We start from the raw sequence: 56,125 nt of genomic DNA, 5'->3' as shown, positions 1-56,125 counted from the left end.
ACCTCGGCGCGGTTAGGCACACCGATCAGATTCATAAACTCGTCGAGCGCGTTCCAGTGCTCGCCAGCCACCAGACCATTCCAGACATTACGTAAACAGTTCCAGGGGATGGTGTGATGCCAGGTCAGCGTGACAAGCGGTTTGGTTGGCGTATGTTGCCAATGGCTCGGTTCACTGCCTCGATCGCCTCTGATGATCCCATCGACTTCTAATGGCATGGCTGCCCCTCTTCTGGCTGAAATAAAGAATATGCGCAAGGCCGCTGGCCCGGTCGGCATAAAAAACGTCAGCTAAAATCGTAGCAGCTCAGGCTGAGATGGCAATAAAGCAGCCTGCGTTCTGCGGCCGACCGGCGACCGCAGACGCGCATGAAAACGGCGGACTTAAAGGAGGATTATCGAACCACCATCACCGATATATTGGCATGGCGAACGATGGCGGCGGCGTTGGAGCCCAACAGATAAGTTTTCACGCTCGGGCGACGCGAACCGATGATGATCAGATCGGCGTCGATCTCTTCCGCCAGTTCCAGCGCCTGATCGCGCGCAGAGCCAAAGCTGACAGTGTAATTGAGGCGATCTAACGGCAGATCGATTTCCGACATGATTTTCTTCAGCTTCTCCACCGCCTTCACTTCCGCCTGATTCTCAAACTCCTTGAGACCGAACGAATAGGCAGTAACAAAAGCCGAGGCATCCGGCAGCGCATGGAAAAAATGCACTTTAGCGCCGGACATCTTCGCCAAATATTCCACATGCTTCAGCGCATGCTCGGTCAACAGATCCTCTTCAATATCTATCGGCACTAAAATAGTCTTGTACATATCACATCCTTTCTATGTAAACCGGGTGCCTACAGAGTACTGCCGCGCACGGGCGCGGTGAACCGCTTTATCACGCTTTTGTGATCGGAGGTAAATACTGATAAGGACAATGCTTAATTTAACAAAATATAAACATCGCGCCGCTAACTGATAGGCGATTAATTATTTATTTCTCGCAATTAAATCAGCTGTAAATAAACGGCTTTGGCGGTGGCTGCGGTCTTATTAGCGACCGAAAGTTTTTTAATCGAGTTACCGATATGGAAATTGATCGTACGTTCACTCACACCCATCAGCAGCGCGATCTCTTCCGCGGTTTTGCCTTCGCTGCACCAGCGCAAGATATCTTTCTCGCGCAGCGTCAGCACATCTTTTATCGCTTCGTCGTTCACCGATATCAACGCTTCACGCAGCGTTTTGTGGGCGGTTTGCGCCAGCCAAAGGAAAAAGAGTTCATTCACCGCGCCGGCCTGCGGCGTTTGCTGCGGCAGCGCCTTGCCGGCAAAAGTCAGGATCCCCAGGCGGCCATAGCAATCCTTGACCGATTGCGACCACCCGGTGTGCAGACCAAACTGCGACATGCGCTGCCAAAGCGCCGGCCGCTCGTGATAAAAACTTTCGTCCCACTGGAATTGCAGCGTGGAATGGTGGGCTCGCTCGATGACAGGATCCTGCAAATATGCCCGCTGCCGCCGATAATCCTCGAGATAGCGCGCTGGAAACGTTCCTTCAACCCGCATTTTTGGCCGGCTCGCCGGGTAACAGGAAAAAACGATGTAGGAGAAATAATCAAAACCCAGCGCCTCGACGCAGCGCCCCAGTTGGGTCAGAAAACGTTCGCGATCGGTCAAACTGCCAATCACCTCCGCCATGAGCCGTTGAGTGCGGGTATCCATAACGCAGGTTCTCCAAATAGCGATGTCGATTTATCGATAGGTCAGACTCACTATAGGATATCGCCGCCCGGCGCCAATAGTCGTTTCATATAATAAAAAATACGAACGCTATAACGAAAAAAGCTATTCCCCGGTTTATTTCCCTCAGAATAAGCCTTTTTATTGGGCTGAGCCGCAAAACTACGCGAATAGCATAACCCCGTCTGCAGGTAAACCTGTCATTTCTACCGTTAGACAGCCAAGACACCGCCAATTACTTTCCTCACAGGCACCCGGTGCCGCCGTAAATCCAAAGAGATAATAAGCATTTGCGAATTTCGCATGGCATACAGTGACGGGGATTTTCTATGGCAGAAAGTAATGCGGCAATTCAATCGGCTGCGATTATCGGCGCGGGAACGATGGGCAGAGGCATCGCTTATCTTTTTGCGCAAAAAAGCATTCGTACGGTGCTTTATAATCGCAACGGCAATACCCTCAATCAAGCTCGCGACGCTATCGTGCAAGACCTGAACAAAAAGGTGGAACAGGGCAAGCTCGCGCTGCAGGACAAAGACGCGGTGCTGGCTAATCTGACGTTCTCCGCAGAATTTGGGGTCATCGCCGACAGCGATCTGGTGATCGAAACCATCGCAGAACATGAGCAAGCCAAACTCGAGGTGCTGGCGGCCATCGCCGCGACGGTCAAGCCCGACACGCTGATCGCCACCAATACCTCCTCACTGTCGCTTAATAAGCTGGCGACGGCGGTGACGCACAGCGAACGCTTTATCGGTTTGCACTTTTTCAACCCCGCGCCGCTGATGAAGCTGATTGAAATCATTCCGGCCTATTTTACCGCACAGGTCACCACCGAACGTTGCCGTCAACTGGTGGCGGCGTTAGGGAAACGCGATGTCGTCTGTCAGGCCACGCCGGGATTTATCGTCAACCGTATGGCCCGCCCCTACTATCTGGAAGGGTTCCGCCTGTTGGAAGAACACGTGGCGCGTGCGCCGCAGATCGACCGCGCCCTCAAAGCCGGCGGACACTTTCGCATGGGGCCGCTCGAGCTGACCGATTTTATCGGTCAGGACATCAACTATCAGGTCAGCCGGCAAATTTGGCAGGACATGCAGTACGATCCGCGCTATACCCCGGGCCATCTGCAGCGCTCGCTGGTCGATGCCGGTCTGTTGGGCAAAAAGAACGGCCGCTCCTATTTTTCCGCCGAAGAATCTCCCCCGCCGCTTGCGGCCGCCGTCGATGCGGAAGTCGAGACGCTACGCATTTACGGTGAACATCCTCTCTTTACCCTGCTACAGCAGCGGGCCGCCCTGCAATGGCCGCGGCTGCGCGTGGAACAACGGCCGACATTACCGGGCCTGGGCGCCGCCATTCAGGTCAATGACGCTTTCACCGTCAGCGTTACCGATGGCCGCACGGCAAACCAGCTTGCCGAACAGACCGCGGCGGACGCCTTTGTCGTCGATGTCGCCCTGAACTACGGCGATACGGCGTACCTGGTGGCGGCACATAGCCGCCATGCCTCTGCGGCCAATAAGGCGCTGTTTTTACGCCTGCTGCACACCGCGATCCCGCAGGTGGAATTTATCAAGGATTCCCCGGCCTTGATCGTCGCCCGCGTGCTCAGCAGCCTGATCAACGAGTCGGTGATCATGGTGGAAAGCGGCGTCTGCAGCCGGGAAGACATTGATGTCGCCGCCGTCGCCGGCGTGAACTACGCCGACGGTATTTTCGGCTGGCTCACTCGCCTCGGGGAGGAAAATGTCAGGACGACGCTGAGCAACCTGGCGCAATTGCTGCACGCGGCGCGCTATGCGCCGCATTACACCCTTCTGCACGCCGCCCAACCGGCGCTGACCACCACGCCTTAAGGATCCATGATGAGCATTAAAGATGACGGTGTTTATCTGATCGACGGCACGCGCACGGCGATCGGCGCCTATGGCGGCAGCCTGGCGCATACCCGCCCCGATGATATGGCGGCGACGATTATTCGCAGCCTGCTTCAGCGCCATCCGGCGGCGCAGCAGGCTCTGGATGAAGTGGTGCTGGGCTGCGCCAACCAGTCCGGCGAAGACAACCGCAACGTCGCCCGCATGGCGACGCTGCTTTCCGGGTTGGATCAGTCGGTGCCGGCCATCACCCTCAACCGCCTTTGCGCCTCCGGGTTGGATGCGGTGATCTACGCCGCGGCGAAAATCCGCAGCGGCCTCAGCGAACTGATTCTGGCCGGCGGCGTGGAAAGCATGAGCCGCGCGCCCTATGTGCTGAGCAAGGGCGAAACGCCGTTCGACAAGGGGGTAAAGCTGTACGACACCACGCTGGGATGGCGCTTTGTCAACCCGCGCCTGGCGGAACGCTACGGCAGCGATCCGCTGGGCATCACGGCGGAAAACGTGGCCCAACAGCAGAGTATCTCGCGAGAGGAACAGGATCTGTTCGCGTTGGGCTCGCAGCAAAAAGCCCGCCGGGCGATCGACAGCGGTCGATTGGCGCGGGAAATCACGCCCGTGGATGTGCCGGCGGATCGTAAAACCACCCGCATATTCGCACAGGACGAATTCCCCCGGCTCAGCACGCTGCAGCAGTTGCAGGCGCTGAAACCGGCCTTCGCCGCCGGTGGTTCGGTCACCGCCGGCAACGCTTCCGGCATCAATGACGGCGCCGCCGCGCTGCTGCTGGCCTCCGGACGCTACGTGAAACGCCAGGGCTGGCAACCGCTGGCGGAGATCGGCGACAGCGCGGCCGCCGGCGTCGCGCCGGCGCTGATGGGGCTGGGGCCGATCGCTTCCACCGAGCGCTTACTGCAGCGCGGCGGGTTCACGCTGAATGATTTTGACATCATCGAGATTAACGAAGCCTTCGCCGCGCAGGTTCTGGCGGCGCTGAAACACTGGCGCATCGACGCCGGCGACGCGCGCGTCAACCCAAACGGCGGCGCCATCGCGCTCGGCCATCCGCTGGGAATGTCCGGCGCGCGCCTGGTGCTGTCGGCGGCGCTGGAATTACGCGATCGGCAGGCCGGCAACGCATTGGTCACAATGTGCGTCGGCGTCGGTCAGGGCCTGTCATTAAACCTTAAAGCCGTTTAACACAAGGAACATGCTATGAGCGTACTGAACATTCTTGAAGAAAAGTTGGCGGAAACCAAAAAACAGGGGCGTTTTCGCGAGTTCCTCAACCTTGAACGCGGCGTGCAGGACAAACCCTGGGCCACCAGCCACGGGCAGCAAGGCGAGCGCCGTCTCAACGTCTGGTGCTCAAACGACTATCTGGCCATGAGCCACCACCCCAAAGTGCTGCTGGCCACCACCGACGCGGTTAACCGAGTCGGGTTAGGCACCTGCGGCGCCCGCAGCATTTCCGGCACCTCGGTCTATCACACTGAACTGGAAACGCTGCTGGCCAGCGCCTACGGCAAAGAGTCGGCGCTGCTGTTCACCACCGGCTTCGGCGCCAACGACGCCACCTTGTCCACCCTGTGCGACGCCATTCCCGATCTGATCGTGTTCTCTGACGAACTGAATCACGCCTCGATGATTTACGGGATTCGCTACAGCAAGGCGGAGAAAAAAATCTTCCGCCATAACGACGTGGCGCACCTCGCCGAGCTGCTGCAGGCCGCCGATCCGGCGCGGCCAAAGCTGATCGCCTTTGAGTCGCTGTATTCCATGGACGGTGACTTTGCTCCTCTGGCGCAGATTGTGGCGCTGGCGGAACAGTATCAGGCGCTGACCTATCTCGACGAAATTCATTCGGCCGGCGTGTATGGCGAACGGGGGCTGGGCTATGCCGAACAGCTGGGCCTGTTGGATAAAATCACCATTATCCAGGGCGGGTTCGGCAAGTCTTACGGTGCGGCGGGCGGCTATATCGCCGCGCCCCGTTCGGTGGTGGAAGCCGTGCGCAGCTGGGCGCCGGCATTCGTCTTCAGCACCTCGTCGCCGGCGCCGGTGGTGGCCGCCGCGTTGGCCAGCTTTAAATACAACCTCGAGCACGACACCCAACGCAAGCACCTGCTGGCGATCGTCGATCACCTGAAGACCGGTCTGCGCGCCGCCGGCATCCCGCTGGTGTCGGCCGACAGCCATATCCTGCCGCTGCTGGTCGGCGATCCCCATCGCAACAAACACATCAGTAAAGTGCTGCTCGATGAGCACGACATTTACGTGCAACCGGTCAATGCCCCGACGGTGCCTGCGGGCAGCGAACGGCTGCGGGTAACGCCGACCTCGGCGCATTCCCATGCCGACGTGGAGACCTTCCTGGCGGCGTTGAGCCGGGTCTGGGCGGTAAACGATCTGCGGAGGGCGGGATGAAGTTAGCGGATTATAACGGCCATCTGGTCACGCTGTGTCTGATGGCGACCGGGACCTTCGCCATCGGCACCGACGCCTTTATCGTCGCCGGCGTGCTCAGCGACATTTCCGCGACATTTGCCGTCAGCCCCGCGCAAGCGGGGCAGTTGATATCGGTATTCGCGCTGGCCTACATGCTGTTTGCGCCTCTGACCGCCTGGCTGCTGGGCAACGTCAACCGCAAGCACATCCTGCAGTTGGCGCTGGTGCTGTTCATCGCCGGCAACCTGGCCTGCGCCTGGGCCACCAGCTACCTGCAGATATCGTTCGGCCGAGTGTTGGCGGCATTGGGCGCGGCCTGTTACACCCCGCAGGCCGCCGCCGCCGCGGTGGGGCTGGTGGCGGAAAAACGCCGCGGCCTGGCTATTTCCATCGTCTATGGCGGCATGACGCTGGCCATCGCGCTCGGCATTCCGTTCGGCACCTTTCTGGCCAAACTGATCGGCTGGCGCGACATCTTTCTGTTCATCGCCCTGCTGGGGGCGGTGGCGCTGCTCGGCCTGTCGCTGGCGCTGCGCGCCATTGCGGCGCCGGGCAAACATTCGTTGAAAGAACGGCTCGCCCCGCTGCGGCAAAAGGCGGTGCTGACCACGCTGCTGATCACCTTTTTCGCCGTGTGCTCGGAGCACATTGTTTACAGCTACGTCAGCGTGCTGTTGAAAGACACCCAGTTCGGCCCGGAAGCCATTCTGCCTTTGGCGCTGCTGGTGTTCGGCATTGGCGCGGTGATCGGCAATTTTGCCTCCGGCGCGCTGACCGACGCCCTAGGCAGCAAATTCGTGCTGCTGTTTTCGGTGGCGATCCAGACGCTGTCCCTGTTCCTGCTGGCCTTTTACGTCACCTCGCCGTGGTGGGTATTGGCCATCTTTCTTATCTGGGGCATTACCGGCTGGATGTATCTGGTGCCAATCCAACATCACCTGTTGTCGCTGTCGAAGCGTTTTGGGGCGCTGACCGTGTCGCTCAACAGCTCGGTGCTGTACGCCGGCATCGCGGCGGGCGGCATGCTGGGCGGCCTGACGCTCTACGCGTTGCCGGCCCACTATTTGCCGCTGTTCTCGCTACCGCTCGGCGCCATCGCCCTGCTGTTGACGCTGATCTTTTTCCGCGGGGAGGCCAGCGATGAGTGAATCACCGCCGGTGCTTTACGAACGTTATGGCGCGCAGGTTGCGGTCATCACCCTCAATCGGCCGGAGAAAAAGAACGCCATCAACCTGCAGATGGCCGAATTGATCCGCAGTTACCTGCGGCAGGCGGATAATGACGATACGATACGCGCGATCGTCCTGGCCGGTCAGCCGGCGGTATTTTCCGCCGGCATGGATGTCACCGCGTTCCGACAGGGCGAACTGCCCATCGTCACGCCGGAGGGATTCGGGGGACTGATCCATGCGCAGATCGCCAAGGTGATCATCGCCGCCGTTGACGGCATCGCTTACGGGGGCGGCTTTGAGCTCGCCCTGGCTTGCGATCTGATCGTCGCCGGCCAGAACGCGCGCTTCAGCTTTCCCGAAACCGGGCTCGGCTTGGTCGCCGCGCAAGGCGGATGCGCGCGCTTGCCGGCGCGAGTTTCTCCCTATGTCGCCCTCGACTGGCTGCTGACCGGCAGAACCGTCGGTGCGCGGGAGGCCCTGTCACACGGCGCCATTTCCCGCATCAGCGAGGGCTCGGCCCGGGAAGAAGCGCTGCGCATCGCCGAGCAGATCGCCGGGAAGGATCTCGCCGCCAGCCTGGCCGTGAAGGCCATCGTGCGCCAGGGGCTGACGCAGCGCGAGGCGCCATCGTTCGATTTTCAGCAGGCGCCGGTCGAACGCCTGCGTCAGGCGGCCGCTCGTCGTTAACCCCTTTATTGCTTGCCGGCTTGCCTGAGCCGGCATTTCCCGCTACGCCTCCCCGCCACAGCTCATTTTACGCAGCCCGCCTCTCGGCGCTGGGCTACACTGCCGGTAGCCCTCATGCGCTGATAAGGAAAAATAATGCGCCACTTGCCTCTGCTGACCCCCAGACTGATCTTGCGCCCGTTCACCGCCGACGATCTGCCCCACTTTACCGCCTACCGCAACCATCCTGACGTGGCGCGCTACCAGAGCTGGAGCGACTACAGCGCCGCCGAGGCACAGGCCTTTTTCGCACAGCAACGGCGGCTCGCGTTCAACCGTGATGACAGCTGGTTTCAACTGGCGGTCGAGCGCCGCGAGGACGGCGCGTTGCTGGGCGATGTCGCGGTGCATTTTTTCGATGAAGGGCGTCAGGCTGAACTGGGCGTGACCTTCGATCCGGTTCATCAGCGGCAAGGACAGGCGCGCGAGGCGCTAAGCGCCGTCATCGCCCTGCTGTTCGGGCCGCTGGCGAAACACCGCATTACCGCCGTGGTAGACGCGCGTAATCTTCGCGCCGCCGCGTTGTTCAGCAAGCTGGGCTTTCGCCGTGAGGCCTGTTGGCGGCAAAACGTGTTTTTCAAAGGCGCATGGGGTGATGAATTCGGTTTCGCCCTGCTGCAAAGTGAATGGCGGGAGCATGAACAACATGACGCTGTTGAATAAATATCTTGGGCAATACCAGTTCTCTGAGCGGCATACGATCGTCATCACCGCGCCGCAATCGCGGGTGCTGGACGCCGTGGCCGCTTACGATCCCAAGCGCGATCGTTTTTTCCGCAGCATGATAGCGCTGCGCGAATTGCCCGCGCGGCTGATGCCACGCGATAAGCCTCGTCCTCCGCCGTTTGGCCTGCATAACTTTTGCCTGCTTGAGCAGGATGAAACCGCGTTGGTCTATGGCCTGATCGGCCGGTTTTGGCAGGCCGAATACGGTTTGGTGAAGGTCGCTGACGGGGCGGACTTTCAGGCCTTCGCTCAGCCCGGCGTCGCCAAACTGGCGCTGGGGTATGCCGCGAGCCCGCTGGAGGGCGGGCGCTGCCGCCTGGTAACGGAAACGCGCATCTTCTGCCCCGACAGCGCCAGCCGGCGGCGGTTTACTCCCTACTGGTATGCGATTCGCCTGGTGAGTGGGTTGATAAGACGCCGCATGCTGCGCGCCATTAAAACCGCCAGCGAAAAGCAGACGGCGAATCATTCACCAGATTGATTAATTTAAGAGCATTCCTAGAGAATGAAAATCATTATCAGCCTATTTTTTAATCACAACAAGATAGTGTTGAGAAGCCATTGACCCCGCCCCCTGCGGGGATTTTTTCGCCTATTTATCGCCTGTTTCAGGGAACGCCTGCATAAACAGGAAGGTGCAAGGCTTGCGCTGATACTGATTGATCTGCGGCACCAGCCGGGTGAAATGCTCGGTCTGGCAATGCACTTCGAGAGCCGCGCGATCCGGCCAGCTTTCGATAAAAATAAAGTGCCCGGGATCCTGCTGGTCAATGCACAGTTCATAACTGATGCACAGCGGCTCCTGCCGGGTTTTCTCCACCAGCTCGCGATACCACGGCATAACGGTGTCAATGTGTTCCGGGTGAATGAAATCTTCAGCAATGACCTTCAGCATGTTGCGCTCCTGCGTTCTGTTGTGCCGTGCTTCACCTTATCGCCCTCCCTCGCGAGATGAAAGCGCCACTCTCCAGTGTCTGTCATCGGGTTCCCAATTCGGTGATAGCGCACACAGATCTCGATCAAAGCGCTTGAACGCCTCCTGGCCCTGTGTGAACTTTCAATTAACAAAAAGGCAACACACCATTCACCATGGTGATATGTGTACCGATATGCCGACGCAATACGCGGCGTTTTTTTCGCCCCTAAAGGCCTGACCATTAGTCCTTTAGACCTTTAAGGCTCACGCAGAAAAGCCATGTCATCGCCGCATGATGGGCCACGGCGCCAGGACGGTCTTTATGACCGACGTTTATCATTCTCAGAAGAGAGGTTACCGCCAGTGAATCACGCCACCTATGCCGCTCCAGCGCTCAACGCCGCCATCCGCAAAACCTGGCGCAGACTGGTGCCATTGATGTTCGCCATGTACTTCATTGCGTTTATCGACAGGGTCAACGTCGGCTTTGCCAAAGACGCGATGGCCATCGATATCGCGCTGTCGCAATCCGCCTTTGCGCTGGGCGCGGGGATATTCTTTGCCGCCTATGCGCTGTTCGGCATTCCGGCCAACCTGTTGATGAATCGCTGGGGCGCCAAACGCTGGCTCAGCGCCACCACCGCGCTGTGGGGGGCATTGTCGGCCTGTACCGGGCTGGTGGCCAACGAGCAGCAATTTATTGTCCTGCGCTTTCTGCTGGGGATCGCCGAAGCCGGCTTTTACCCCGGCATCCTGCTGCTGGCGTCGATCTATTTTCCCAATAAGGTGCGCGCCTCGGTCATTGGCATTTTCGTGCTTGGCGTACCGGCGGCCCTGACGCTCGGCTCACCGCTGTCGGGGGCCTTGCTGGAGATGCACGGCGTGTTGGGCAAGCCCGGCTGGTTCTGGATGTTCGTACTGGAAGGGTTGCCGGCCGTCGTCCTCGGCGTCTTCGCCTTTTTCTATCTCGACGATAGCCCAGGGCAGGCCCGCTTTCTCACCGAGGAAGAACGTAATGCGCTAGTCACACAGCTGGCCGCTGAACAGCAGCGCACCGAAACCAGCAGCGTTAAAGCGGCGATGAGAAGCGGCAAAGTTTGGCATCTGGCGTTGATCTACGGCACCCTGCAAATCGGCGTATACGGCCTGATGTTTTTTCTGCCGTCGCAGATCGCCTCGCTGATGGGCACCCATCTCGGCTTCAAGGCCTCGTTGGTGGCCGCCATTCCCTGGGCATGCTCCGCGCTTGGCGTCTATTTCCTGCCGCGCTATGCCGACAGAAAAACCGCCAGAAGATTGCCGATCGCCGTTGGCTGCATGGTCGCGGCAGCGCTGGGGTTGGTCGTCTCTTCCTATGCCGGCCCGTTGCTCGCTATCGTCGCCCTGAGCTGTTGCGCAGTCAGTTTTCTGGCGGTACAACCCATTTTCTGGACGTTTCCCGCTCAGCTGCTCACCGGTCCGGCGCTAGCGGCCGGCATCGGTTTTTGCACCACGCTCGGCGCCGCATTCAGCTTTTTAGCCCCGCTGATCCGCACTGAGGCGGAACAGCGTTTTCACAGCCCGCATGCCGGGCCGCTGGTACTGGCCGCCTTTTCGCTGCTGTGCGCCGTGCTGTTAGGGGCGCTCAGACATCGGCATGCTGAGGCACGCAAGCAAGACGCAGAGATAACCGGATAGCGACGCGTTATTTAGCCATTATTGAACCTGCGGATGGGACACTGACAGTCAGCCCTCTCGCCCACAGGTGTTAAATGGATGAATTGACGCACATTATCGCCAAATACAGCCCGGAACCGGAGATGTTGCTGCTGCTGATTTTCCTGTTCGCGTTGGGAAAATCCGTGATCGTGGTGTCCTCCGTCCTGCCGCCTGCCTCGGTGACGCTGCTGATGGGCATCCTTGCGGGCAAACATGCGCTGCCGATCGGCGCGGTTTGGGCGGCCATCGCCCTTGGCGCGGCGTTGGGCTCAATCCTGTCTTTCCACTGCGGCGCACTGCTCTGCCGTCGCGATCTTGGCCGCCGGCTGCCGGCACGCTTTCACGCCCCACTGCGCAAAGCGCAACGTTCCTTGCAAAAGCGCGGGCTGCCGCTGCTGTTCGCCTCGCGTTTTCTGGCGGTGATGCGTTACACCGTGCCGCTGATGGCCGGCATGCTGCAACTGCCGGCGAGGCACGTCTATGCCACCGCCGCACTCTCAGCCGCCGTTTGGGCACTGCTCTTGATGTCGGCCGCGCATGTGTTCCCCGTTTCTTGACCTGAAAGATTCTTGGGCAAATGCCCCATCCCTGCGCCGACGTTGCGCCAGCGCACAGCCTCCCTTGCCGTATAAAGTACGGTGCAACATCGCAGTTTGCGCCAGATCACCTTTCTGAACATCAGTCGAAAAATGCGAATTTTTTTGCAGAATACGCGCTTAAAACGGCGCCATGAGGGCACAATCAAAGAAATGTCTGAGCGTAACACGCTGATTTGGTTGGCGGGCCGTACAGGGGGCGAACCTCTGTCTCGTTGATTAGGCGTCAACGGCTCATCCGCCTGAGCTAACGGCCCAACGAGATAAATCGCCCTTCTTGTCAGCCTCGCTGTCGAACGCTTACACCCATTACTTTTTCTCATGCGAATTTTACAACCCTTTGTTTAATCAACGAGATAAGCCGCATAAGGTCTGTTAATCCCACCGTTTGAAGAGTAATCTTCCGCTCCCTGAACGTCCGATTTGCCTCCTCTCGTGTAAAGATTGATCGACTTTTATCCCGCGTATAAATGTTGTAAACATGTTGCACAAAGGTGGCGTTATTGCACTACCTTACTAAAGCCGGACCAACCGGATAAATGTATAAAAAAGAGCCACTTCAGAGCTCACGACTTCACTAATGACAGGTAAAACAGGACATCATCAGATGGTAGATCACTCTAAAATAGCGACTGACGCGACGCCCGCTTCAGAAGATCATCTAAGGCGAAACCTCACTAACCGACATATTCAACTGATCGCCATCGGCGGCGCCATCGGCACCGGTCTGTTTATGGGTTCCGGTAAAACCATCAGCCTGGCAGGCCCTTCGATCATCTTCGTGTACATGATCATCGGCTTTATGCTGTTCTTCGTGATGCGCGCCATGGGCGAGCTGCTGCTGTCCAACCTGGAATACAAATCGTTCAGCGATTTCGCCGCGGATCTGCTCGGCCCGTGGGCCGGCTTCTTCACCGGCTGGACCTACTGGTTCTGCTGGGTGGTCACCGGCATCGCCGACGTCGTGGCGATCACCGCCTACGCCCAGTTCTGGTTCCCTGAACTGTCGCAGTGGATCGCTTCGCTGCTGTGCGTGCTGTTGCTGCTCGGCCTTAATCTGGCGACGGTGAAGATGTTCGGCGAAATGGAGTTTTGGTTTGCGATGATCAAAATCGTCGCCATCGTCGGGCTGATTGTCGCCGGGTTGGTGATGATCGCCATGCAGTTCCAGTCGCCAACCGGTACCGTAGCCTCGTTCACCCATCTGTGGAATGACGGCGGCATGTTCCCGAAAGGCATCAGCGGTTTCTTCGCCGGCTTCCAGATCGCGGTATTCGCCTTCGTCGGCATTGAACTGGTGGGCACCACCGCGGCGGAAACCAAGGATCCGGAGAAGTCACTGCCACGCGCCATCAACTCGATTCCGATCCGCATCATCATGTTCTACGTGTTCGCCCTGATCGTCATCATGTCGGTGACGCCGTGGAGCTCCGTAGTGCCGGACAAGAGCCCGTTCGTTGAATTGTTCGTGCTGATTGGCCTGCCGGCCGCGGCCAGCGTGATCAACTTCGTGGTGCTGACCTCCGCCGCCTCCTCCGCCAACAGTGGGGTGTTCTCCACCAGCCGCATGCTGTTCGGGCTGGCGCAGGAAGGCGACGCGCCGAAATCGTTCGCCAACCTGTCCAAGCGCGCGGTGCCGGCCAACGGCCTCACCTTCTCCTGCATCTGCCTGCTGGGCGGCGTGGTGCTGATTTACCTGATCCCGAACGTGATGACGGTCTTCACCCTGGTGACCACCGTGTCGGCGATTCTGTTCATGTTCGTCTGGACCATCATCCTGTGTTCGTATCTGGTCTACCGCAAACGGCGCCCGGCGCTGCACCAGAAATCGATCTACAAAATGCCGGCCGGCAAACTGATGTGCTGGGTGTGCATGGCGTTCTTCGTGTTCGTGTTGGTGCTGTTGTCGCTGCGCGAAGACACCCGCCAGGCGCTGATCGTCACCCCGCTGTGGTTCATCCTGCTCGGCCTGTCTTACGTGTTCCTGCGCAAGAAGAAAACCGCGTGATGCAAAAAGGGGCGGATATCTCCGCCCCTTTGCTCTTTTTTGCCTCTGCGCTAATCCGCTTCCGTCGCCACCGCCGCTTTCCCCTTGCGCCGTACGCGCAGCTCGCTGACCACCACCCCGATCACAATCAACGCGCCCCCCAACAACGCGACGCCCGGCAAACGCTCACCGGCGAGCCGCCCGACGATGCCCGCCCAGACCGGTTCGCCGGCGTAGATCACCGTAGCACGCGTGGGTGAAACGCTGCGCTGCGCCCAGTTCATGGTCAGCTGAATCAACGCGCTGGCCAGCCCCAGCCCAATGGCGCTATACAGCAGGTAATCCGAATACGGCGGCGGCGATTCGCCGGTCGGCACCATCATCAAAAATGAGGCCAGCGAGGCGGTCGCCAGCTGCACAATGGTCACCCGGCGGATATTCACCTTGCCGGCGAAGGCGCCGATCAGAATGATCTCTGCCGCCATGCCCAGCGTGCCGGCCAGCGTCAGAATTTCGCCGAGGCTCAGCGACATGTCCGTGCTGCTCGGCGCCGCCAGCAGCATCAGGCCGGTAAAGGCCAGCAGAATACCGATCCACGACATGATGCCGGGGAACCGCCCCAGCACCAGCCATTGCAACAGCGGCACGATCGGCACGTACATGGCGGTGATGAACGCCGATTGGCTGCTGGTAATCGTCTGCAGACCGACGGTTTGCATGCTGTAGCCGAACATGATCGCCAGCCCGATAAGTACGCCCGCCTTCAGTTCATACAGGGTCAGGCCGCGCAGCACGCGCAGCGAAAACAGCGTCAACGCCAGCGTGGCGGTGGCGAAACGCAGACCGACGAAAAAGAACGGCCCGCTGACTTGCATCGCGTGATGCACGGCCAAAAAGGTGCCGCCCCAGATCATGGTGATGAAAATCAACACCGCTTCCGGCAACCTGATTTGCGGAACCACGGCGGAAATAAAGGATTTTTTTGCTACTGACACCGGCTTGCCCTTCCTGCTGAGTGCAATATAATGCACAGATCCTGCCAGTATGAGATAAAGTCCGGCGATGAGCAATACGGCGCATAACGCGAAAACCGATCCCCCCAAAGTGCTGCAGTACCTGAGCAGCAATCTGCGCGGCTACCGCCAACAGGCGGGCCTGAGCCAGATGGCGCTGGCCGAACTTTCCGGCGTCAGCCGCCGCATGCTGGCGGGCATCGAGGCCGGCGATCGCAACGTCAGTCTGGCGGTGCTCGACAAGATCGCCGCCGCCCTGGCGATTTCGTTCACCGATCTGATTCAGGCGCCAGAGGCTCGCGGCAGCCATCTGGTAGGCGAGTTGGCCTGGCAAGGCGCACAGCCGGGCAGCCAGGCGCTGTTTGCCGCCAGCGTACCGGCGCGCCAACGGGCCGAGCTGTGGGAATGGACGCTGATGCCGGGCGAGCGCTACGACTCGGCGCCGGACGCCGAAGGCTGGAGCGAAATCATCTACGTGATTGCCGGCACCCTGACGCTGGAACTGGAACAAGGCACGCTGACGCTCAGCGCCGGCGCCACGCAAGCCTTCAACAGCGATCAGCGCTACGCTTACGCCAACCACGGCGATCTCCCGCTGCGCTTTATCCGCAACGTCGCCTTCTGACTGCCCGCCGGCCCGCGCCGGCGGCGGATGTCGTGTCGCTGTCGTGCCGCTGTCGTGGCGCCGCTACCCCGCGCCTCCTACACTGGATGACAGTGACAGCGAACTCGGGAGTGCACCATGCAAAAGTACCGCATCAGACCATTACGCCTGGAAAAAGGCTGGTCGCAGGAGCAGTTGGCGACCATCGCCGGCCTCAGCACCCGCACCGTACAGCGGATTGAAAACGGCGAACAGGCCAGCCTGGAAACCTTGACCGCAATCGCCGCCGCACTGGGCGTGCAGGTCAGCGATCTCAACGCGCCGCCGCAGGCACCGCAGGAAGAGACGCCTGAGGCGCAGCGCCTTCGTCGCCAGGTTGCGGCAGAGGGTAAACTGCTGAGCATGGCGGTGCGTTTCGCCGTCATCGGCGCGATATTGCTCGCTGTCAACGTCTTTACCCACCCGCACTATCTCTGGGCGCTATGGGCGATCGGCGGCATGAGCCTCGCGCTGATCATGCGGGCGGTGCGCACCCTGCTGCTGCGCAACGTCTTCAGCCGTTGGCAGGAACAGCGGCTGGCGCAAAAACTCAGGCGCCTGCCGTGAGCGTTAGCCACTCGGCCAGCCGGGCCAACGCGCTGCCCGGCACGATAGGCTGCGGCGACAGCAGGTAATAGCCGCTGCCGTCGGGCGTAAAACCGAACGGCGCGCTCAACAAGCCGGCGGCCAGATCGTCTCGCACCTGCAGCCATGGGCCGATTGCGATACCAAGGCCGGCTACCGCGGCCTGCAGGCTGAAATAGAAATGGTCAAAGCGCTGTTCCGGATGCCCCGCCAATGTCACCCCCTGCTGATGCGCCCAGTGCCGCCAGGCATCCGGCCGGGTCGCGGCATGCAGCAGTTTGGCGCCCGGCCGCAAAAGCCGCCGTCCGTCCACAGAGACCGTCAGCCTCGTCAGCGCCTCGGGTTGGCACACCGGCCCGACCTTTTCATTGAACAGCGCCAGGCTATGCGCCTGCTTTCCCCAATCGAAGTCATTGCGCCGGATCGCCGCCGTGATGCCGTCATGGAACGAAAACGGACCGCCGCCCGCCACCAGCTGTAAGTTGATGTCCGGGTGCGCCCGCTGAAAAGCCGGCAAACGCGGGATCAGCCAACGCATCAATAAGGTCGGTTCACAGGACAAGATCAGCGGCGCATTGAGCGCCTGCTGGCGCAGCTCCAGCGCGGTATGGTCCAAAATGCCGAAGGCCTGCTGTGTCGCCTGAAACAGCTTGCGGCCCGCCGCCGTGAGCAGTACTCGCCTATGGCGGCGCTCAAACAACGCCACGCCCAATTCCTCTTCCAGCGCCCTCACCGCCCGGCTGATGGCGCCATGCGTCAAATTCAGCCCCTGCGCCGCCTGCGTGAAACTTTCCAGCCGCGCGGCGGCCTCGAAGCAGCGCAGCCCGCCCAACGGCAATGGCCTGGCTCTATTGCGTGAGTTTTTCTCACCGATATCGTCACTATTCATCGTTTGTCACCGAGAAAAATTACTCTTATAAATCAGTCACTCTATTGATAAACATCGCAAGGATAACTATGACTGAACTCATCGCTGTCGTCACCATTACTTTACTCGCTGTAATCAGCCCCGGGCCGGATTTCGCCATGGTCTCGCGCAACAGCCTGCTGCTCTCCCGCCGCGCCGGCATCTTCACCGCCTGCGGCATTGGCGCCGGCGTACTGATCCATGTCAGCTATACGCTGATTGGCGTCGGCGTGTTGATCCAACAGTCGCCCTGGTTGTTTAACCTGCTCAAAGGCATCGGCGCCGCCTACCTGATCTACCTCGGCTTTACGCTGCTGCGCAACGCAACCCATCACGACGCCGCGCCCACCACGACGCCGGCCGCCATCAGCGATCTCGCCGCCCTGAAAACCGGCTTTCTCACCAACGCGTTAAACCCGAAAACCACCATCTTCATCGTCAGTCTGTTCATGCAGGTGGTCTCTCCCCACACCGCGTTCGGCGTACAGATCGGCTATGGCCTCTTTATCGCCGCCGTCCATGTATTCTGGTTCGCCGCCGTCGCGCTGCTGTTTTCCGCGCCGGGCGTCAATGCGCGCTTTTTGCGTTTGCGCCGCGGCATCGATCGCACCTTTGGCGGGCTGCTGATTGTCTTTGGCGCCCTGTTGGCGATCGCCGGCATCAGGTAACGCCACGACGCCAAGTTCGTCATTCGCTTCTATGCTTATCAGGGGTTTTTGTTAATCATCTGAGCGGGAGTACGAAACATGACGAAACTGTTGGTGCTTTATTACTCAATGTACGGCCACATCGAACGCCTGGCGCAGGCGGTGGCCGAAGGGGCGAATCGGGTCGATAACGTGGACGTAACGGTCAAACGCGTGCCGGAAACCATGACGCCGGAAGCCTTCGCCAAGGCCGGGGGCAAACAACACCAGCAGGCGCCGGTCGCCACCCCGCAAGAGCTGGCGGACTATGATGGCATTATCTTCGGTACGCCAACCCGCTTCGGCAACATGGCCGGACAGATGCGCACCTTCCTCGATCAGACCGGCGGCCTGTGGGCTTCCGGCGCGCTGTACGGCAAGGTGGGCAGCGTCTTCTCCTCCACCGGCACCGGCGGCGGCCAGGAGCAAACCATCAGTTCGACCTGGACCACGCTGGCGCACCACGGCTTCATCATCGTGCCGATCGGCTATGCGACGCCGGAGCTGTTTGACGTTTCGCAGGTGCGCGGGGGCACCCCCTATGGCGCGACCACCATCGCCGGCGCCGACGGTTCGCGACAGCCGAGCAACGAAGAGCTGACCATTGCCCGCTATCAGGGCGAGCACGTGGCGAAAATCACCGCCAAGCTGAAAAGTTAATCGCCCTCCTGCACCCGTGATTCAAAGGGCCGCGCATTCGCACGGCCCCATCTTGTTGCCGACCCGCCGCAAGGTTAGAATGCCCCTCCCCCGGCCATTCAGCGTCTGAAGGCCAGGCCCGAATTCGTTCTGCCCGTCGCTCATCGGCTTTCAGCCCGAGGACGGGCGTTCTGTTTTTTGCGCACAGCGAAGGGAATAAGTCAGTGTCTAAAGATTTTGATGAACTAATAAGAGACATGGATCTTATTATTGAAAATGTAGACAGCTTCAAAGCTCTGGCTCCGCGCGCGCCCGAGCCGGCTCCGGCCCCGCCGCCGCCGGTTCATCACTACGACTCGTTCTGCGAAAACATCGCGTTGAAAGTGGTATTGAAGGTGCTGCTGTCTTCGGTGGACAAGATAGTTAAAGTGCAGATCGCCAATAAGGTCGAGCAAGAGATCGCCCAAATTGAGCAGCAGGTGGTGCGCGCCGGCGGCGGGCCGGTGTCAGCGGACGATCTGGCGCAGATGACGCACTACGTTCGCCGCACGGTCAACGACCTGCTGGAATAACCCCCTTTTGAAACGGCGTCTGTTGGACGCCGTTTTTATTTCTGCCGACTTTAACGTGCGGTATCGCTGTACCATGACTGACACATTCACAACATGAATGTGTTGCATTGTTGTATTCGTTTCACTGCGATAAGTTTAATTTACTGTAAATATATACAGTATTTTTTTGACTTATTGAGGATATGAATATGCGCTTTAACAACAAGATGTTGGCCCTGGCCGCCCTGCTGTTCGCCGCACAGGCGTCAGCCGAGACGCTCGAATCTATCGACAACTGCGCGGTTGGCTGCCCGACCGGCGGCAGCAGCAATGTGTCGATCGTGCGTCATGCTTATACGTTGAACAATAACAGCACCACCAAATTCGCCAACTGGGTAGCCTATCACATCACCAAAGACACGCCGGCCAGTGGCAAGACGCGCAACTGGAAAACCGACCCGGCGCTCAATCCGGCAGATACCCTGGCCCCTGCCGATTACACCGGCGCCAACGCGGCGCTGAAGGTCGATCGCGGCCATCAGGCGCCGCTGGCCTCGTTGGCCGGCGTTTCCGACTGGGAATCGCTGAACTACCTGTCCAACATCACGCCGCAAAAGTCCGACCTGAACCAGGGCGCCTGGGCGCGGCTGGAAGATCAGGAGCGCAAGCTGATCGAGCGCGCGGACATCTCTTCGGTCTATACCGTGACCGGGCCGCTGTATGAACGCGATATGGGCAAACTGCCGGGCACCCAGAAAGCGCACACCATCCCCAGCGCCTACTGGAAGGTGATTTTCATCAACAACAGCCCGGCCGTGAACCACTATGCCGCTTTCCTGTTCGATCAAAACACGCCGAAGGGCGCCGATTTTTGCCAATTCCGCGTGACGGTGGACGAGATCGAGAAACGCACCGGCCTGATCATCTGGGCTGGTCTGCCTGACGACGTACAGGCTTCGCTGAAGAACAAGCCCGGCGTTCTGCCGGAGTTGATGGGCTGCAAAAACTGACGGAAAAACCCGCTTCGGCGGGTTTACTTTTACTCTGGCATCAGACGGCGCTCACTCCGCCAACGGCATCACGCTTACACTCGCTCATCCGCCGCAACAATAAATTGGTGAAAACGTTCGATTTCCAATTTACGCATGGCGTTCATTTTATGCTGGCTGACGGTTTTCTCGGAAATGCCCAACGCCTTAGCGACGCCGGTATTCGGTTTTCCCGCCAGCAGCATGGCCAACACCGAAAGCTCGCGCGGCGACAGGCTCTGCCCTTTGCAGCTCGCGGTGAACATTTTTATTGCCTCAACGAACGTCGTAAGACCGATGTTTTTTTTCAGGCAGTTAAAATTCGCCAGTCGCGGCGTTTCCACGCCGGTTAAGACGATCGTATTGTCAGGCCTGTCGATAATATGCGATAAGAAATTCATAACCCGACAGATAGACGAGAAAGAGACGATGACCACTTCTGCATGACAATACATGGCATGTAATCCACGGCGTGCAGATGAATGCAGACCCATAACTTCAACGCCCTCCAACGACATTAAGATCTGCGATATGCCATAGAATAAATAGTAATCATCAGAAAATATAGCCACTCGCACAGGATCACCCCATTGCTATTTGTCATGGGCGCGTTTTTAACAACGCCCCCATGGCAGTCATGTCAATTAACTTTATTGGTCCGACTTACTTAAGTGAAGAACATAATGAGATCAGCAATGCGGACAGCGATGAAAGGTATTTTTCATCCAAACTCATAATGCCATCTTCACTGTATTTCACGTTATTATCTAGAATTTCATGAATACTCTCGACGGCGCATACGGCATCCTTCCAAACTACGCGCCGACCGAAAGGCGAAGCGCCGAGATATTGCGCGCTTTGGCGAAAACCAACGATAAAATCGTGCAATATATCGAGCACAATCAATACTTCCTCCCTGCTGACACACCGCTTCATTTGCACTTTATCCAGGAAAACGCTGAGCGTGCTTTGTAAGGAAAACAGGTTCTTGAACAACCCGCCGGCAATATCCTTCGGTGTTTTCACGCTGGTTGATATGACAAAAGGGAGCTCTCCATGCTGCGAGATATATTGATAAAGCCCATTTATCGCCGTCGTCGGCTTAATATCCAAACCGCGAAGAATGACGTCAACCTCATCTTTTAGCGATTTTTCCACTTTGACACCGATCTGGATTTGTTCCGTCATACAATTCATCCTCAACATAGAGATCCGGATTAAACACCAATATTATTCAAGCAAATAATATTCGCCACCAATTACCATGTTAAGATTTTTCTTATATGTGGCAACCTGTTTTTTATTATTAAAAATAACAAAAGAATTATTTATATATAATGTTAAGCGTAGCCGATGTGTTAATTCCCCCGCTGCTCATTGCGGTGGGGCTGTAAGGATAATAATAGGCCGCCATGCCGATGGAAAATTGCGCATCCAAAGCATTGCCGGTTCCCACGTGAAATAATGAAGTCGCCGCGCCTGGCGTCACGCTGGAAAGCGACAGCGTGACGGGATTATTCGGCGAAGCCGTCTTGACCAGCCGGATGCCAATGCCTTTTGCCGCCTCAGCGCTTTTATCAATCAAAACCGTATTATCCGAAGACAACAGATTATTGCTGGATAAAAACATATTGATATCCCGATCGGCCGTGCCGCCACTTTGCCGATTCTGGCAGCTGAAATTCAGCGTAAAGGGCGTCAGGCCATTTTGCGCCCCCTGAGTAATCTGCGATATCCCCAGCGTCGGCAACTTCACCGCCAGGCCGGCATTGTCGAAAGTGCAGGTCGTCATCTTGGGCGCATACTTGATGGTCATCGGCTGTCCGTACATATCGCGCTGATCGTAAGGCCAATTGAAACCGTTGAGCAGCCAGGTCAAAATCTTCACCAACTGCTTGGCGGGCCACAAAATGATCTCCAGCAAGGACATCCCGCTCAGATCGGTCACGAACATCACGTCCTTAAGGCTAACCGTGTCGCCGGGTATCGATGTGCCCGTCTTGCTGACCAGACTGAAACGAATATTCATCGGCTGATTCAATTCCGAAGCGGAGTGCGATCCCCAACCGCTAAGTTTTTTGTTGGCGATGTCGTTGGTTATTTCCGCGCGTATCCAATATTTACCGTTGTTGAATCCCAGAATGGTCGCCTTTGTGCTGTCGGTTGACAGGATGCGCGTATAGCCGAATTCGCTGCTCGAGGTTGAACAACTGAATGAACCGCTGTATTGCGTATAAAAACTGCCTTCCCAGACCGGCGTTTTATCGCTGAGCTTATCCGACAAATCGACGTAGATAGGCGGCGCATATTGGATGCCGTTGCCGTAGCATGAAGCGTAACTGTAACCGCTGAACAACAGGGACAGGGTCAGTGCGAGTATCCTGAGCATGGTGTAATTATCCTTTTATCGACATGTGTTGGCTGCGCTGTCCATCGAGATTTTCGGGCGTTCAATCTTGCAGACACCGTCATTCAGCCTGACCTCCAGTGACGTTGGCTGCTGCTCCACCCGCAGATACAGGACGCTGGCCTGCCCGACGAAGCCAATGGCATGCCCGCTTTGATCCGCCACCTCCGCACCAAATGGCAGGGGCTTATTGCCGGGCTTAAAGGCGCGCAGCGTATAAGGCCGACGCCGATCGGTTTCGAATCTCAAATAGTTGACGGCGCCGGCATAGGGCACGCTGTTGGCGATATTGCCGACGATCTCGGCGCCGGAACTGTTGCCGGTATCCGACAATGTTACGGAGTTTTGCCGGTAAGGCGTGGCGTAAGGCACCAAAGCCAGCCCTTCGTCGTTAGTGACGATGCTCTCGTCGCCGTTCACCATCAGCCCTTTGGCCTTGGGCGCGTCCACCACCATCATGGTGTTGCCCATTTCGTTGGACGCCAGCAAATGCCAAGGGATCGCCACCAGGCTGCCGCGGGCGCTCATGCCCAACTGTCGATAGTCTGATGATTCACTGTAGGAGCCGCCGACGGTCGTCGCGTTGGCGCGATAGGCGGCATTCACGCTCGCCATGCTGTTGCCGCCGCTTTGATTGCTGCCGGCAAGCGCATAACTCAGACGGTTTGATTCCAGCGCATTGCCGCTCAGGCTCAGCGAGCTTTGCTGATAGTGCGAATCGGTGGCGGATAAGCTGGTGCTGAGATAGGCATTGTTGTCGAACATCGACAACGGCACGCTCAGAGAGAGATAAAACCGCGTCTCTTCTTTGCGATCGGAATTTCTCACGCGACTCGCGGAAATGTTGTAACTGACCCGCGCGAAGGCATTTGAATACCCGAGCTGGTATTCCCGGCTTTTATTCGTATCCGACCAATAGTCGCGCTGGGTGCCGGAGAAATAGAGCGTGCCCCACCCGTCTGCGAGCCTCTGATTCAGGTTCAAATTGAAGGTATTGCGCGGACGAGCGGCGCGAACGGCATCCCAGGTATTCAAATCCAGCGGGGCAAGCTCATCGTCATCCCGATCGTTCCAATAATCGTGAAAGCGCTTGTCACGCTCGCGGTAGCCTTGATGGGTGTAGATGGCATCGTTGAAACTGTAATAACCTTTGGTCGAATAACGGTATGCCGCCAGCGTGAAGTTGGTTGCGGTAGCGTCCAAAAACTTGCTGTAGGCGATCCGAAAACTTTGCCCATTCTCGTTGCGATCCTGCAAATGCGTCGAGGCCTGAGTCACATCGACGGATACCGCGCCGAACGGCAGATTCCAGCCACTGCCCAGCAGCCAGGCGCGATAGTCCTCGCTGAGGATCGTACCGGCGTAACCGGTGACCAGATTATTGAAGCCGTACTGCAGCGTGCCCTGCACGAAAGCGGGCGCATAGTCGGTATCCGCCTGATTGACCTTACCGGCAACCAGGCCGTATTTGCTGACGCCCTGCTTCAACATGTTGGGAACGGCGGAAAACGGCACGGTAAAGGATTGTTCCCGCCCGTCGGCTTCCCTGACCACGACCAACAGATCCCCCGCAGAACCGGTCGGCAATATATTGTCCAGCGTAAAGGCGCCCGGCGGCACGTTCTCCTGATAGATGAGGTTGCCGTTTTGCAATACTTTCACCAGGGCATTGCTCTGCGCCACGCCCCGTACTATCGGCGAAAAGCCCTGCTGCGAATTGGGCCGCATGTTGATATCCGAGGCTAAAGCGCCGCCCCGCACCCGAATCGAGTCGAACAAATCACCCGGCGAATAGAAATCGCCCATCGTCAGGTTCGATTTGATGGCGGCGAAGCCACGCTGCACATAGCGAGTATTATTTTGCCAATCGCTGCCTTGCCGCGAACTGCTGCGGAAATTGCTGCTGTCTCTGAATTGCCAACCCGCCAGATTGACCCCCGATTCCAAACCGGTATAGAAATCGTCGTTTGACGCCTTGTCGCCCTGCAACGACTGCACGTGGTAATAGGTGGCGTTATAGGCCAGCAGCAACGCAGGCACGCCGCGATCCCAAAATTTGGCGTCAACATAGCCGGCCTCTGCGCGAATCACTCGCGACTGGGGCACCGTCAGCTTAAGGCTCAACGTCCCCACATCGAAGTCCGCCCTTCCTCCTTGCACCAACGTTTGGACGGGGATCGGCCCCTTGTCCACCCCGATGGACAAACTACTCATATCGATGCCCAACAGGGCGGCGTCACGATGGGCGATGCGAATATCGCCTTTATGTTCGCCGAACTGCAACGAGAACCGCCCTTTCCAACTCTGGTTGACATACACGTCGACCGTTTGCGTGCCTGCCGGCATGTCATTATTGAGGTAAAAACGCGACAGATCGGATTCGCTGGACGCACCGGCCAATAGAGAAGTGTCGAATTTCATCGCCGATGCTTTATTTAACGGTATGAATACAGATGCGGTCAGTATCGAAAGCAATTTTAGTTTAAGCTTCATGGCCGTTCTTCACGTTAGCGGGCTGTAATGGCTTTAGATTTATAAGCCCCCAGGTCGTCGATATAGAGCAGGGTGTAGGGAATATTCCGGCTCACGCCAACTTTGGTCGGGGCAAAGAGGCTGGAATATGGCCCGACCATCACTGAATCGACCAACAGATTCTTTTTGCCTTTCTGATCAACATTGGCCAACGTAAAATAGTAAGGGCCTTTGTTGATAACCTTAAATCCCTTCCCCGCCGCCTGGAGTTCAATGAAGTCGGTGATGTTATTGACACTGCCGGTTAACCCTGCCGGGCGATAAAATAGCTTGATGCGTGATTTGATGGCTAATTGCAGCGTATTGACGCCCTGCAAATTCTCCGGCGTAGGCGGGATATCCAGCACATTCAAATAAAATACCGACTCACGATCGCCGGGAAGCGCCGCGTTCATTTTTTGTATGCGTAATTGCTGGCCATTATTTCCGGCAACTTTCACAACCGGCGGGGATAACAAGAACGGCACGTTTGCCGTTTCAGGCGTCGAGTTTATATCACCGTCATCAATCCATGCCTGCACCAGTGCCGGATCGTCACCATTGTTGACTAACTGAACGATAACATCCTTGTTTTTTTCCGGATAAATAACGCGCGTTCCATTAATTACAATATTGGCATCGGCGCAAAAGCTGCTGAGAAACAATCCAGCAAAGATTAAGCACTGTTTCATAGTCACCCCAGAAGCCAGGCCTTTGCCTTGGGCGCAGGCCTGGCTTAATTGCAATTACAGGTAAGAAATGGTGTAAGTCACGTTGGAACTCAATTCCCCCACTTTTGCTTCCAACGCATTGGTCTTGTAGTAATAGGCGTCCAACGTCAGCGTTTCGGCATCCGGCGCCGTTTTATCGCCTTTGATCTTGGTGACATAAGGCACGTTCAACGGAATCGGCGTGGATGAACCCGGCTCAGCCAGAGAAAAACCGACGTTTTTCGCTACGGCGGCGTCGCTTTCATTCACGGAGCTGTTCAGCAGATATTTCCCGTCGGTAGAGATATTATTCGCCGAAGAGAAGTAGATCTTCAGCGGCGTACCGGCCGTTCCCGCCGCCGGCGTGCAGCCGGAGAACGTCAGCGAGAAAGATTTCTTGTTTTTGGTGATGGGGCCGACCACGGTGCCCGCATCAGTCACGGAAATCGGGCTGAGCGCAACGGTAAAATCGGCGCTTTTCCCGCCATTGATGGTACAAGTGGTATCCGTAACGGCACCGCTAAACGAAATAACGCCACCGGCGGAATTATCTGCCGCCGTTGCGCCCACAGATGTTAACGCGGCAGCCAATACCGCCAAAGAGATGCCTTGCTTAATCATAATAAACCCCATTACTTTCTTCGCTGAGAGAGCATATATAAAATGACCTACACCATTAAACCGTTTAGAGGCTAACGAAACTTAGGCAATAGCAGAGTATTGACAGCATCCTGCCATCTAAAAGTTTATATGCGACGGTATATATTTATATATATCCAAGTGTATTCTAAAAGGTATCCGACAATGGGAAAAATCTCATTCACCGCCAGATGCAGGACATATTAATTCCAAAGACAAAAAAATTGCAACATCGAATCAAATAATTTTCATGACAATAAAAAAAATGAATCGAGCAATGACCGGAAGGATGTGTGCCTTAAAAGAGTGAGTACGGCAGCCTGCTTACTGCGCGGGTTAAATGAGGGCCGCCATTTCCTCATAAAAGCGCTTGTGGCATAAAAAACAAAAAGCCATTGATATAAAAAGAAAAAACACACAAAGAAAAATCTTAGATTCCTTAACCCCCTTCATCCCCTCACGTAAGGTTTACTTTTCCCCTACCTTAAAAATTATCCGACCTACCGCTATAGGAGTAGCCCGGAAATGCGATACTCTCTGCACATGAATATTCAGACACACAAGAAACAGCGTCCGAATTTTTCTTTGCTCAGTCGATAAGGATGAATTTTTCAGAGAAAAATATATCTTTCCCTATCAATATAAAACCCACCTTTAAAGTATATTAAAAAATATACTGAAAGATAATTCATTTAAATAAATCGCTACAGGGGTCAAACAAGATAGGGGAAAAGGGATGCATCGCGAGTAACGGCGGGAATAAAAAACCCGAGCGCCACAGGCTCGGGTTGATAGCAACACAGACATTCGACGATCAGAGCGGCTTTTCAGTCCGTACGATGCCGTGATTCTTCATCACCTCTTCCATCGTAAGGCTATCGTCATACGGCGTCTCGTCGACCACGACGTCTTTCGGACGCTCATAGGGTTTGGTCGCACGTTTGAACATCCACCACCATACGAACACCAGGAAAGCGCCGGACTTGAGAAAAATCATGGTCCATAGGGCGACTTGATACCAGTTCATCTCTGTCTCCTAAGAGTATTAAGCAAAATCGATAAGGCGGCGTTAATTATCGTGCCGGTCACGCCTGACAGCAGCAGGCATCCGAGCAGCCTGCCTTGATGACCGCATAATCTCACCGATGCGTAGCCCTTATCAATAGCCGTTCGCGTTTCCTGCGGGCGACCGTCAAGTTCTCAGCACGCAAAAGCAAAAAACCCCGCGCTCTAAGAGCGCGGGGTCAGAATGTATGGCGGAGGAGCAGAGATTCGAACTCTGGAACGGTTTCCCGTCGACGGTTTTCAAGACCGTTGCCTTCAGCCACTCGGCCACCCCTCCGCAACGACGCGCACTATAAACAGAGCTTATTCGCTTGTAAAGCCCAGGCGCGTTCAACCGCGCGAAAAATCGACGGAATGATGCAAGCCGGCGAACAAACGCGTGGCCGCTCCCCCCGCTGTTGCAACAATGATAACTAAGGGTAAAGATTGGTAAACAAACTTTAATCAAGCGCTTGCGCTGCCTATCATCGGGATTATTTTGTGATGGCCTGATAAGAGAGATCATTATGGACCGCATTGTCGTCTCGTCTTCCTCGCGCGACTCCCTGCTCAGCACGCATAAAGTCCTGCGCAACACCTATTTCCTGTTATCCCTGACGCTGGCTTTCTCGGCGCTGACCGCAACCGCCAGTACCTTGCTGGGCCTGCCTGCGCCGGGCTTGCTGCTGATGCTGGTTGGCTTCTACGGCCTGATGTTCCTGACGCATAAACTGGCCAACAGCCCGGCAGGCATTCTGGCGGCGTTCGCGTTGACCGGTTTCATGGGATACGCCCTTGGCCCGATCCTCAGCTCGTTCCTGAACGCCGGCGCGGGCGATCTGATCATGCTGGCGCTGGGCGGCACCGCCGCGGTGTTCTTCTGCTGCTCGGCCTACGTGCTGACCACCCGTAAAGACATGTCGTTCCTGTCCGGCATGATGATGGCCGGTTTTGTGGTGCTGCTGGTGGCGGTGATCGCCAACCTGTTCCTGCAGATCCCTGCTCTGCACCTGGCGATCAGCGCGCTGTTCATTCTGTTCTCCGCCGGCGCGATCCTGTGGGAAACCAGCAACATCATTCACGGCGGCGAGACCAACTACATTCGCGCCACCGTCAGCCTGTACGTGTCGCTGTACAACATGTTCATCAGCCTGTTGAGCATTCTGGGCTTCGCCCGCAGCAACTGATCGCGTGTTACCCCGCCTTCCAGGCCCCGCTCCGGCGGGGCTTTATTTTTTGCGGCTGAAAAAATTTGCTAAACTGGCGGCCGTTCCGAATTATCCGTTATCGAGGCAGTATGTTGGAGTTTGAAGGTCGGGTTATCGACACTGACGCGCAGGGCTATCTGAAAAACAGCGCCGACTGGCATGAAGGCCTGGCGCCGCTGCTGGCCGCGCAGGAAGAGATCGTGCTCACCGAAGCACACTGGGAAGTGGTGCGCTTTGTGCGCGACTTCTATCAGGAATTCAATACCTCACCGGCTATTCGCATGCTGGTCAAAGCCATGGCGCAGAAATACGGTGAAGAAAAAGGCAACAGCCGCTATCTGTACCGCCTGTTCCCGAAAGGGCCGGCCAAACAGGCCACCAAGATCGCCGGATTGCCCAAACCGGTAAAATGCATCTGACCGCTCCGCCCGCAGCGCCGCTGCAGGCGAGCACTTAATAGCGAATGCCGAACCCGTCGTAGTCGGTCACGCCCTGCGGCTCCACCAGCACGCGTTCGACGCGCGCGCTGCGCGGGCCGCCCTGCTTCAGCCATGCGACCAGCGAGTCCACCTGCTCCTGTGTGCCGCAGGCCACCACCTGAACGCTGCCGTCATCAAGGTTGCGCGCATAGCCCGTCACCCCCAGCGCCTCAGCCTGCCGCTGAGTGGAATAGCGAAACCCTACCCCCTGCACCACGCCATACACATACGCAGCAATGCAAACTTGTGTCATAATCGCCCCCTTAATTCAGTTTTCGTTATGGCATTGCCGTGCCTTTGCACCGCCGTGTCACTCTTTCTATCCTAGCTGGCAGCATTATTAATTATGACCGTACGCCTGTTTCTCGCCAAAGGACGTGAAAAGTCCTTACTCCGTCGCCACCCTTGGGTGTTCTCCGGCGCCGTTCAACGCGTCGAGGGCAAAGCGCTCTCCGGTGAAACCATCGATATTCTCGACAGCCAGGGCAAATGGCTGGCTCGCGGCGCCTATTCGCCCGAGTCGCAGATCCGCGCACGCGTCTGGACTTTCCAGCAGGATGAAGAGATTAACATCGATTTCTTCATTCGCCGCCTGCAGCAAGCGCAAAGCTGGCGTGATTGGGTCGCGCAGCGCGACGGCCTGGACGGATACCGCCTGATCGCCGGCGAATCCGACGGCCTGCCGGGCATCACTATCGATCGCTTCCAGAATTTCCTGGTGCTGCAGCTGCTGTCCGCCGGCGCCGAATATCAGCGCCCGGCGCTGCTTTCCGCTCTGCAGCATTGTTACCCGGAATGTTCAATTTACGACCGTTCCGACGTGGCGGTGCGTAAAAAAGAAGGCCTGCCGCTGGCGCAGGGCCCGGTGCTGGGCGATCTGCCGCCGGAGCTGCTGCCGATCACCGAACACGGCATGAAACTGCTGGTGGACATTCAGCAAGGGCACAAGACCGGTTTCTATCTCGATCAGCGCGACAGCCGCCTGGCGGCGCGTAACTACTCTGCCGGCCGCCGGGTGCTGAACTGCTTCTCCTACACCGGCGCCTTCGCCGTTTCCGCTCTGATGGGCGGCTGCGCGCAGGTGATCAGTGTAGATACCTCGCAGGCGGCGCTGGATATCGCCAGACAGAACGTCGAGCTCAACAAGTTGGAGCTGAACAAGGCAGAGTTCGTTCGCGATGACGTGTTCCAACTGCTGCGCAACTACCGCGCCCAGGGCGAGAAATTCGATCTGATCATCATGGATCCGCCGAAGTTCGTCGAGAACAAAAACCAGCTGGCCAGCGCCTGCCGTGGCTACAAAGACATTAATATGCTGGCGCTGCAGCTGCTGAACCCGGGCGGCATTCTGCTCAGCTTCTCTTGCTCCGGGCTGATGCCGACCGATCTGTTCCAGAAAATTTTGGCCGACGCCGCTGTAGATGCCGGACGTGATGTACAATTTATAGAACAGTTCCGCCAGGCTGCCGATCACCCGGTGATCGCCACGTACCCTGAGGGGCTGTATCTGAAAGGCTTCGCTTGTCGGGTGATGTAACTTGAAATGCGCTGCCTTGCCCCCATATATGAGCAAGGCATTGTTTCTCAGGAGGTCATCATGATTGCCAGCAAATTCGGTATCGGACAACAGGTTAGGCATAAACTGCTGGGGTATTTGGGCGTCGTTATCGATATCGACCCTGAATACTCTTTGGAACAACCCAAAGCTGACGAGATAGCGGCGAACGATGAACTGCGTTCCGCTCCTTGGTACCACGTGGTGATGGAAGACGAGGAAGGCCAACCGGTGCATACCTATCTGGCGGAAGCGCAGCTGGATGGCGAGCCCCAGGAAGCGCATCCCGAGCAACCATCGCTGGATGAACTGGCGGAATCCATCCGTCACCAGTTACAGGCGCCACGCTTGCGCAATTGACCGCGCCAAGACCTGAGAAACCCTGAAAGAGCCCGGCAGCGCGCCGGGCTCTTTTTATTTAGCGCTCCAGCCCCAAACGCGGGATTTCGATTTTCGGGCAGCGATCCATCACCACCTGCAGCCCGGCCTGTTGCGCCAGCACTGCCGCCTGGTCATTAATCACGCCGATCTGCAACCACAGCGCCTTGGCACCGATCGCTATCGCCTCTTGCGCCACGCCGTAGGCTGCCTCCGAATTGCGAAAAACGTCGACCATATCGACCGGCTGCGGGATGGCGGCCAGCGTGGCATAAACCGGCTGCCCCAACAGCGTCTGCCCCGCCAGTTTTGGGCTCACCGGGATCACCTGATATCCCTGCGACAACAGATAAGCCATCACCCCATAGCTGGGCCGCGACGGGTTATCGCTGGCGCCCACCAGCGCGATGGTTTTCACCTGCTGCAATAACTCAACAATCTCTTGATCTTGCATCTTCAACTCCCGTTTATCACTGCGTCACTTTTCCGTTTCGAGTGTAACCGATCGGCATTCGCGCGGCTAAACGCTACGCGCAGGAAACTTCAGCGTAATCTTATGGTCTGAGGCTGTCGCGGTTCAGCCACGCACAGACGTGTCTAATTACAAATAAATATGTAAAAATGTAAATAAAATACCCGATTGAAAAATTTTGACACAACCTATGCCATGTTCAACACTTAGAGCTACGTCACTTTATAAGGAGATAATGATGAAATTTGGTCTGGTGGTTGCGGCGTTGCTCAGCATCAGCATGCCTGCCGCGGCTACGACCCTGAAACTCTCCCCGGACATCGATCTGCTAGTGGTCGACGGCAAGAAAATGACAGGTTCGTTGTTAAAAGGCGCCGACAGCCTTGAACTGGATGGCGGACAGCACCAGCTGCTGTTTAAAGTGACCAAAACCGTACGTTCCGGCCAGCATACGCAGGCCTATGCGTCCCTGCCGCTGGTTGCCACCTTCAATACGCAAAAGATCAGTCAGGTGGCGATCGAACTGCCGCGCATCGAGAACGATCGTGACACGCAACGCTTTGATAAAACGCTGAACTATCGGGTGGTGGATAAAGAGGGTAATGCCCTGCCGTTCCAGCATGATGTGCTGCATCCCGACAGTGTCACCTTCAATGCCGATTTGGAAAAGGTGATGACGGATTACAATCGCCAAAACCGCCCGGCTTCCGTCCCGCTTTTCGTCCAGCCGAACACAGGCAACACAATAGCCTCCCTGCCGGCCGGCGCACCGGTGAATGCCCCGACGGTGACGCTGAAAGGTGAAAACGTGTCGGAACAGATGCTGCAATACTGGTTCCAACAGGCGGACAAGGAAACCCAGAAGCGCTTCCTGCACTGGGCCAACAAACAACCGGTTCGCTGATCCCTCCCGGCGCCTTAGCCGCAAAGGCGCCTTTTCTTCGCATTTTCAGCTGCAAACGCTAGGCAGTGAAAAACAGTTTCAGTAATCTGTCGCACATCCCCGATTAGCGAAGGACACTGAGATGGAATTGACCACCCGCACTATCGCCGAGCGCAAACACATTGCGCTGGTGGCGCACGATCACCGCAAACAGGCCCTGCTGGAATGGGTTGAAAGCCACAAGACCATTCTGGCGCAGCACCAGTTGTACGCCACCGGTACCACCGGCAACCTGATCCAGCGTGCCAGCGGCATTCCCGTCACCAGCATGCTGAGCGGCCCAATGGGGGGCGATCAGCAAGTCGGCGCACTGATTGCGGAAGGCAAGATAGACATGCTGATCTTCTTCTGGGATCCGCTGAACGCGGTTCCGCACGATCCGGACGTGAAGGCGCTGCTGCGGCTGGCGACCGTCTGGAATATTCCGGTAGCGACCAACCGTTCGACCGCTGATTTTTTGATTGACTCTCCGCTGTTCAAAAGCGAGGTGGCGATCGCCATCCCCGACTATCAGCGTTACCTGCAAGACCGCCTGAAATAGTCCTTTCGGCCTGGCTGCCGCCAGGCCTGCTGCTTACGGTTTTTTCTGCACCGGAACGCCAAGCTCACGCAGGTGGTCGACGAACACCGAAGGACGTTCACGATCCTGCAACAGCCATACCTGATGTTTGGCGCGAGTCAACGCGACATACAGCAGACGGCGCTCTTCAGCATCCGGAAAGTCCTCCGGCTGCGGCAGTAACACCTCTTCCAACACCGACTCGCGCGCCACGGCGGGGAAGCCGTCACGCCCCTCATGCAAACCGGCGATGATGACGTATTCCGCCTGCTGCCCCTTGCTGGCGTGGATGGTCATAAACTCCAGATCCAGCTTTGGCCAGCGGGTGGCCGCTTTCGCCAGCGCTTCCGGTTTCAGATGGTGGTAACGCGCCAGCACCAGGATGCGCTCATCCGGCTTGGCGTAGCCGCTCAGCTTGTCCAGTAGCGGCTCCAACTGCTCGTGCGGCAGGATCGTCACCGACTTTTTATTGCCCTTGCTCAGGCTATTGAGCGGTTTTTTCAACTGGTGCGGGTTCTGCTGCACGAACCGGTTGGCCACCTCGCCGATGCGTTCATTGAAACGATAGGTGGTATCCAGCGCGCACTGCGCACCTTCGCCGAAGTTCGTGGCGAAGGCCGTGGTTAACGTCAGTTCTGCGCCGCTGAAGCGATAAATCGCCTGCCAGTCATCCCCTACAGCAAACAGGCAGGTCTGCTTGTTCTGTCGGCGCAATGCCGCCAGCAAGAGCGCACGCTGCGGTGAGATATCCTGAAACTCGTCGACCAGAATATGTTTCCACGGGCTGACGAAGCGCCCCTTGTCGAGAATGTTGACCGCCTGATGGATAAGGCCGGAGAAGTCCACCGCCCCTTCCTCTTTCAAGGCGCTTTTCCAGGCTTTCAGCAGCGGCGCCATCAGCCTGATGCGTTTTGAAAACAGATCGCGGATTTCTTCATCCGCCTGCTCGATCATTTCCGCCTGGCTGCCGCCATGCATGCGCATCAGCCCCAACCAGCGTTCCAACCGGCTTGCCAGGCGATCCGCCAGGCGCTTATCCTGCCAGAAGTCGCCTTCCGGCACTTCCCATTCCAGCTCTTCGGTCAACCATTGACGCCACCCCTTGGCCTGCGCTTTCTTCTCCGCGCACTGTTGGCGCCAATGGGTAATCAGCAGCTCTTTGCGCGCTTTGGCATCGGTTTCCAACCGGCTGATGGCCGGCGCTTTGCGGCTGCCTTGTTGAATGATTTGCAGCGCCAAGGCATGGAAGGTCTTGGCCTGAATACCGACATCACCCAAACGTTCTTTGATGCGGTCGTTCATCTCGCCGGCGGCCTGACGGCCGAACGCCAACAGCAAGATTTGACCCGGCTCAGCCTCCTGACGACGCAGCAGCCAGCCGGCGCGCGCCACCAGCACCGACGTTTTGCCGCTGCCGGCGCCGGCCAACACCAGCACGGAATCCTCGCCATTGACCACCGCCCGGCTCTGGGCGTCGTTGAGCGGCGAACTCTCGACGGTCTGGAAGAAATCATGGTGTTGATCCAGCATGCGCTCGGTCCACTGCCGGTTGCGTTGCTCGATACTGCGCTCCCCCTGCTGCAACCATTGCAAACACAGATGGTAATCAGCCCGGCAGTTATCGAATTCCTCCAGGCGCGCCACCGGCATCGGCAGCGCGGAGAAAGCCTCGCGAATTTGCTGCTGCAACTTGCCCAGCTCAGACTTTTTGAACCATTTATCTTGTTGTTCAATGCGCTTAATCTGCGCCACCTGCTGTTGCAACACGCCGGCGCTGACGTCGCTCATCTCGGCGCTCCACTGCTGCCACGCCTGCTGCAGAAAGTGATAAAAACGCTGCGTTTCCTGCCATTCGGTGCCGTGCAACCGCACTACTTTTTCGTCCGGTAATTCAAATTCCAGCTCGCCCCAGACGATGCCACGCTTGCACCTGACCTGAATCAGTTGATTGAAGGGGATCAGGTATTCATGTTTTTCCCCGCTCACCTCAACGCCGGCGTGCAGCAACCGCACGCGGTTATAAGGGTGCTGAGCCAGGTGTTTCCCCAGCGATGTCGCTTTAAGTTCCATATCGTCGCGCCATGACTATGTTGAGATTAAATAACGGATATCTGCCAGTTTACCTGCGATAAGCAGTGGCACTCTAGCGCTAAAAAAAGGGTAGAATAGATTTTGCGTTTTTATCGTGAATACGCCCGCATCGCGGTTTGGCTATCATTAGAGCAGAATGACGTCTATGCGTACTGTACTGAATATTCTTAATTTTGTGTTGGGCGGTTTCTTCACCACGCTAGGCTGGCTTATTGCTACAGTGTTCAGCGTACTGCTTGTCATCACACTGCCGCTTACCCGCTCCTGTTGGGAAATCACCAAGCTGTCGCTGGTGCCGTTCGGCAACGAAGCGATACACGTCGATGAACTGTATCCGGAAAAAAGCAATGCGCTGCTCTCCGCCGGCGGCTCACTGCTCAACATTATCTGGCTGGTGCTGTTCGGCTGGTGGCTGTGTCTGTCACACATCGCCGCCGGTATCGTGCAATGCGTTTCAATCATCGGCATTCCGGTCGGCATCGCCAATTTCAAAATAGCCGCCATCGCGCTGTGGCCGGTGGGACGCCGCGTCGTCTCGGTAGAAATGGCTCAGCAAGCCCGTATTGAGAATGCTCGCCGCCACTATCAACAGCGTTAATTTTTTCTCCGTTTGAGGAGTTTTTCGTGCTCTCTTTTGCACCCGCAGTTCGTCGTTATACTTACAACAGCAACCTGCTGTATCACTTGCGCATCCTCATTGCGCTGATCGGCACCACCGCCGTTCCCTGGTGGCTCGGCATTCCCAAGCTGACTATCCCGTTAACGCTGGGCGTGGTGGCAGCCGCCCTGACTGATTTGGACGACCGCCTGGCCGGCAGATTACGCAATCTGCTGATCACGTTGGTATGCTTCTTTATTGCTTCCGCCTCGATTGAGCTGCTGTTTCCCTACCCTTGGTTGTTCGCGCTTGGCTTAACCACCTCGACCTGCGGTTTTATCCTGCTGGGCGCCTTGGGGCAACGTTACGCCACCATCGCCTTCGGTGCGCTGCTGATCGCGGTTTACACCATGCTCGGCACTTCCATGTACGATGCCTGGTATCAGCAACCGCTGCTGCTGGTGATCGGTGCATTGTGGTACAACCTGCTGACGCTGGCGGGCCACCTGCTGTTCCCGATCCGACCGCTGCAAGAAAACCTGGCGCGCTGTTACGATCAACTGGCCAATTATCTGGACGCCAAAGCCAACCTGTTCGATCCCGACGCCGAACGCGACGCCGATCTGCCATGGATGGACGTCGCAATGGCCAACAGCGCGTTGGTCGCGTTGCTGAACCAGACCAAAGCCTCGTTATTGACACGCCTGAAAGGCGATCGCGGCCAGCGCGGCACCCGCCGCACCTTGCACTACTATTTTGTCGCGCAGGATATCCACGAACGCGCCAGCTCTTCCCACGTTCAGTACCACGCGCTCAGCCGGCAATTCCGTCACAGCGATATTTTATTCCGCTTCCAGCGTTTGCTGAGCATGCAGGCGCGCGCCTGCCGCCAGCTGGCACAATCGATCCTGCTGCGGCAAAAATACCAGCACAACCCGCGTTTTGAGCCGGCTTTCAGCCGCATTCAGGAGGCCTTGGCACGCATCGCCGAAACCCAGGGCAATAGCGAACAGACCAGGGCGCTGGCGCATCTGCTGAAAAACCTGCATGCGATAGATGCGCAGTTGGCCAATATCGAGTCCGAGCAAACGCTGGCGAGCGGACAAGCGGAAGAGAACAGCCTGGCCGACGATCGCTTAACCGGTTGGAGCGACATCCGGCTGCGCATCAGCCGCCATTTAACGCCGCAGTCGGCCCTGTTCCGCCATGCGATCCGCATGTCGGCGGTGCTGTGCGTCGGTTACGCCTTTATCCAGTTCACCGGTATGCAGCACGGTTACTGGATCCTGCTGACCAGCCTGTTCGTCTGCCAACCGAACTACAACGCCACCCGCCGGCGCCTGGCACTGCGCATCATCGGCACTCTGGCAGGTATCCTGATCGGCCTGCCAATCCTCTATTTCGTGCCTTCCGTAGAAGGGCAACTGGTGTTGATCGTCATCACCGGTGTCTTGTTCTTCGCTTTTCGCACCGTACAGTATGCCCATGCAACGATGTTCATCACGCTGCTTGTGTTGCTGTGCTTTAACCTGTTGGGTGAAGGTTTCGAAGTGGCCGCCCCGCGCGTTTACGATACCTTATTGGGTTGCGCCATCGCCTGGGCGGCGGTCAGCTTCATCTGGCCGGACTGGAAGTTCCGCCAACTGCCGGCGGTGGTGGATAAAACGCTGAATGCCAACTGCCGCTATCTGGACGCCATTTTGGTGCAATATCATCAAGGTAAGGATAACGGCCTCGCTTACCGCATTGCACGACGAGATGCCCATAACAGCGATGCGGAACTGGCTTCGGTCATCTCCAACATGTCAGCCGATCCCAAGGCCGACAAAGCGCTGCAGGAAGCCGCCTTCCGCTTGCTCTGTCTGAACCACACGCTCCTGAGCTATATCTCCGCATTGGGGGCGCACCGCGAGCGGCTTAACACCCCGGCCACGCTCGATCTGCTCAATGACGCCGTGTGTTACGTGGACGGCGCCCTGCATCAGGAAGAACGGAACAGCCAGCGCATTGCGCAGGCGTTGGAACAGCTGGCGGAGCGCATCAGCAAAGCCGTTCCGGAACCTGAAAGCAAAGAACAATTGGTCTTGCAGCAGGTGGGATTGGTGCTCGAGCTGCTGCCGGAGCTCACCGCGCTGCATGCCCAAATCAATAAGGCAGCCTAACTATTCAGGGCCCGATCGATGGGCCCTGAATAACCGGCTCATGCCCATGGCGGCGCATCGCCATCGTATGATCGAACCAACGCACTAACTCGCTGCGTAATTCGGCCGGCAACGCCGCCTGATGATAACCGGCTATCGCCCCGCCCAGCGACAGCAGCACTCGTAGCCCCAAATTAGTCTGCTGTTTCAATAAACGGAGATAGCTGCGTTTGGCGCCATGCAGCCGTAGGTCATACGCGTTGCGAATGCCCGCTCGCCACAGCAGACGTTCCATATTGACGTCAATATTCGGCAATGCCTTCAGTCGGCCATGATCGCCAGCCTTAAGCCGCTGCTCCCGGCGCGCCTCCCTGACAGCCTGCCAGGCCAGCCCCACCAGCTCGTTGCGTTCCCGCCACAGCGACTCGTCAACCCAGTAATAGCGCAAGGTAATGGGCACACCGCGTTTGGAATAGACCATATTGACCATTCCGCGGGCGCGAAAGGCGGGTTCCATGCTTGCCGTAGCCCGCAAATACAGCTCCCCCTCCGCTATCACCGCAAACATGACGCCCTCAGCCAGCAGACCGTAACCGCCGAACTGCGACCGAGTCGTGATGGCCCCCAATGCCGCAAAGCAATTTTTAGCCTGCGCGATTCTTCTCGTCGACATCCTTTTCATAGCGTTCCTCCTTTTTAGGTTCTGGCCTTTAGGTTCTGGCCTTTAGGTTCTGGCCGTATTATTTCTCTCATCAATGAAAAAAGTAACGTGAACAACTAATTAGAAAAATACGCACTATCCGCCCGCCTGCCAATCACAAAAACCATCGGTACAAAAAATGATCGCAATTATGCGAGCCGCTACGAAAATTTGGGTTGATCTTATCCTAAATCAGGGATACTGTATAAACATACAGTAACACGACGGGCGGGAACTTTATGCGTACTCAATCACTCTACCAACCTCATTTCGGCCATGGCTCTTATACAACGCGCAATGTTGCGAAGAACACGGATGTCGGCAAAGAGAATGGCTTGATCAGTGAACTTGTTTACAACGAGCGCCAGCCCGCAGTGGCTCAATTGCTGTTGCCCCTGCTGCAGCAACTGGGCAAGCAGTCTCGCTGGCTTCTGTGGCTCACGCCGCAGCAAAAATTAAGTAAACAGTGGCTGCAGCAATCCGGCCTGCCGGTGGATAAAGTGGTGCAATTGAGCCAGATCAGCCCGGTGAATACGGTTGAGGCAATGGAAAAAGCGCTGCAAACGGGGAATTACAGCGTGGTTCTCGGCTGGTTGCCCGAGCTAACAGAGGAGGATCGTCTAAAATTAAGACGAGCGGCAGAATTGGGTAACGCATACGGGTTTATCATGCGTCCACAACGTGACATTAGCCCGACTCACGGACAGTGTTCTACCCTAAAAATTCACTCTTCTTTGTATCATTAAGTAAATTTAGGATTTTTCCCATCATTTTCGCACCCCGTAAAGGGAACCTTTGCGGGATAAGGCAAAAAGCTAGTCCGGCCGCGGTTCGGCAAGGAAAAACGCCCTGTTGATCGCCGCTTTTTTGAGCGGAGAATGTTAGCAAATATGTACGATTCTGCGTTTTTTTTTAGAGCCTTATCACATCACACTTGTAACTTTCGCGCCACGTTGTAGACTTTACATCGCCAAGGTTGCTCTATAACGTCAGAAAAACTGGCGAGTAACAAACGAGGGCTTAAACCTTGGCGAAGGAATTTAACCAAGGGCTTAAACAGCTTTAAAGCTCATTGCCTATTTGGATGATAACGAGGCGCAAAATGAAAAAGACAGCTATCGCATTAGCAGTGGCACTGGCAGGTTTCGCTACCGTAGCGCAAGCCGCTCCAAAAGATAACACCTGGTACACCGGTGCTAAGCTGGGCTGGTCCCAGTACCATGACGTTGGCTTCTACGGCAACGGTTACCAGAACGGTATCGGCAACGGCCCAACCCACAAAGATCAGCTGGGTGCAGGCGCGTTCCTGGGCTACCAGGCAAACCAATACCTGGGCTTCGAACTGGGCTATGACTGGCTCGGCCGCATGCCTTACAAAGGCAGCGTGAACAACGGTGCTTTCAAAGCGCAGGGCGTTCAACTGGCCGCTAAACTGAGCTACCCAATTGCTGACGATCTGGACATCTACACTCGTCTGGGTGGTATGGTATGGCGCGCAGACTCTAAAGCTAGCTATGACAACGGCGCTCGTCGCCTGAGCGACCACGACACCGGCGTTTCTCCGCTGGCTGCTGTGGGTGTTGAATACGCACTGACCAAAAACTGGGCTACTCGCCTGGACTACCAGTTCGTAAGCAACATCGGTGACGCAGGTACCGTTGGCGCGCGTCCAGACAACACCATGCTGAGCCTGGGCGTTTCTTACCGCTTCGGTCAGGATGACGTAGTTGCTCCAGTTGCTCCAGCTCCAGCTCCGGCTCCAGTTGTTGAAACCAAGCGTTTCACTCTGAAGTCTGACGTGCTGTTCAACTTCAACAAGTCTACTCTGAAAGCAGAAGGCCAGCAGGCTCTGGATCAGCTGTACACCCAGCTGAGCTCCATGGATCCTAAAGACGGTTCCGTAGTGGTTCTGGGTTACACCGACGCCGTTGGTTCTGACCAGTACAACCAGAAACTGTCTGAAAAACGCGCACAGAGCGTTGTTGACTACCTGGTCTCCAAAGGCATCCCGTCAGACAAAATCTCTGCACGTGGTATGGGTGAAGCAGAGCCAGTTACAGGCAACACCTGTGGCTACAAATCTGGCCGCGCTACCAAAGCTCAGATCGCTTGCCTGGCACCAGATCGTCGCGTAGAGATCGAAGTTAAAGGTATCAAAGACGTTGTAACTCAGCCTCAGGGCTAAGTTTACTCGCCTAATAAAAAACCCCGCAATGCGGGGTTTTTTTTCGTCCTGTTTTTGTCAGAGCATTCAAGACCTGGTGCTACGAAGGCGCGCTGCTCCGTTTACTTAGGTTCTTTGCCGAGAATCGCCTTCAGGTCTTCTTTCAACGACGACATCTGATTCGCATACTTCTCTTTGCGCTCAGCATCTTCGATAAGCTGCACGACGGTTTCCGACAGCGTCACGCCGCGACGACGCGCCAGAGCAGCCAAACGTTGCCAAACCAAAAACTCCAGATCGATAGATTTTTTACGCGTATGCTGGTGTTCTGCGTTAAAATGACGTTTGCGGCGGGCGCGGATCGTTTGTTTCATCCGGTTATCCAGATCCGGATTCATATGAGCGGCAATCCATGCAAGTACCTTTACCGGCTCATTTTCCAGCTTCAGCAGCTCGTTAACCGCTTCCTGAGCAGCGCTGTTTTCAATGTAGCGGGTAATGAGTTCCCCTTCCCGGTGCTTCTTCACCAAGTACTTCCATTTCCAACCGCTCTCCAGATTTTCCAGTTGCTGATATTTCATCTTGAGCTCTTCAGTGACCGCGTAACTTCAAATAAGCATAACAGCTTTACGCCGAATTTCCCCGGCAATTAAGTCGTCTTTTAGACTGTTTTTTGCACAGTCATCGCGCGATGTCAAACTCCCTGATGCCAACTGGCACTCCACATGTATCAAGCTGCCGTTATTCTTGTATAATCGCCCTTTCCCTTTTTAACGATTGCATCTAACACTTTGACCAATAACCGACTTGAATGGCAATCTTTATTGCCGGACGTAACGCCTTATCAGGCGATATTTGATACCGCCGCTCAGTTGGCACCCGTGCCCTTTTCCGCCATTCAGCCTCGGCTGGAAAATGCCCTGACGCTATTTTGTCACCCCCAATCGCCACCGCGATTCATGCTGTTGAAAGCGCAAGAAACGCGAGAATACCTGGAACTGACCGCTAACGCCGTCAAACCACTGCTGCCGCAAAACACGGCATGCCGCGGCAGCCACTATGTCATTCAGGATGGCAAGGTCAGCGTAGAGCCTGCCAGCCATGGCGATGAACCTTTCGCTGCCGGCGGTGCTTGCGTGTTCCAAGAGTGGATTGAACCGGAGCAGCTGTTTGGTTGCGTACGGATCCACAATGGCGACATCACTCTGCAGCCCGGCCTGGTGCACCAGGCCAACGGCGGTATTCTGATCCTGTCAGCCCGGGCGCTGCTGGCCCAGCCGTTGCTATGGCTGCGGTTGAAGCAAATGATCGGCCAGCGTCAGTTCCATTGGGTTTCGCCTGACGAAACCCGCCCGCTGCCGGTCGCCATTCCGTCGATGCCGCTGGACCTGCGGCTGATTGTGGTCGGCGACCGCCACGGCCTGGCCGATTTCCACGATATCGAGCCAGAACTGAGTGAACAAGCGGTCTATGGCGAATATGAAGACGATCTGCAACTGACTGAAGTTGATGATATGGCGCAGTGGTGCGGCTACGTCAACAGTGTGATCGCCGAGCGGCAGTTACCGATGTTGGCGGCCGATGCCTGGCTGCCGCTGATCGTTCAGGCGGTGCGTTATAGTGGCGATCAGGGCATCCTGCCACTCTCGCCGGTTTGGCTTGGGCAGCAGTTGTCCGAAGCGGCACTATATGCCGAAGAAGACCGCATTACGGCCAAAGCGTTTGAAGCGGCATTGAATGCCCGCGAATGGCGTGAAAGCTATCTCGCCGAGCGTATGCAGGATGAGATCGAACTGGGTCAGATCCTGATCGAGACCGAGGGTGAAGTGGTTGGGCAAATCAACGGCCTGTCAGTCCTGGATTATCCCGGCCACCCACGCAGCTTCGGCGAACCGTCGCGCATCAGTTGCGTTGTGCATCTCGGCGACGGCGAATTTACCGACGTCGAACGCAAGGCCGAGCTAGGCGGCAACCTGCACGCTAAAGGTATGATGATCATGCAAGCGTTCGTGATCGCCGAACTGGACCTGGATCAGCAGCTGCCCTTCTCCGCCTCGATCGTCTTTGAACAATCTTACGGTGAAGTGGACGGCGACAGCGCCTCGCTGGCTGAACTGTGCGCCCTGATCAGCGCCCTGTCACAGCAGCCGATCACACAACAGATCGCCGTCACCGGCTCCGTTGACCAATTCGGCAACGTACAGCCGATAGGGGGCGTTAACGAAAAGGTCGAAGGTTTCTTCGAGGTTTGTTTACGCCGCGGCCTGACGGGCAAACAGGGCGTCATACTGCCCGTGACCAACGTGCGCCACCTGTGCCTGCGTCAGGATGTCGTTGACGCGGTGCGCGAGGGGCAATTCCACCTGTGGGCGGTAGAGAGCGCAGCGGAAGCCTTGCCTTTGCTCACCGGTTGCCTCTACTCTGACGAACAACAGCCGAATTTGTTGGCGGCCATTCAGGAACGGATTGCGCAGGTGAGCCTGCAGGAACGCCGCCGTCCATGGCCGCTACGCTGGCTCAACTGGTTCAACCACGGCTGATCGGACTTGTTCAGCGTACACGTGTTAGCTAACCTGCGTCCTTCATTAAAATAAGGCTTACTGAGAACATGGTAGATAAACGCGATTCCTATACGAAAGAAGACCTCGAAGCATCCGGCCGCGGCGAGCTGTTCGGCGCCGGTGGCCCGCCGTTGCCGGCGGGTAACATGTTGATGATGGACCGCGTGGTCAAAATGACCGAAGACGGCGGGACTCACAACAAAGGTTATGTGGAAGCGGAGCTGGATATTAATCCGGACCTATGGTTCTTCGGTTGCCACTTTATCGGCGATCCGGTCATGCCGGGCTGCCTGGGCCTGGATGCGATGTGGCAGCTGGTCGGTTTCTACCTCGGTTGGCTCGGTGGCGAAGGCAAAGGCCGCGCGCTGGGCGTCGGTGAAGTCAAGTTCACCGGCCAGGTGCTGCCGACCGCGAAAAAGGTAACCTATCGTATTAACTTCAAACGCGTCATCACCCGCAAGCTGATCATGGGCGTCGCCGATGGCGAAGTGCTGGTTGACGGTGAAGTGATCTATACCGCCACCGATCTGAAAGTGGGCCTGTTCAAAGATACCACCGCGTTCTAATCACGCTGACGAGAAGGCGGCCACTGCCTTCTCTCTAACGTTCTTCGCATGCCGTCATGTTCGACGTGATGGCATTTCTTTCTCTTATCCTTTCCCGGCCTTTCAAAGACTCCCGCCCCTCTTTTTAGCCGCCGTTAGCATCATCTTATTATTCAGTTCTCATCAAAGAGGATTAGGGCCGATAGCAAAGATGCGCTATCGGGCGATATGAAATATCGCATCACGCTGGCATTGACGCTGGGTGCTCCTTATTTCATCGCCCGACACCGAAATGCCTTCCCCCACCGCTCTCTGCCCTATGCTTACCCGAAGCGGCCAAAGCAACAGGCAGCCTGAAAGGCGGCCTCCCTCAATACCCGCATCAGTGCGATAGCGGTTTTTTTGCATCCGGTTATTCTCTTGCCCCTCAAGATCCTCTAACATGACTATTATAGTAACTACAATTATTGTACTTAGTGAGGAAGGTATGCAAAAAACCCGCTTTAGCGACGCGCCTTGCCCCGTAGCGCGTGCATTGGATCGCGTGGGGGAATGGTGGAGCATCCTGATCCTTCGCGATGCTTTTCAGGGGCTGTCCCGGTTCGACGAATTCCAACAAAGTCTGGGGATGTCACCCACGCTACTGGCGCGTCGCCTGAAGGATTTGGTGGCCCACGGCATTCTGTATAAAGAACGTTATCAAACGCGGCCGGTGCGCTATCACTACCTGCTTACTGAGCGCGGCAACGATTTTCTCCCGGTGTTGGCGGCGCTCTCACAATGGGGCAACAATCATCTGACCGACGGGGACGTCAGCGCCCTGTTGGTCGACGGACGCAACGATCGGCCGATCCAAGTCCAGTTGGTCAATCGTGATACCCAACAGCCGGTGCCGCCGCAGTTCATTACGCTAGCGCCAGGGCCGGCGGCAAGCGACGGCATACATCAACGCGCCGAACTGATGCGGCAGCGGCGCCTCGCCGACTTACCCGAATTTACCAAGGAGCCATCATGAGCAATCGTCGTATCGTCATTACCGGCATGGGCGCCGTTTCACCGCTAGGGTGCGGTGTTGAAGCCATCTGGCAACGTTTGTTAAAAGGAGAATCCGGCATTCGAGCGTTGCCTGACGAGATCGTTGCAGATTTACCGGTCAAGGTCGGAGGACAGGTCCCGGCGCTGGCGCAGGATGCTGAAGCGGGCTTCAACCCCGACGCCTCCGTCGCCCCCAAGGACCAAAAGAAAATGGACCGCTTTATCCTGTTTGCTATGGCGGCGGCGGACGAAGCCATTCGTCAGGCCGGCTGGATAGCCGATACGGACGAAAAACAAGAGCGCACAGCCACCGTCATTGCCTCGGGTATTGGCGGTTTCCCGGCGATTGCCCAGGCGGTGCGCACAACCGACAGCCGCGGCGCCAAGCGGCTGTCGCCGTTCACCATCCCCTCATTCCTGGTCAATCTGGCGGCCGGCCACGTTTCAATCAAACACCACTTCAAGGGGCCGATTGGCGCGCCGGTCACCGCCTGTGCCGCCGGCGTGCAAGCCATTGGCGACGCAGTGCGTATGATCCGCAATGATGAAGCCGATATCGCCGTGTGCGGCGGTACCGAAGCCGCTATAGATACCGTCAGCCTGGGCGGGTTCGCCGCCGCGCGCGCCATGTCCACCGCTCCAGCCGAATTGGCGCAACAGGCCTCTCGGCCCTTCGACAGCGCCCGGGACGGATTTGTCATGGGGGAAGGCGCCGGCATGCTGGTCATTGAAACGCTGGAACACGCGCTGGCGCGCGGCGCCACCCCGCTCGCGGAAATCGTCGGCTATGGCACCAGCGCCGACGCCTACCATATGACATCCGGCGCTGAAGACGGCAACGGCGCCTATCGGGCGATGAAAATCGCGTTGAAGCAGGCGAACGTCGTTCCCGAGGAGGTACAGCATTTAAATGCGCACGCGACGTCGACACCCGTAGGGGATTTGGGCGAAATCAACGCCATCAAACACCTGTTTGGCACGGCCGGGACTGTCGCCGTGACCTCAACAAAATCAGCGACGGGGCACCTGCTGGGCGCCGCCGGCGGGCTGGAAACCATCTTTACCGCCTTGGCTCTGCGCGATCAGATAGCCCCTGCCACGCTAAATCTGGATAACCCCGACCCGGCGGCGGCAGGTTTGCATCTGGTCGCGAAACAGGCAGAATCGATGAACATGACCTACGCCTTATCAAACGGCTTCGGCTTTGGCGGCGTGAATGCGAGTATTTTGTTGAAACGCTGGCGGGATGAATAAGCGCCTGAAACAAAAACCTCCGCCAGGGGGCGGAGGTTATTCCTTTTATTTGACAGGGAGCCGCTTAAGCGGTCACAGCCCTGTCTTCCATGGCTTCTCGCCAACCTCCCAGCCATTGAGACCGGGCGTCCACTGATGATTGGTAGGGACAATGTTCCCTGGAACGCCCTAAAATACCTGCCTGATACCCTCTCGAATGCGCCCTTTCCAGACGATCGCGTTTCTGTCTCTTCATGCCTCGTTTCCCTCATTTTGGTCTGGTGGAAAGAAAACAATGGCTGCTTTTTGCGCAGCCACGAGTAATCAATAGCGCTAAAAGAAGAGAAGATCAATGCGCAAAATTCACGCCAATGTCATATTTGTGAGCTACGCCCGAGGAAAATGCTAAGTGGCTGATCTGCAGAGGAAGGAGTTAACCAATTGAAATGAAAGAGAAATCCCTGCCAGCGAGAAAAAACGACTTTTCACGCCGACAGGGATTAGACGATTTTAGACCAAATTATGACTAAATGCCGCCCATCTGTGCTGCGATAGCCTGGGCTTCCTGCTGCCACCCCTGCGCCAGCGTGCGCACCAGGGCATCATAGCCGTCTTCACCCTGTTTCAGCTCCAGGCTGAAAGGCCTTTTGATCAAACGCCCCTGGCGGTTCAGCACCCACTCGCCGCGAATGATCGCTTTCCCGTCAAAGCGGCCGTGGAAGCCGCTGATGGTCACGTTCAGCACATCCTGATCGCTGCTCATCGGCTGCGAAGAGACCACCCACCCCGGCAGCGCGCTGCTCAGGTTGGTGACCAGCGTTTGCTGCAGCTGCTGATCGAGCGGGCTGGCCCACAGGTTGTTCTGGGCTATCACATACTGCACGTCGTTGGTCTGATACACCACGCCGCTCTGCGCCAGATAATCCGCCACGCTCACGTGCTCCAGCCACAGCTGGCGCGTGAAGGCGGCGCTGCTGCCGGCCACGGCCGGCGCGCCCAGCGCCGGCAACTGATAGTAAGTCTTCTGTGGCGAACTGCTGCAGGCGCTGAGCAACAGCGCCAGGGCTACCGGGATCCATTTCATCATTTCGTGGCCTTCTTCGGCTGAGGGTCATTGCTGCCGGCGGCTTCAAACACCAGCGCGTTGCTCTTCTCATTCAGGGTGCGCAACACCGGTTGCAGCTCACGCAAGACCTGATCGAGGCGCTGCATGTCGCCCACCATCTTGTTGTAAGCCGGTGAACCAGGCTGGAACCCTTTCATGCTGCGGTTCAGCTCCAGCAGCGTTTTCTGCATGTCCTGCGGCAGCGCCTGCATCTCTTTGCTGGCGATGATGTCGTTCAACGACTTCATGGTCTGCTGCGTCGACTTCATGGTTTTCTGGCTTTCCGCCAGCGTCTTGGTCGCTTCGCTGATCATCGGATTGATCGGCATCGAATTAATCTTATCCAACGTCTGCATCAGCTTCTGCTGGATCTGCGCCAGACCGCCGCTGGTGGTCGGCATCAGCGGATAACCGAACAGCTCGCGCGGCCCTTTCCACGGTTTCTCCTGCGGATAGAAGTCGAGATCGATGTACAGCGAACCGGTCAGCAGGTTGGCGGACTTCATCGAGGCGCGCATGCCGCGGGATTCCGCATCTTTCAAGTGCCCTTCAATATCGAAGTTGCCGCCCAGCTGTTTCTGGAAGCGATCCGGCTCGATGCGGATCAGCACCGGAATGCGGTAGTCGTTATCCAGACGCTGCGCCATGCCGTCTTTATAGAACGGCACCTGCGCCACCGTCCCCAGACGGATGCCGCGGAACTCGACCGGCGCGCCCGGCTGCAGGCCGCGTACCGAATCGGAGAAGAACAGCAGGTAGTCTTTATGCACGGTATACAGCGAATCCTGCGTGCTACGCTGGTTGTCGAACAACCGGTACTCCGCCTTTTCTTTCGCCTGTTCGCCGCGATCCCAGCCGTCCGGCACATCGAAGCTGACGCCGCCGCTGAACAGCGTGGTCAACGAGCCCATCTCCACCCGCATGCCCTGTGCCGACATGTCAAACGCCACGCCGCTGTCTTTCCAGAAGCGCACGTTGGTGGTGACCAACTGATCGTAAGGCGCAGTGATGAACAGCTGATAGCGCATGGCGCGCTCTTTAGGATCGAAGTAGCTGGTTTCCACCGACCCGACGCGATAGCCGCGGAACAGCACCGGATCGCCGGCGTTGAGCTGGCCTGACTTCTCGCTGTCCAGCACGATGCGCAACCCTTTGGCGTCCGGAGAGGCCAGCGGCGGCGCATCGAGCAGTTGATAGTTGTCTTTGCCGTCTTTGCCTTTGTTGCCCGGCTGCAGTTCGATATAGGCGCCGGAGAGCAGCGTGCCCAGCCCGGAGACGCCTTCACGGCCGATCTGCGGCTTCACCACCCAGAAGGCGGAATCCTGGCGCAGCAATTTCTCCATGCCGGAATTGAGACGCGCCTGCACCATCACCTTGCTCAGGTCATCGCTCAACGTGACGGTTTCCACCACGCCGACGTCAACGCTGCGGCTTTTGATTTTGGTTTTACCCGCTTCCAGCCCTTCCGCCGTCGTGGTCACCAGCGTCACCACCGGCCCCTGATGGCTGAAGTGGTAAAACAGGATCCAGGCGCCGATCAGCGCGGTCACGATGGGAATGATCCACACCGGCGACCAGCGTTTGATCTTCTCGACGTCCGCGACGCTATGATTATTTTCCGTCACCTTGCGGCTCCTTGTTTATTGTTTCACTTGCGCGATCCCAGGTCAGCCGGGGATCAAATGTCATGGCGGCGAACATGGTGAGGATCACCACCAGCGCGAACAGCACGGCGCCCGTCGCGGGATAAATGCTCATCAACTGCCCCATTCGCACCAACGCCGACAACACGGCGATCACAAACACGTCGATCATTGACCAACGACCAACGAATTCGACCACTTCATAAATCAGATGCATACGCTCGCTGTCGGCGCGCGGTTTCTTCCTGCCGTTCGCATCCCAGCACAGCCAACCGATCGCCAACATTTTCAGCGACGGCACCATGATACTGGCGATGAAAATCACCATCGCTACCGGATAAGAGCCGTCCCCCCACAGCAGGATCACCCCCGCCATGATGGTGGAATTCATCTTGTTACCCAGCGCCTCGGTCACCATGATGGGCATCAGGTTGGCCGGAATATACAGCATGACAGAGGTCACCAGCAGCGCCAGCGTCCACTGCAGGCTGTGGCGGCGACGCACGTAGCCCTTGGTGTGGCAGCGCGGGCAGCGCACCTGATCGGCCGGCAGGATCGCCGTGCAGCACGCGCAGGAGCGCACGCCCTGGCGCATGCCGGTGCGCCCCACCGTCAGCGGGCGATTAAGTCGCGGCGCCGGTTCGATATCCTGCCACAGCCAGCGCCGATCCACGCACTGGAAAGCGCGCACCTGCAGCAGGCAAAACAGGCAGTAAGGCACGAAGCTGCTGCCGATGCCGATGTCGCCGTAGGCCATCAGCTTGACGAAGCTGACCAGCACCCCGGCGAGGAAAATTTCCACCATGCACCAGGTCTTGAACTGGAACAGCACCCGGGCCATCCACTCTTTGAGACCCAGCGGCAAGCGCACCCTGGCGCACAGCAGGATGATCGCCACCATGCAAAACGCCGGGATCAGCTGCACGAACACCATAAACAAGGTGGCCATGCTGGCGTAGTCTTCCGCCACCATGACTTCCGGGATTTGGATCAGCCGGATTTCGTTGCCGAGGCCGGCGACGCGCATGTTGATAAACGGGAAAATGTTGGCCAGCACCAGCATGAACAAGGCGCTGAGCGCGTAACCGATCGGCCGCTTGCGCGGCTCGTCCCAGCGGGCGCTGAGCGTGGTTTTGCAGCGCGGGCATACCGCTTTGCTGCCATAGGCCAGCGGCGGCAGCGCCACCAGCATGTCGCACTGCGGGCACAGCATCAGGTTATCCTGCTGCGCCGCCGAGGGTGCGGAATGACTATGCTGCTGATGATTGTTGTGGGAACACACCATATTCCTCCTAAATAACGTTGCTCACCGGCACGTCGATACCGCCCGCAGCAGCGCGCGGGCGGTATCGCAACGGTCAGCCGTTTTTCATCGCTTCCAGCTCTTCCCAGCGGGCGAAGGCCTGCTCGAGCGCCTGCTCGGCGTTAGCCAACGCCGTCAGCACTTCTTGCGTTTCGCTGTGCGGCCGCGTGAAGAAGTCGGCATCGCTCATCTGCGCCTGCAGCGCTTCGATTTCCGCTTCCAGCTGTTCGAGCCGCTGCGGCAGCTGTTCCAGTTCGCGCAGCAGGTTGTAACTCAGCTTGGCCGTCGCTTTCTTCGGCTGTTCGGCCTTTTTCTCCGCCGCCGGTTTGCTCGCGCTCGGCGCCGCCTGACGAATCGGTTTCGCTGTCGCGCGCTGGTGATGCGCATCGTAGTAACCGCCGACGAAGGCGTTGATCACGCCATTGCCTTCGAAGATCCAGCACTCGGTCACCGAGTTGTCAACGAACTGACGATCGTGACTGACCAGCAACACAGTGCCCTGATAGCCGTCGATCAGCTCTTCCAGCAGCTCCAGCGTTTCGACGTCGAGATCGTTGGTTGGTTCATCGAGGATCAGCAGATTGCTCGGTTTCAGAAACAGCTTAGCCAACAGCAAGCGGTTACGCTCACCGCCCGACAGCGCCTTCACCGGCGTCATCGCGCGTTTCGGGTGGAACAGGAAGTCCTGCAGGTAGCCCAGCACGTGGCGAGGACGGCCGTTGACCATCACTTCCTGCTTGCCTTCCGCCAGGTTGTCCATCACCGTGCGCTCTGGATCGAGATCGGCGCGGTGCTGGTCGAAATAGGCCACTTCCAGCTTGGTGCCGCAGTGCACGCGGCCGCTGTCGGCTTTCAGCTGACCGAGCATCAGTTTCAGCAGCGTGGTTTTGCCGCAGCCGTTCGGCCCCACCAACGCAATCTTGTCGCCGCGCTGCACCTGGGCGGAGAAACCGCGTACCAGCACCTTTTCGCCAACCTGATAATTGACGTCTTCCAGCTCGAATACGATTTTGCCGGAGCGGGTCGCCTCTTCCACCTGCATCTTGGCGGTGCCCATCACTTCACGGCGCTCTGAACGCTCGACGCGCAGCGCCTTCAGCGCGCGCACGCGGCCCTCGTTGCGGGTGCGGCGCGCCTTGATGCCCTGACGGATCCAGACCTCTTCCTGCGCCAGCTTGCGGTCGAACTCGGCGTTTTGCAGCTCTTCCACCCGCAGCGCTTCTTCTTTGCTCTGCAGGTACAGATCGTAGTTACCCGGCCAGGAAACCAGCTTGCCGCGATCCAGATCGACGATGCGCGTCGCCATGTTGCGGATAAACGAACGGTCGTGCGAGATGAAGACGATGCTGCCGTCGAACTCTTTCAGGAAACCTTCCAGCCAGTCGATGGTTTCGATATCCAGGTGGTTGGTCGGTTCGTCGAGCAACAACACGCGCGGCGAGCTCACCAGCGCGCGGCCCAGCGCCGCTTTGCGCAGCCAGCCGCCGGACAGCGAGGAAAGCTCGGCGTCGCCGTTCAGCCCCAGCTGCAGCAGCACTTCGCTGATGCGGCTGTCGAGCTGCCACAGCCCCTGGTGATCGAGGATCTCCATGATTTGCGCCATGCGCGCCAGGTTTTTCTCGCTCGGATCGCTTTCCACCAGGTGAGAGATCGCGTGATAGGCCTTCAAGTGTTCCGCCTGCTCCGCGACGCCTTCCGCCACAAAGTCGAATACGCTGCCGCCGATATTGCGCGGCGGATCCTGTTGCAGACGCGCCACGATCAGATCCTGTTCGTAGATCACCCGGCCGTCATCCAGCGGGATCTCTTTGCCGAGGATCTTCAGCAGCGTGGATTTGCCGGCGCCGTTGCGCCCGACCAGACACACGCGCTCGTTGTCTTCGATATGAATTTCGGTGTTGTCTAACAATGGCGCATCGCTGAAAGAGAGCCAGGCGCCGGACATGCTGATTAACGACATAGTAATTATTTTCCTTCGCCGGCGTGAGTCACCAGCCAGCAGTTGTGGATCTGACGGTTACGGGCAAAATCCTGCGACAGCGTCTTGGCGGTGATCTCTTTCGCCTCCAGGCCCAGCGCACTCAACCCTGCCATATCCATTTGGAAACCGCGCTTGTTGTTCGAGAACATGATGGTCCCGTTGCGGCGCAGCAACCGTTTCAAATCTTTCATCAGCGCCAGGTGATCGCGCTGCACGTCAAAGGTGTTCTCCATCCGCTTGGAGTTGGAGAACGTCGGCGGATCAATGAAGATCACGTCGAACTGTTCATTGGCATTGCTCAGCCACGACAGGCAGTCGGCCTGGATCAGCCGATGCTGGCGGCCGGTCAGGCCGTTGGCGCGCAGGTTCTTCTCCGCCCATTCCAGGTAGGTGCGCGACATGTCCACCGTGGTGGTGCTGCGCGCGCCGCCCAGCCCGGCATGCACGCTGGCGGTGCCGGTATAGGCGAACAGGTTGAGGAAGTCCTTGCCGCCGCTCATCTCGCCCAGCATACGGCGCGCGATGCGGTGATCGAGGAACAGGCCGGTATCGAGATAGTCGGTCAGGTTGACCCACAGCTTGGCGTTATACTCTTCCACCAGCAAGAACTCGCCCTTCTGCGCCAGTTTCTCGTACTGGTTTTTGCCCTTCTGCCGCTCGCGGGTTTTCAGGATCAGCTGATTCGACGGCAATTCCAGCACCGCCAGCGTCGCGTTGATCACATCGAACAGGCGCTGACGCGCCTTCTGCGCATCGACGGTTTTCGGCGGCGCATACTCCTGCACCACCACCTTGCTGCCGTAACGGTCCACCGCGACGTTGTATTCTGGCAGATCGGCATCGTACAGGCGGTAGCATTCGATGCCTTGTTGCTTCGCCCACTTGTCGAGCTTCTTCAAATTCTTGCGCAGACGGTTGGCGAAATCTTCCGCCACCTGCACGCCGCCGGTAGCATTGCCGGCCGGGCTTGCCGCCAGCTGATAGTTTTTCTGCACGCACTCCAGCGGGCCGTTCTTCGCCTTAAACTGGCGCTCGGCGCGCAGCTGCAGGCAGCTCAACAGCTCCGGCGAGGCGCTGAACAGCGAAAGCTGCCAACCGCCAAAGGCGCTTTTCATCACGCGGCCCAGCATGTTGTGCAGCGCGATCAGCGCCGGTTCGCTTTCCAGACGCTCGCCGTACGGCGGGTTGCTGATCACCGTGCCGTGCGGGCCTTCCGGCAGCGGGTTGGTCAAGCGCGCGACGTCGCCGACGTTGAAGGTGATCAGCTCGGCGACGCCGGCGCGGCGGGCGTTGCCGCGCGCCATCTCAATCACCCGACGATCGATATCGGAACCGAAGAAGCGAGAGGTAGTTTCCTGCAGGCCGCGACGCGCGCGCACCTGCGCTTCGGTGGTGACTTCACGCCACAGTTCGGCGTTGTGACCATTCCAGGCGCTGAAGCCCCAGTGTTGACGGTGCAGGCCCGGCGCGCGATCGGCGGCGATCATCGCCGCTTCGATCAACAGCGTGCCGGAGCCGCACATCGGATCGAGCATCGGCGTGCCCGGCTGCCAGCCGGAACGCAACACGATGGCGGCCGCCAGGTTTTCCTTCAACGGCGCCTGGCCGGTGAGATCGCGGTAGCCGCGCTGGTGCAGGCCTTCGCCGCTCAGATCGAGCGCCACGCTGGCCATATCGCGTTGCAGGAAGACGTTAACGCGAATGTCCGGCTGCTGTTTGGCAACCGTCGGGCGTTGGTCGAGCTTACGGGTGAAGCTGTCAACGATGGCGTCTTTCACCTTCAGCGCGCCATACTGGCTGTTGCGGATCTCTTCGTTCACGCCGCTGAAATGCACGGCGAAGGTTTTATCCACGCCAAAAATGCTCGGCCAGTCAATCGCCTGCACGCCGAGGTACAGATCCAGGTCGCTGTGCACGCGGAATTCGTTCAGCGGCAACAAAATGCGCGAAGCCAGGCGGCTCCACAGCAGGCTTTGGTACAGAAGACGATCGTCACCCTGAAAATGTACCCCGCCCTGCACCACTTTGCAGTCGTGAGCGCCAAGCGTTTCCAGCTCGCTTTTTAACAGTTCTTCCAATCCACGCGCCGTGCTGGCAAACAGAGAGTTCATATCGTACTTATCACCAAAAAGAAAATTGTTGCGCATTATAGCTAATCCGCACCGCTTGTCATAAAGTTGCTCCCTTCTATTTAATCATCGCACGGAGATAAGGGTGATCACGCTTTCCAGACTCTACGTCCATCCGGTTAAATCACTGCGCGGCTTGCAGCTTTCCTACGCCCAGGTCGGCAGCAGCGGTCTGGCCTTTGACCGCAACTTTATGATCACCGAACCGGACGGCACCTTTATTACCGCGCGCCAATATCCGCAGATGGTGTTGTTCACGCCGGCGCTGTTGCCGGACGGGCTGTTTCTGACCGCGCCGGACGGTGAAAGCGCCGCCGTTCGCTTCAGCGACTTCGCAGCCACGCCGCAGCCGACCGAGGTGTGGGGCAACCATTTCACCGCGCTGATCGCGCCGGATGAGATCAACGGCTGGCTGAGCGGCTATTTCCAGCGCGACGTGCAGCTGCGCTGGCTGGGGCCGGAGCTGACCCGCCGGGTCAAGAAACACCCTGAAATCCCGCTGACGTTTGCCGACGGCTACCCTTATCTGCTGATTAACCAAGCCTCGTTCAACGACCTGCAGCAGCGTTGCCCCGGCAGCATCAAGCTGGAACAGTTCCGCCCCAATCTGGTGGTGAGCGGCGCTACCGCCTGGGCTGAAGACGGCTGGCAGGTGATCCGCGTCGGCGATGTGATGTTCGATCTGGTGAAACCCTGCAGCCGCTGCGTGCTCACCACCGTCAGCACCGAGCGTGGCCGCAAGCACCCGAGCGGCGAACCGCTCAGCACGCTGCAAAAATTCCGTTCCGCCGACAACGGCGACATCGATTTCGGCCAGAATATGACCGCGCGCAACAGCGGCATCATTCGCGTGGGCGATACGGTGGAAGTCTTGTCAACCAAGCCGCCGCGCCCTTATGGCGCAGGTAAAGTGGTGGAGAGCGTGCAGGCGCCGCAGGACAGCGCGCACAGCGTCACGATCGAATATGAAGGAAAGGTATTTACCGGCAATAACCAGCAGATCCTGCTCGAACAACTGGAACAGCAAGGCATTCGCGTGCCTTACTCGTGCCGCGCCGGGATTTGCGGCAGCTGCCGCATTACATTGCTGAGCGGTGAAGTCGCGCCCCTGAAGAAAAGCGCGCTGGGCGACAACGGCACCATCCTGTGCTGCAGCTGCATCCCGAAAACTGATTTGACGTTGGCGTAATCCGCCTTATACCGCCCTGTCGTAAGCCGGGGCGGCGCTTTCATCCTGCGCGCAAGGTTTCAGCCGATCGTGCATCACCTTGATGGCGTCGCCCAAGACCATGGTGCGGCCGGCGACCGTCAGCTGATTTTGCGCCAGCAGGCACAGGCTGGCATTATCCCCGGCCTCCACCACCAGCAGGCGCGCTTCCGCGCCGCTTTCCATCACTTTCACCGCCGCCAGCTCGCCGTTTTTCGGCTGCAACGGGTAGTGCTGCTGCGAGAAATGCCAGCTCTTCGGCATCAGCGGTTTCAGGAAGCGGTAGGCGACCAGCGCATTCAACACCAGCTCGGCGCGCTGTTCATGGCTCAGCTTGACCTGCTTGCACTGTTCTTCATAGGTGAAATAAAGGGCGGCGTCATCCACGCAAAAAGCGCATTCATCGAAGGCGTCCGGCGTTAACATTTTGGCCGGGAAACGTGAACGAAAGATCATACCATTAGCTAAATCCAGCATTAGCCGATCGTGTTCGGCATCAAAATACCAACGCCAATTATCGTCAGGTTTTATCTTCATTTCGTATCCTTCTCGCTGCCCATGCCAACGCCGCACTCACCCTAAAAGGCGATTTTATCACCGATGAAATAGCTTAAACATCGGATAATTCCGCGAACGATATTTAAGCTAACGAACAAAATATAGACGAGCCGGGGGCAGAAATAAACCCCCGGAATAAAATGAGAGGAAAAATATTAGATATGGGTAACGATATCTTTAATCAAACGCGGGCCGTGATAGATAAATCCGGAATAAATTTGCAGCAGGCTCGCGCCGGCCTCCATTTTTTCGCGCGCCGCCGTCAGCGAATCGATGCCGCCTACGCC

At 57.5% G+C, this 56,125-nt stretch carries 57 protein-coding genes and 2 tRNA genes (2 of these 59 running past the window's edge); 31 read left to right on the top strand and 28 right to left on the bottom strand.

Annotated elements, in window-relative coordinates:
• From EDY99_RS06065 to EDY99_RS06055, 3 genes are all read right to left on the bottom strand, one after another.
• Positions 1-218 carry the 5' portion of a hypothetical protein gene (locus EDY99_RS06065; RefSeq protein ID WP_047572003.1) on the bottom strand. 463 nt of this gene lie to the left of the window's left edge, so only the first 218 of its 681 coding nucleotides appear in the window; the start codon lies at positions 216-218; the stop codon falls past the left edge of the window.
• A gap of 176 nt (positions 219-394) precedes the next feature.
• Positions 395-823, bottom strand: coding sequence for a universal stress protein (locus EDY99_RS06060; protein WP_033642623.1), 429 nt, complete (start codon positions 821-823; stop codon positions 395-397).
• A 179-nt stretch (positions 824-1,002) separates the two neighbouring features.
• Complete coding sequence (locus EDY99_RS06055; protein WP_047024917.1) at positions 1,003-1,719, bottom strand: autoinducer binding domain-containing protein; 717 nt, start codon at positions 1,717-1,719, stop codon at positions 1,003-1,005.
• 347 nt (positions 1,720-2,066) lie between these two features.
• Here EDY99_RS06055 and EDY99_RS06050 point away from each other — a divergent pair, with 347 nt between their 5' ends.
• The 7 genes from EDY99_RS06050 (at position 2,067) to EDY99_RS06020 (ending at position 9,171) form a co-directional block, all read left to right on the top strand.
• Positions 2,067-3,596 carry a 3-hydroxyacyl-CoA dehydrogenase NAD-binding domain-containing protein gene (locus tag EDY99_RS06050; RefSeq protein WP_101453301.1) on the top strand — a complete coding sequence of 510 codons (1,530 nt, stop codon included), beginning with the start codon at positions 2,067-2,069 and terminating at the stop codon, positions 3,594-3,596.
• Between the two features lie 9 nt (positions 3,597-3,605).
• Positions 3,606-4,817 (top strand): acetyl-CoA C-acyltransferase, encoded by a 1,212-nt coding sequence (locus EDY99_RS06045; protein ID WP_046686802.1) that lies wholly within the window; start codon positions 3,606-3,608, stop codon positions 4,815-4,817.
• A gap of 15 nt (positions 4,818-4,832) precedes the next feature.
• Complete coding sequence (gene hemA, locus EDY99_RS06040) at positions 4,833-6,044, top strand: 5-aminolevulinate synthase (RefSeq protein WP_094141843.1); 1,212 nt, start codon at positions 4,833-4,835, stop codon at positions 6,042-6,044.
• The gene (locus EDY99_RS06035; protein WP_033642618.1) at positions 6,041-7,213 is read left to right on the top strand and encodes an MFS transporter; all 1,173 of its coding nucleotides are present in this window, start codon (positions 6,041-6,043) and stop codon (positions 7,211-7,213) included. Before hemA ends, EDY99_RS06035 begins: the two co-directional genes overlap by 4 nt.
• Entirely contained in the window at positions 7,206-7,925 is a 720-nt protein-coding gene (locus EDY99_RS06030) for an enoyl-CoA hydratase-related protein (protein WP_033642617.1), read from the top strand. The genes EDY99_RS06035 and EDY99_RS06030 overlap by 8 nt, the downstream gene beginning before the upstream one ends.
• A gap of 135 nt (positions 7,926-8,060) precedes the next feature.
• On the top strand, positions 8,061-8,627 hold the full coding sequence (locus EDY99_RS06025; RefSeq protein WP_123061569.1) for a GNAT family N-acetyltransferase: 567 nt from the start codon (positions 8,061-8,063) through the stop codon (positions 8,625-8,627).
• Positions 8,611-9,171 carry a hypothetical protein gene (locus tag EDY99_RS06020; protein ID WP_033644247.1) on the top strand — a complete coding sequence of 187 codons (561 nt, stop codon included), beginning with the start codon at positions 8,611-8,613 and terminating at the stop codon, positions 9,169-9,171. The genes EDY99_RS06025 and EDY99_RS06020 overlap by 17 nt, the downstream gene beginning before the upstream one ends.
• 111 nt (positions 9,172-9,282) lie before the next feature.
• Here EDY99_RS06020 and EDY99_RS06015 read toward each other — a convergent pair whose 3' ends face one another.
• Positions 9,283-9,585 (bottom strand): putative quinol monooxygenase, encoded by a 303-nt coding sequence (locus EDY99_RS06015; protein ID WP_033633403.1) that lies wholly within the window; start codon positions 9,583-9,585, stop codon positions 9,283-9,285.
• 384 nt (positions 9,586-9,969) lie between these two features.
• Here EDY99_RS06015 and EDY99_RS06010 point away from each other — a divergent pair, with 384 nt between their 5' ends.
• Entirely contained in the window at positions 9,970-11,283 is a 1,314-nt protein-coding gene (locus EDY99_RS06010; protein WP_046686798.1) for an MFS transporter, read from the top strand.
• A gap of 74 nt (positions 11,284-11,357) precedes the next feature.
• Complete coding sequence (locus EDY99_RS06005) at positions 11,358-11,861, top strand: DedA family protein (protein ID WP_033642614.1); 504 nt, start codon at positions 11,358-11,360, stop codon at positions 11,859-11,861.
• Positions 11,862-12,081: 220 nt separating this feature from the next.
• On the opposite strand, the gene EDY99_RS06000 is transcribed toward EDY99_RS06005, so the two are convergent.
• A tRNA-Arg gene (locus tag EDY99_RS06000) sits at positions 12,082-12,157 on the bottom strand.
• Between the two features lie 350 nt (positions 12,158-12,507).
• Between EDY99_RS06000 and cycA the strand changes: the two genes are divergently transcribed.
• Positions 12,508-13,908: a D-serine/D-alanine/glycine transporter gene (cycA, locus tag EDY99_RS05995; RefSeq protein WP_033642613.1), complete on the top strand. Its 1,401-nt coding sequence runs from the start codon at positions 12,508-12,510 to the stop codon at positions 13,906-13,908.
• A gap of 50 nt (positions 13,909-13,958) precedes the next feature.
• Here cycA and EDY99_RS05990 read toward each other — a convergent pair whose 3' ends face one another.
• The gene (locus EDY99_RS05990) at positions 13,959-14,882 is read right to left on the bottom strand and encodes a DMT family transporter (RefSeq protein ID WP_123061568.1); all 924 of its coding nucleotides are present in this window, start codon (positions 14,880-14,882) and stop codon (positions 13,959-13,961) included.
• Positions 14,883-14,949: 67 nt separating this feature from the next.
• Between EDY99_RS05990 and EDY99_RS05985 the strand changes: the two genes are divergently transcribed.
• Together EDY99_RS05985 and EDY99_RS05980 are read left to right on the top strand one after the other, a co-directional pair.
• Complete coding sequence (locus tag EDY99_RS05985) at positions 14,950-15,525, top strand: helix-turn-helix domain-containing protein (protein ID WP_123061567.1); 576 nt, start codon at positions 14,950-14,952, stop codon at positions 15,523-15,525.
• 117 nt (positions 15,526-15,642) lie between these two features.
• Complete coding sequence (locus EDY99_RS05980; protein ID WP_046686795.1) at positions 15,643-16,110, top strand: helix-turn-helix domain-containing protein; 468 nt, start codon at positions 15,643-15,645, stop codon at positions 16,108-16,110.
• Here EDY99_RS05980 and EDY99_RS05975 read toward each other — a convergent pair.
• Positions 16,094-17,017, bottom strand: a complete 924-nt coding sequence (locus tag EDY99_RS05975; RefSeq protein ID WP_123061566.1) for a LysR family transcriptional regulator — start codon at positions 17,015-17,017, stop codon at positions 16,094-16,096. The two genes, EDY99_RS05980 and EDY99_RS05975, sit on opposite strands and share 17 nt — an antisense overlap.
• Before the next feature lie 68 nt (positions 17,018-17,085).
• On the opposite strand from EDY99_RS05975, the gene EDY99_RS05970 reads away from it, so the two are divergent.
• From EDY99_RS05970 to EDY99_RS05955, 4 genes are all read left to right on the top strand, one after another.
• Positions 17,086-17,703, top strand: a complete 618-nt coding sequence (locus tag EDY99_RS05970) for a LysE family translocator (protein WP_101453304.1) — start codon at positions 17,086-17,088, stop codon at positions 17,701-17,703.
• Between the two features lie 78 nt (positions 17,704-17,781).
• On the top strand, positions 17,782-18,381 hold the full coding sequence (gene wrbA, locus EDY99_RS05965) for an NAD(P)H:quinone oxidoreductase (protein ID WP_033650699.1): 600 nt from the start codon (positions 17,782-17,784) through the stop codon (positions 18,379-18,381).
• 236 nt (positions 18,382-18,617) lie between these two features.
• Positions 18,618-18,932: a hypothetical protein gene (locus tag EDY99_RS05960; RefSeq protein ID WP_094141854.1), complete on the top strand. Its 315-nt coding sequence runs from the start codon at positions 18,618-18,620 to the stop codon at positions 18,930-18,932.
• A 188-nt stretch (positions 18,933-19,120) separates the two neighbouring features.
• Complete coding sequence (locus EDY99_RS05955; RefSeq protein WP_123061565.1) at positions 19,121-19,921, top strand: DNA/RNA non-specific endonuclease; 801 nt, start codon at positions 19,121-19,123, stop codon at positions 19,919-19,921.
• Between the two features lie 74 nt (positions 19,922-19,995).
• Here the strand turns inward: EDY99_RS05955 and EDY99_RS05950 are convergent, their stop codons facing one another.
• From EDY99_RS05950 to EDY99_RS05915, 8 genes are all read right to left on the bottom strand, one after another.
• Entirely contained in the window at positions 19,996-20,433 is a 438-nt protein-coding gene (locus EDY99_RS05950; RefSeq protein ID WP_197751833.1) for a helix-turn-helix transcriptional regulator, read from the bottom strand.
• 169 nt (positions 20,434-20,602) lie between these two features.
• Positions 20,603-21,127 carry a hypothetical protein gene (locus EDY99_RS05945; RefSeq protein WP_123061564.1) on the bottom strand — a complete coding sequence of 175 codons (525 nt, stop codon included), beginning with the start codon at positions 21,125-21,127 and terminating at the stop codon, positions 20,603-20,605.
• Positions 21,128-21,263: 136 nt separating this feature from the next.
• On the bottom strand, positions 21,264-22,328 hold the full coding sequence (locus EDY99_RS05940; RefSeq protein ID WP_004928073.1) for a fimbrial protein: 1,065 nt from the start codon (positions 22,326-22,328) through the stop codon (positions 21,264-21,266).
• Between the two features lie 15 nt (positions 22,329-22,343).
• Positions 22,344-24,839 carry a fimbria/pilus outer membrane usher protein gene (locus EDY99_RS05935; protein WP_123061563.1) on the bottom strand — a complete coding sequence of 832 codons (2,496 nt, stop codon included), beginning with the start codon at positions 24,837-24,839 and terminating at the stop codon, positions 22,344-22,346.
• Positions 24,840-24,853: 14 nt separating this feature from the next.
• The gene (locus EDY99_RS05930) at positions 24,854-25,549 is read right to left on the bottom strand and encodes a molecular chaperone (protein ID WP_033644245.1); all 696 of its coding nucleotides are present in this window, start codon (positions 25,547-25,549) and stop codon (positions 24,854-24,856) included.
• 54 nt (positions 25,550-25,603) lie between these two features.
• Positions 25,604-26,200 (bottom strand): fimbrial protein, encoded by a 597-nt coding sequence (locus EDY99_RS05925; RefSeq protein WP_369825806.1) that lies wholly within the window; start codon positions 26,198-26,200, stop codon positions 25,604-25,606.
• Positions 26,201-27,020: 820 nt separating this feature from the next.
• A complete protein-coding gene (locus EDY99_RS05920) occupies positions 27,021-27,233 on the bottom strand; it encodes a hypothetical protein (protein WP_004928089.1) in 213 nt (70 codons plus the stop codon).
• A gap of 227 nt (positions 27,234-27,460) precedes the next feature.
• A tRNA-Ser gene (locus tag EDY99_RS05915) sits at positions 27,461-27,548 on the bottom strand.
• Positions 27,549-27,777: 229 nt separating this feature from the next.
• On the opposite strand from EDY99_RS05915, the gene yccA reads away from it, so the two are divergent.
• On the top strand, positions 27,778-28,437 hold the full coding sequence (gene yccA / locus EDY99_RS05910) for an FtsH protease modulator YccA (RefSeq protein WP_033642602.1): 660 nt from the start codon (positions 27,778-27,780) through the stop codon (positions 28,435-28,437).
• A 110-nt stretch (positions 28,438-28,547) separates the two neighbouring features.
• On the top strand, positions 28,548-28,877 hold the full coding sequence (gene tusE, locus EDY99_RS05905) for a sulfurtransferase TusE (protein ID WP_033642601.1): 330 nt from the start codon (positions 28,548-28,550) through the stop codon (positions 28,875-28,877).
• 34 nt (positions 28,878-28,911) lie between these two features.
• On the opposite strand, the gene yccX is transcribed toward tusE, so the two are convergent.
• Entirely contained in the window at positions 28,912-29,190 is a 279-nt protein-coding gene (gene yccX / locus EDY99_RS05900) for an acylphosphatase (protein WP_033642600.1), read from the bottom strand.
• Between the two features lie 93 nt (positions 29,191-29,283).
• Here yccX and rlmI point away from each other — a divergent pair, with 93 nt between their 5' ends.
• Both rlmI and hspQ read left to right on the top strand, forming a co-directional pair.
• On the top strand, positions 29,284-30,474 hold the full coding sequence (gene rlmI / locus EDY99_RS05895) for a 23S rRNA (cytosine(1962)-C(5))-methyltransferase RlmI (protein WP_072627929.1): 1,191 nt from the start codon (positions 29,284-29,286) through the stop codon (positions 30,472-30,474).
• Positions 30,475-30,534: 60 nt separating this feature from the next.
• Positions 30,535-30,852 (top strand): heat shock protein HspQ, encoded by a 318-nt coding sequence (hspQ, locus tag EDY99_RS05890; RefSeq protein WP_004928104.1) that lies wholly within the window; start codon positions 30,535-30,537, stop codon positions 30,850-30,852.
• A 58-nt stretch (positions 30,853-30,910) separates the two neighbouring features.
• Here the strand turns inward: hspQ and EDY99_RS05885 are convergent, their stop codons facing one another.
• The gene (locus EDY99_RS05885; RefSeq protein ID WP_033642598.1) at positions 30,911-31,324 is read right to left on the bottom strand and encodes a CoA-binding protein; all 414 of its coding nucleotides are present in this window, start codon (positions 31,322-31,324) and stop codon (positions 30,911-30,913) included.
• A 256-nt stretch (positions 31,325-31,580) separates the two neighbouring features.
• Between EDY99_RS05885 and EDY99_RS05880 the strand changes: the two genes are divergently transcribed.
• A complete protein-coding gene (locus tag EDY99_RS05880; protein WP_046686791.1) occupies positions 31,581-32,246 on the top strand; it encodes a DUF2057 family protein in 666 nt (221 codons plus the stop codon).
• Between the two features lie 121 nt (positions 32,247-32,367).
• Complete coding sequence (locus tag EDY99_RS05875; RefSeq protein WP_033642596.1) at positions 32,368-32,826, top strand: methylglyoxal synthase; 459 nt, start codon at positions 32,368-32,370, stop codon at positions 32,824-32,826.
• Positions 32,827-32,859: 33 nt separating this feature from the next.
• On the opposite strand, the gene helD is transcribed toward EDY99_RS05875, so the two are convergent.
• Positions 32,860-34,914 (bottom strand): DNA helicase IV, encoded by a 2,055-nt coding sequence (helD, locus tag EDY99_RS05870; protein ID WP_033642595.1) that lies wholly within the window; start codon positions 34,912-34,914, stop codon positions 32,860-32,862.
• A gap of 166 nt (positions 34,915-35,080) precedes the next feature.
• Between helD and EDY99_RS05865 the strand changes: the two genes are divergently transcribed.
• The gene (locus EDY99_RS05865; protein WP_025302313.1) at positions 35,081-35,533 is read left to right on the top strand and encodes a YccF domain-containing protein; all 453 of its coding nucleotides are present in this window, start codon (positions 35,081-35,083) and stop codon (positions 35,531-35,533) included.
• 26 nt (positions 35,534-35,559) lie between these two features.
• Positions 35,560-37,695 carry a YccS family putative transporter gene (gene yccS / locus EDY99_RS05860; RefSeq protein ID WP_123061562.1) on the top strand — a complete coding sequence of 712 codons (2,136 nt, stop codon included), beginning with the start codon at positions 35,560-35,562 and terminating at the stop codon, positions 37,693-37,695.
• 4 nt (positions 37,696-37,699) lie between these two features.
• Here the strand turns inward: yccS and EDY99_RS05855 are convergent, their stop codons facing one another.
• Positions 37,700-38,356, bottom strand: a complete 657-nt coding sequence (locus EDY99_RS05855) for a TfoX/Sxy family DNA transformation protein (RefSeq protein WP_046686788.1) — start codon at positions 38,354-38,356, stop codon at positions 37,700-37,702.
• Positions 38,357-38,613: 257 nt separating this feature from the next.
• Here EDY99_RS05855 and sulA point away from each other — a divergent pair, with 257 nt between their 5' ends.
• Positions 38,614-39,120 (top strand): SOS-induced cell division inhibitor SulA, encoded by a 507-nt coding sequence (sulA, locus tag EDY99_RS05850; protein WP_033642592.1) that lies wholly within the window; start codon positions 38,614-38,616, stop codon positions 39,118-39,120.
• A 356-nt stretch (positions 39,121-39,476) separates the two neighbouring features.
• The gene (gene ompA, locus EDY99_RS05845) at positions 39,477-40,559 is read left to right on the top strand and encodes a porin OmpA (RefSeq protein WP_089197682.1); all 1,083 of its coding nucleotides are present in this window, start codon (positions 39,477-39,479) and stop codon (positions 40,557-40,559) included.
• 101 nt (positions 40,560-40,660) lie between these two features.
• Here the strand turns inward: ompA and matP are convergent, their stop codons facing one another.
• A complete protein-coding gene (gene matP / locus EDY99_RS05840; protein ID WP_033642591.1) occupies positions 40,661-41,119 on the bottom strand; it encodes a macrodomain Ter protein MatP in 459 nt (152 codons plus the stop codon).
• A 210-nt stretch (positions 41,120-41,329) separates the two neighbouring features.
• Between matP and EDY99_RS05835 the strand changes: the two genes are divergently transcribed.
• From EDY99_RS05835 to fabF, 4 genes are all read left to right on the top strand, one after another.
• A complete protein-coding gene (locus tag EDY99_RS05835) occupies positions 41,330-43,078 on the top strand; it encodes a Lon protease family protein (protein WP_164489262.1) in 1,749 nt (582 codons plus the stop codon).
• A gap of 68 nt (positions 43,079-43,146) precedes the next feature.
• Positions 43,147-43,665 carry a bifunctional 3-hydroxydecanoyl-ACP dehydratase/trans-2-decenoyl-ACP isomerase gene (gene fabA / locus EDY99_RS05830; RefSeq protein ID WP_004928144.1) on the top strand — a complete coding sequence of 173 codons (519 nt, stop codon included), beginning with the start codon at positions 43,147-43,149 and terminating at the stop codon, positions 43,663-43,665.
• A 466-nt stretch (positions 43,666-44,131) separates the two neighbouring features.
• On the top strand, positions 44,132-44,659 hold the full coding sequence (locus EDY99_RS05825; protein WP_033642590.1) for a helix-turn-helix domain-containing protein: 528 nt from the start codon (positions 44,132-44,134) through the stop codon (positions 44,657-44,659).
• Positions 44,656-45,933 (top strand): beta-ketoacyl-ACP synthase II, encoded by a 1,278-nt coding sequence (gene fabF, locus EDY99_RS05820; RefSeq protein ID WP_033650690.1) that lies wholly within the window; start codon positions 44,656-44,658, stop codon positions 45,931-45,933. The genes EDY99_RS05825 and fabF overlap by 4 nt, the downstream gene beginning before the upstream one ends.
• A gap of 64 nt (positions 45,934-45,997) precedes the next feature.
• Here the strand turns inward: fabF and rmf are convergent, their stop codons facing one another.
• From rmf to rlmKL, 6 genes are all read right to left on the bottom strand, one after another.
• Positions 45,998-46,168, bottom strand: a complete 171-nt coding sequence (gene rmf / locus EDY99_RS05815; RefSeq protein WP_004928150.1) for a ribosome modulation factor — start codon at positions 46,166-46,168, stop codon at positions 45,998-46,000.
• A gap of 270 nt (positions 46,169-46,438) precedes the next feature.
• Positions 46,439-46,999 (bottom strand): membrane integrity-associated transporter subunit PqiC, encoded by a 561-nt coding sequence (pqiC, locus tag EDY99_RS05810; protein WP_123061560.1) that lies wholly within the window; start codon positions 46,997-46,999, stop codon positions 46,439-46,441.
• A complete protein-coding gene (gene pqiB, locus EDY99_RS05805; RefSeq protein ID WP_033642587.1) occupies positions 46,996-48,642 on the bottom strand; it encodes an intermembrane transport protein PqiB in 1,647 nt (548 codons plus the stop codon). Before pqiB ends, pqiC begins: the two co-directional genes overlap by 4 nt.
• Positions 48,629-49,942, bottom strand: coding sequence for a paraquat-inducible protein A (gene pqiA, locus EDY99_RS05800; protein WP_369825817.1), 1,314 nt, complete (start codon positions 49,940-49,942; stop codon positions 48,629-48,631). Before pqiA ends, pqiB begins: the two co-directional genes overlap by 14 nt.
• A 76-nt stretch (positions 49,943-50,018) precedes the next feature.
• A complete protein-coding gene (locus tag EDY99_RS05795; RefSeq protein WP_033642586.1) occupies positions 50,019-51,923 on the bottom strand; it encodes an ABC transporter ATP-binding protein in 1,905 nt (634 codons plus the stop codon).
• Between the two features lie 5 nt (positions 51,924-51,928).
• Positions 51,929-54,055 (bottom strand): bifunctional 23S rRNA (guanine(2069)-N(7))-methyltransferase RlmK/23S rRNA (guanine(2445)-N(2))-methyltransferase RlmL, encoded by a 2,127-nt coding sequence (gene rlmKL / locus EDY99_RS05790; RefSeq protein ID WP_089192583.1) that lies wholly within the window; start codon positions 54,053-54,055, stop codon positions 51,929-51,931.
• Positions 54,056-54,158: 103 nt separating this feature from the next.
• On the opposite strand from rlmKL, the gene EDY99_RS05785 reads away from it, so the two are divergent.
• Complete coding sequence (locus EDY99_RS05785) at positions 54,159-55,262, top strand: YcbX family protein (protein ID WP_123061559.1); 1,104 nt, start codon at positions 54,159-54,161, stop codon at positions 55,260-55,262.
• A gap of 6 nt (positions 55,263-55,268) precedes the next feature.
• Here EDY99_RS05785 and EDY99_RS05780 read toward each other — a convergent pair whose 3' ends face one another.
• Together EDY99_RS05780 and pyrD are read right to left on the bottom strand one after the other, a co-directional pair.
• On the bottom strand, positions 55,269-55,817 hold the full coding sequence (locus EDY99_RS05780) for a cell division protein ZapC (RefSeq protein ID WP_004928171.1): 549 nt from the start codon (positions 55,815-55,817) through the stop codon (positions 55,269-55,271).
• Positions 55,818-55,993: 176 nt separating this feature from the next.
• Positions 55,994-56,125, bottom strand: partial view of a quinone-dependent dihydroorotate dehydrogenase gene (gene pyrD, locus EDY99_RS05775; RefSeq protein WP_060421813.1) — the 3' end only. 879 nt of this gene lie beyond the right edge of the window; only the last 132 of its 1,011 coding nucleotides appear in the window; its start codon lies off the right edge, out of view — the gene reads right to left on this strand; it ends in the stop codon at positions 55,994-55,996.

It is taken from the genome of Serratia sp. LS-1, from assembly GCF_003719595.1.
In the GTDB taxonomy this organism is placed as follows: Bacteria; Pseudomonadota; Gammaproteobacteria; order Enterobacterales; family Enterobacteriaceae; genus Serratia; species Serratia ureilytica.
Note: the sequence above shows the minus strand (reverse complement) of the source record. Positions and strands in the feature narration are given on the sequence as shown.

Excerpts from the sequence above, each read along its gene's own strand:
- cycA (WP_033642613.1), top strand. The coding sequence starts at position 12,508 with ATGGTAGATCACTCTAAAATAGCGACTGACGCGACGCCCGCTTCAGAA.
- EDY99_RS05780 (WP_004928171.1), bottom strand. The coding sequence starts at position 55,817 with ATGAAGATAAAACCTGACGATAATTGGCGTTGGTATTTTGATGCCGAA.
- EDY99_RS06020 (WP_033644247.1), top strand. The coding sequence starts at position 8,611 with ATGACGCTGTTGAATAAATATCTTGGGCAATACCAGTTCTCTGAGCGG.
- EDY99_RS05945 (WP_123061564.1), bottom strand. The coding sequence starts at position 21,127 with ATGACGGAACAAATCCAGATCGGTGTCAAAGTGGAAAAATCGCTAAAA.
- EDY99_RS06015 (WP_033633403.1), bottom strand. The coding sequence starts at position 9,585 with ATGCTGAAGGTCATTGCTGAAGATTTCATTCACCCGGAACACATTGAC.
- EDY99_RS05960 (WP_094141854.1), top strand. The coding sequence starts at position 18,618 with ATGGATCTTATTATTGAAAATGTAGACAGCTTCAAAGCTCTGGCTCCG.
- EDY99_RS06050 (WP_101453301.1), top strand. The coding sequence starts at position 2,067 with ATGGCAGAAAGTAATGCGGCAATTCAATCGGCTGCGATTATCGGCGCG.
- EDY99_RS05975 (WP_123061566.1), bottom strand. The coding sequence starts at position 17,017 with ATGAATAGTGACGATATCGGTGAGAAAAACTCACGCAATAGAGCCAGG.
- EDY99_RS06045 (WP_046686802.1), top strand. The coding sequence starts at position 3,606 with ATGAGCATTAAAGATGACGGTGTTTATCTGATCGACGGCACGCGCACG.
- fabA (WP_004928144.1), top strand. The coding sequence starts at position 43,147 with ATGGTAGATAAACGCGATTCCTATACGAAAGAAGACCTCGAAGCATCC.
- EDY99_RS05985 (WP_123061567.1), top strand. The coding sequence starts at position 14,950 with ATGAGCAATACGGCGCATAACGCGAAAACCGATCCCCCCAAAGTGCTG.
- EDY99_RS05980 (WP_046686795.1), top strand. The coding sequence starts at position 15,643 with ATGCAAAAGTACCGCATCAGACCATTACGCCTGGAAAAAGGCTGGTCG.
- EDY99_RS05940 (WP_004928073.1), bottom strand. The coding sequence starts at position 22,328 with ATGCTCAGGATACTCGCACTGACCCTGTCCCTGTTGTTCAGCGGTTAC.
- EDY99_RS06025 (WP_123061569.1), top strand. The coding sequence starts at position 8,061 with ATGCGCCACTTGCCTCTGCTGACCCCCAGACTGATCTTGCGCCCGTTC.
- EDY99_RS05955 (WP_123061565.1), top strand. The coding sequence starts at position 19,121 with ATGCGCTTTAACAACAAGATGTTGGCCCTGGCCGCCCTGCTGTTCGCC.
- ompA (WP_089197682.1), top strand. The coding sequence starts at position 39,477 with ATGAAAAAGACAGCTATCGCATTAGCAGTGGCACTGGCAGGTTTCGCT.
- hemA (WP_094141843.1), top strand. The coding sequence starts at position 4,833 with ATGAGCGTACTGAACATTCTTGAAGAAAAGTTGGCGGAAACCAAAAAA.
- wrbA (WP_033650699.1), top strand. The coding sequence starts at position 17,782 with ATGACGAAACTGTTGGTGCTTTATTACTCAATGTACGGCCACATCGAA.
- EDY99_RS05825 (WP_033642590.1), top strand. The coding sequence starts at position 44,132 with ATGCAAAAAACCCGCTTTAGCGACGCGCCTTGCCCCGTAGCGCGTGCA.
- helD (WP_033642595.1), bottom strand. The coding sequence starts at position 34,914 with ATGGAACTTAAAGCGACATCGCTGGGGAAACACCTGGCTCAGCACCCT.
- EDY99_RS05930 (WP_033644245.1), bottom strand. The coding sequence starts at position 25,549 with ATGAAACAGTGCTTAATCTTTGCTGGATTGTTTCTCAGCAGCTTTTGC.
- rlmI (WP_072627929.1), top strand. The coding sequence starts at position 29,284 with ATGACCGTACGCCTGTTTCTCGCCAAAGGACGTGAAAAGTCCTTACTC.
- hspQ (WP_004928104.1), top strand. The coding sequence starts at position 30,535 with ATGATTGCCAGCAAATTCGGTATCGGACAACAGGTTAGGCATAAACTG.
- EDY99_RS05950 (WP_197751833.1), bottom strand. The coding sequence starts at position 20,433 with ATGGGTCTGCATTCATCTGCACGCCGTGGATTACATGCCATGTATTGT.
- sulA (WP_033642592.1), top strand. The coding sequence starts at position 38,614 with ATGCGTACTCAATCACTCTACCAACCTCATTTCGGCCATGGCTCTTAT.
- matP (WP_033642591.1), bottom strand. The coding sequence starts at position 41,119 with ATGAAATATCAGCAACTGGAAAATCTGGAGAGCGGTTGGAAATGGAAG.
- yccA (WP_033642602.1), top strand. The coding sequence starts at position 27,778 with ATGGACCGCATTGTCGTCTCGTCTTCCTCGCGCGACTCCCTGCTCAGC.
- EDY99_RS05875 (WP_033642596.1), top strand. The coding sequence starts at position 32,368 with ATGGAATTGACCACCCGCACTATCGCCGAGCGCAAACACATTGCGCTG.
- EDY99_RS05865 (WP_025302313.1), top strand. The coding sequence starts at position 35,081 with ATGCGTACTGTACTGAATATTCTTAATTTTGTGTTGGGCGGTTTCTTC.
- yccX (WP_033642600.1), bottom strand. The coding sequence starts at position 29,190 with ATGACACAAGTTTGCATTGCTGCGTATGTGTATGGCGTGGTGCAGGGG.
- EDY99_RS06030 (WP_033642617.1), top strand. The coding sequence starts at position 7,206 with ATGAGTGAATCACCGCCGGTGCTTTACGAACGTTATGGCGCGCAGGTT.
- rlmKL (WP_089192583.1), bottom strand. The coding sequence starts at position 54,055 with ATGAACTCTCTGTTTGCCAGCACGGCGCGTGGATTGGAAGAACTGTTA.
- rmf (WP_004928150.1), bottom strand. The coding sequence starts at position 46,168 with ATGAAGAGACAGAAACGCGATCGTCTGGAAAGGGCGCATTCGAGAGGG.
- EDY99_RS05920 (WP_004928089.1), bottom strand. The coding sequence starts at position 27,233 with ATGAACTGGTATCAAGTCGCCCTATGGACCATGATTTTTCTCAAGTCC.
- EDY99_RS06035 (WP_033642618.1), top strand. The coding sequence starts at position 6,041 with ATGAAGTTAGCGGATTATAACGGCCATCTGGTCACGCTGTGTCTGATG.
- EDY99_RS05970 (WP_101453304.1), top strand. The coding sequence starts at position 17,086 with ATGACTGAACTCATCGCTGTCGTCACCATTACTTTACTCGCTGTAATC.
- EDY99_RS05880 (WP_046686791.1), top strand. The coding sequence starts at position 31,581 with ATGAAATTTGGTCTGGTGGTTGCGGCGTTGCTCAGCATCAGCATGCCT.
- EDY99_RS05925 (WP_369825806.1), bottom strand. The coding sequence starts at position 26,200 with ATGGGGTTTATTATGATTAAGCAAGGCATCTCTTTGGCGGTATTGGCT.
- EDY99_RS05885 (WP_033642598.1), bottom strand. The coding sequence starts at position 31,324 with ATGCAAGATCAAGAGATTGTTGAGTTATTGCAGCAGGTGAAAACCATC.
- EDY99_RS05935 (WP_123061563.1), bottom strand. The coding sequence starts at position 24,839 with ATGAAGCTTAAACTAAAATTGCTTTCGATACTGACCGCATCTGTATTC.
- EDY99_RS06060 (WP_033642623.1), bottom strand. The coding sequence starts at position 823 with ATGTACAAGACTATTTTAGTGCCGATAGATATTGAAGAGGATCTGTTG.
- EDY99_RS06055 (WP_047024917.1), bottom strand. The coding sequence starts at position 1,719 with ATGGATACCCGCACTCAACGGCTCATGGCGGAGGTGATTGGCAGTTTG.
- EDY99_RS05855 (WP_046686788.1), bottom strand. The coding sequence starts at position 38,356 with ATGAAAAGGATGTCGACGAGAAGAATCGCGCAGGCTAAAAATTGCTTT.
- fabF (WP_033650690.1), top strand. The coding sequence starts at position 44,656 with ATGAGCAATCGTCGTATCGTCATTACCGGCATGGGCGCCGTTTCACCG.
- EDY99_RS06005 (WP_033642614.1), top strand. The coding sequence starts at position 11,358 with ATGGATGAATTGACGCACATTATCGCCAAATACAGCCCGGAACCGGAG.
- EDY99_RS05795 (WP_033642586.1), bottom strand. The coding sequence starts at position 51,923 with ATGTCGTTAATCAGCATGTCCGGCGCCTGGCTCTCTTTCAGCGATGCG.
- pqiC (WP_123061560.1), bottom strand. The coding sequence starts at position 46,999 with ATGATGAAATGGATCCCGGTAGCCCTGGCGCTGTTGCTCAGCGCCTGC.
- tusE (WP_033642601.1), top strand. The coding sequence starts at position 28,548 with ATGTTGGAGTTTGAAGGTCGGGTTATCGACACTGACGCGCAGGGCTAT.